At 61.8% G+C, this 49,231-nt stretch carries 54 protein-coding genes and 2 tRNA genes; 32 read left to right on the top strand and 24 right to left on the bottom strand.

All coding sequences use genetic code 11. The annotated features are described in order from the left end of the window. Window positions 1-557: 557 nt before the first annotated feature. On the top strand, window positions 558-2,591 hold the full coding sequence (locus tag ACS5Q1_RS26055; RefSeq protein WP_473100901.1) for a peptidoglycan DD-metalloendopeptidase family protein: 2,034 nt from the start codon (window positions 558-560) through the stop codon (window positions 2,589-2,591). Between the two features lie 5 nt (window positions 2,592-2,596). Further along, window positions 2,597-3,514: an AEC family transporter gene (locus ACS5Q1_RS26060; RefSeq protein WP_473100902.1), complete on the top strand. Its 918-nt coding sequence runs from the start codon at window positions 2,597-2,599 to the stop codon at window positions 3,512-3,514. Here the strand turns inward: ACS5Q1_RS26060 and gluQRS are convergent. Then, on the bottom strand, window positions 3,493-4,389 hold the full coding sequence (gene gluQRS, locus ACS5Q1_RS26065) for a tRNA glutamyl-Q(34) synthetase GluQRS (protein ID WP_473100903.1): 897 nt from the start codon (window positions 4,387-4,389) through the stop codon (window positions 3,493-3,495). The genes ACS5Q1_RS26060 and gluQRS overlap by 22 nt on opposite strands. Before the next feature lie 32 nt (window positions 4,390-4,421). Between gluQRS and ACS5Q1_RS26070 the strand changes: the two genes are divergently transcribed. Both ACS5Q1_RS26070 and ACS5Q1_RS26075 read left to right on the top strand, forming a co-directional pair. Further along, window positions 4,422-5,066 (top strand): DNA-3-methyladenine glycosylase family protein, encoded by a 645-nt coding sequence (locus tag ACS5Q1_RS26070; RefSeq protein ID WP_473100904.1) that lies wholly within the window; start codon window positions 4,422-4,424, stop codon window positions 5,064-5,066. Further along, window positions 5,063-5,746, top strand: coding sequence for an alpha/beta hydrolase (locus ACS5Q1_RS26075; protein WP_473100906.1), 684 nt, complete (start codon window positions 5,063-5,065; stop codon window positions 5,744-5,746). Before ACS5Q1_RS26070 ends, ACS5Q1_RS26075 begins: the two co-directional genes overlap by 4 nt. On the opposite strand, the gene ACS5Q1_RS26080 is transcribed toward ACS5Q1_RS26075, so the two are convergent. Continuing rightward, window positions 5,743-6,513: an HpcH/HpaI aldolase family protein gene (locus ACS5Q1_RS26080; RefSeq protein ID WP_473100907.1), complete on the bottom strand. Its 771-nt coding sequence runs from the start codon at window positions 6,511-6,513 to the stop codon at window positions 5,743-5,745. The two genes, ACS5Q1_RS26075 and ACS5Q1_RS26080, sit on opposite strands and share 4 nt — an antisense overlap. 63 nt (window positions 6,514-6,576) lie before the next feature. Next, window positions 6,577-6,900: a DUF1476 domain-containing protein gene (locus ACS5Q1_RS26085; RefSeq protein ID WP_473100908.1), complete on the bottom strand. Its 324-nt coding sequence runs from the start codon at window positions 6,898-6,900 to the stop codon at window positions 6,577-6,579. A gap of 241 nt (window positions 6,901-7,141) precedes the next feature. Here ACS5Q1_RS26085 and purC point away from each other — a divergent pair, with 241 nt between their 5' ends. From purC to ACS5Q1_RS26125, 8 genes are all read left to right on the top strand, one after another. After that, window positions 7,142-7,936: a phosphoribosylaminoimidazolesuccinocarboxamide synthase gene (purC, locus tag ACS5Q1_RS26090; protein WP_203441244.1), complete on the top strand. Its 795-nt coding sequence runs from the start codon at window positions 7,142-7,144 to the stop codon at window positions 7,934-7,936. Between the two features lie 102 nt (window positions 7,937-8,038). Next, the gene (locus ACS5Q1_RS26095) at window positions 8,039-8,578 is read left to right on the top strand and encodes a hypothetical protein (protein ID WP_473100909.1); all 540 of its coding nucleotides are present in this window, start codon (window positions 8,039-8,041) and stop codon (window positions 8,576-8,578) included. 234 nt (window positions 8,579-8,812) lie between these two features. Beyond that, window positions 8,813-9,052: a phosphoribosylformylglycinamidine synthase subunit PurS gene (gene purS, locus ACS5Q1_RS26100; RefSeq protein WP_203441246.1), complete on the top strand. Its 240-nt coding sequence runs from the start codon at window positions 8,813-8,815 to the stop codon at window positions 9,050-9,052. Between the two features lie 7 nt (window positions 9,053-9,059). Further along, entirely contained in the window at window positions 9,060-9,758 is a 699-nt protein-coding gene (purQ, locus tag ACS5Q1_RS26105) for a phosphoribosylformylglycinamidine synthase subunit PurQ (RefSeq protein WP_473100910.1), read from the top strand. Between the two features lie 21 nt (window positions 9,759-9,779). Next, window positions 9,780-11,990 carry a phosphoribosylformylglycinamidine synthase subunit PurL gene (gene purL / locus ACS5Q1_RS26110; RefSeq protein ID WP_473100911.1) on the top strand — a complete coding sequence of 737 codons (2,211 nt, stop codon included), beginning with the start codon at window positions 9,780-9,782 and terminating at the stop codon, window positions 11,988-11,990. Between the two features lie 12 nt (window positions 11,991-12,002). Further along, window positions 12,003-12,239, top strand: coding sequence for a BolA family protein (locus ACS5Q1_RS26115; protein ID WP_203441249.1), 237 nt, complete (start codon window positions 12,003-12,005; stop codon window positions 12,237-12,239). Window positions 12,240-12,283: 44 nt separating this feature from the next. After that, window positions 12,284-12,619, top strand: coding sequence for a Grx4 family monothiol glutaredoxin (gene grxD / locus ACS5Q1_RS26120; protein WP_473100912.1), 336 nt, complete (start codon window positions 12,284-12,286; stop codon window positions 12,617-12,619). Window positions 12,620-12,806: 187 nt separating this feature from the next. Beyond that, on the top strand, window positions 12,807-13,124 hold the full coding sequence (locus ACS5Q1_RS26125; protein ID WP_473100913.1) for a hypothetical protein: 318 nt from the start codon (window positions 12,807-12,809) through the stop codon (window positions 13,122-13,124). Here ACS5Q1_RS26125 and tlpA read toward each other — a convergent pair. Then, a complete protein-coding gene (tlpA, locus tag ACS5Q1_RS26130; RefSeq protein WP_473100914.1) occupies window positions 13,121-13,768 on the bottom strand; it encodes a thiol:disulfide interchange protein TlpA in 648 nt (215 codons plus the stop codon). The two genes, ACS5Q1_RS26125 and tlpA, sit on opposite strands and share 4 nt — an antisense overlap. A gap of 169 nt (window positions 13,769-13,937) precedes the next feature. Here tlpA and lptM point away from each other — a divergent pair, with 169 nt between their 5' ends. Both lptM and lysA read left to right on the top strand, forming a co-directional pair. Continuing rightward, window positions 13,938-14,186 (top strand): LPS translocon maturation chaperone LptM, encoded by a 249-nt coding sequence (lptM, locus tag ACS5Q1_RS26135; RefSeq protein ID WP_473100915.1) that lies wholly within the window; start codon window positions 13,938-13,940, stop codon window positions 14,184-14,186. 9 nt (window positions 14,187-14,195) lie between these two features. Then, the gene (gene lysA / locus ACS5Q1_RS26140) at window positions 14,196-15,464 is read left to right on the top strand and encodes a diaminopimelate decarboxylase (RefSeq protein WP_473100916.1); all 1,269 of its coding nucleotides are present in this window, start codon (window positions 14,196-14,198) and stop codon (window positions 15,462-15,464) included. A 90-nt stretch (window positions 15,465-15,554) separates the two neighbouring features. On the opposite strand, the gene ACS5Q1_RS26145 is transcribed toward lysA, so the two are convergent. Further along, window positions 15,555-17,822, bottom strand: a complete 2,268-nt coding sequence (locus ACS5Q1_RS26145) for a M10 family metallopeptidase C-terminal domain-containing protein (protein WP_473100917.1) — start codon at window positions 17,820-17,822, stop codon at window positions 15,555-15,557. A gap of 250 nt (window positions 17,823-18,072) precedes the next feature. Here ACS5Q1_RS26145 and ACS5Q1_RS26150 point away from each other — a divergent pair, with 250 nt between their 5' ends. The 8 genes from ACS5Q1_RS26150 (at window position 18,073) to ACS5Q1_RS26185 (ending at window position 25,936) form a co-directional block, all read left to right on the top strand. Next, window positions 18,073-20,670, top strand: a complete 2,598-nt coding sequence (locus ACS5Q1_RS26150) for a TIGR02302 family protein (protein ID WP_473100918.1) — start codon at window positions 18,073-18,075, stop codon at window positions 20,668-20,670. Between the two features lie 74 nt (window positions 20,671-20,744). Next, window positions 20,745-20,936: a twin transmembrane helix small protein gene (locus ACS5Q1_RS26155; RefSeq protein ID WP_473100919.1), complete on the top strand. Its 192-nt coding sequence runs from the start codon at window positions 20,745-20,747 to the stop codon at window positions 20,934-20,936. 298 nt (window positions 20,937-21,234) lie between these two features. Beyond that, window positions 21,235-21,687: an acyloxyacyl hydrolase gene (locus ACS5Q1_RS26160; protein WP_473100920.1), complete on the top strand. Its 453-nt coding sequence runs from the start codon at window positions 21,235-21,237 to the stop codon at window positions 21,685-21,687. Between the two features lie 135 nt (window positions 21,688-21,822). Next, window positions 21,823-22,398: a cob(I)yrinic acid a,c-diamide adenosyltransferase gene (locus tag ACS5Q1_RS26165; protein ID WP_473100921.1), complete on the top strand. Its 576-nt coding sequence runs from the start codon at window positions 21,823-21,825 to the stop codon at window positions 22,396-22,398. Window positions 22,399-22,409: 11 nt separating this feature from the next. Beyond that, window positions 22,410-23,117, top strand: coding sequence for a rhomboid family intramembrane serine protease (locus tag ACS5Q1_RS26170; protein WP_203441258.1), 708 nt, complete (start codon window positions 22,410-22,412; stop codon window positions 23,115-23,117). A gap of 153 nt (window positions 23,118-23,270) precedes the next feature. Next, the gene (locus ACS5Q1_RS26175; protein WP_473100922.1) at window positions 23,271-24,020 is read left to right on the top strand and encodes an electron transfer flavoprotein subunit beta/FixA family protein; all 750 of its coding nucleotides are present in this window, start codon (window positions 23,271-23,273) and stop codon (window positions 24,018-24,020) included. Between the two features lie 14 nt (window positions 24,021-24,034). Further along, a complete protein-coding gene (locus tag ACS5Q1_RS26180) occupies window positions 24,035-24,979 on the top strand; it encodes an electron transfer flavoprotein subunit alpha/FixB family protein (RefSeq protein WP_473100923.1) in 945 nt (314 codons plus the stop codon). 75 nt (window positions 24,980-25,054) lie between these two features. Then, window positions 25,055-25,936, top strand: a complete 882-nt coding sequence (locus tag ACS5Q1_RS26185) for a 3-hydroxybutyryl-CoA dehydrogenase (protein WP_203441261.1) — start codon at window positions 25,055-25,057, stop codon at window positions 25,934-25,936. A gap of 15 nt (window positions 25,937-25,951) precedes the next feature. Here ACS5Q1_RS26185 and ACS5Q1_RS26190 read toward each other — a convergent pair whose 3' ends face one another. Next, window positions 25,952-26,449 carry a DedA family protein gene (locus tag ACS5Q1_RS26190; RefSeq protein ID WP_473100944.1) on the bottom strand — a complete coding sequence of 166 codons (498 nt, stop codon included), beginning with the start codon at window positions 26,447-26,449 and terminating at the stop codon, window positions 25,952-25,954. Window positions 26,450-26,629: 180 nt separating this feature from the next. Between ACS5Q1_RS26190 and ACS5Q1_RS26195 the strand changes: the two genes are divergently transcribed. Continuing rightward, the gene (locus tag ACS5Q1_RS26195) at window positions 26,630-27,199 is read left to right on the top strand and encodes an HNH endonuclease (RefSeq protein ID WP_162299152.1); all 570 of its coding nucleotides are present in this window, start codon (window positions 26,630-26,632) and stop codon (window positions 27,197-27,199) included. 27 nt (window positions 27,200-27,226) lie between these two features. On the opposite strand, the gene ACS5Q1_RS26200 is transcribed toward ACS5Q1_RS26195, so the two are convergent. The 3 genes from ACS5Q1_RS26200 to ACS5Q1_RS26210 are packed head-to-tail and all read right to left on the bottom strand — an operon-like array spanning window position 27,227 to window position 29,465. Next, window positions 27,227-28,309, bottom strand: coding sequence for a D-TA family PLP-dependent enzyme (locus tag ACS5Q1_RS26200; RefSeq protein ID WP_473100925.1), 1,083 nt, complete (start codon window positions 28,307-28,309; stop codon window positions 27,227-27,229). 60 nt (window positions 28,310-28,369) lie between these two features. Further along, complete coding sequence (locus ACS5Q1_RS26205; RefSeq protein ID WP_473100926.1) at window positions 28,370-28,870, bottom strand: disulfide bond formation protein B; 501 nt, start codon at window positions 28,868-28,870, stop codon at window positions 28,370-28,372. A 13-nt stretch (window positions 28,871-28,883) separates the two neighbouring features. After that, window positions 28,884-29,465 carry a YqaA family protein gene (locus ACS5Q1_RS26210; RefSeq protein ID WP_473100927.1) on the bottom strand — a complete coding sequence of 194 codons (582 nt, stop codon included), beginning with the start codon at window positions 29,463-29,465 and terminating at the stop codon, window positions 28,884-28,886. 160 nt (window positions 29,466-29,625) lie between these two features. Here ACS5Q1_RS26210 and ACS5Q1_RS26215 point away from each other — a divergent pair. Beyond that, window positions 29,626-29,710: transfer RNA gene (locus ACS5Q1_RS26215), tRNA-Leu, on the top strand. Window positions 29,711-30,195: 485 nt separating this feature from the next. Here the strand turns inward: ACS5Q1_RS26215 and ACS5Q1_RS26220 are convergent. Next, window positions 30,196-30,846, bottom strand: a complete 651-nt coding sequence (locus ACS5Q1_RS26220) for a hypothetical protein (RefSeq protein WP_473100928.1) — start codon at window positions 30,844-30,846, stop codon at window positions 30,196-30,198. Window positions 30,847-31,175: 329 nt separating this feature from the next. Between ACS5Q1_RS26220 and ACS5Q1_RS26225 the strand changes: the two genes are divergently transcribed. After that, a complete protein-coding gene (locus tag ACS5Q1_RS26225; protein WP_473100929.1) occupies window positions 31,176-31,415 on the top strand; it encodes a hypothetical protein in 240 nt (79 codons plus the stop codon). 158 nt (window positions 31,416-31,573) lie between these two features. Here ACS5Q1_RS26225 and ACS5Q1_RS26230 read toward each other — a convergent pair whose 3' ends face one another. After that, window positions 31,574-31,891 carry a hypothetical protein gene (locus tag ACS5Q1_RS26230; RefSeq protein ID WP_473100930.1) on the bottom strand — a complete coding sequence of 106 codons (318 nt, stop codon included), beginning with the start codon at window positions 31,889-31,891 and terminating at the stop codon, window positions 31,574-31,576. Between the two features lie 394 nt (window positions 31,892-32,285). On the opposite strand from ACS5Q1_RS26230, the gene ACS5Q1_RS26235 reads away from it, so the two are divergent. Further along, entirely contained in the window at window positions 32,286-32,480 is a 195-nt protein-coding gene (locus ACS5Q1_RS26235; RefSeq protein ID WP_473100931.1) for a hypothetical protein, read from the top strand. A gap of 174 nt (window positions 32,481-32,654) precedes the next feature. Here the strand turns inward: ACS5Q1_RS26235 and ACS5Q1_RS26240 are convergent, their stop codons facing one another. The 13 genes from ACS5Q1_RS26240 to rplU form a co-directional block, all read right to left on the bottom strand. Next, a complete protein-coding gene (locus ACS5Q1_RS26240; protein WP_473100932.1) occupies window positions 32,655-33,335 on the bottom strand; it encodes a DUF1236 domain-containing protein in 681 nt (226 codons plus the stop codon). A 224-nt stretch (window positions 33,336-33,559) separates the two neighbouring features. Then, complete coding sequence (locus ACS5Q1_RS26245) at window positions 33,560-34,108, bottom strand: RNA pyrophosphohydrolase (protein WP_203441269.1); 549 nt, start codon at window positions 34,106-34,108, stop codon at window positions 33,560-33,562. A gap of 223 nt (window positions 34,109-34,331) precedes the next feature. Further along, the gene (locus tag ACS5Q1_RS26250; RefSeq protein WP_473100933.1) at window positions 34,332-35,648 is read right to left on the bottom strand and encodes a S41 family peptidase; all 1,317 of its coding nucleotides are present in this window, start codon (window positions 35,646-35,648) and stop codon (window positions 34,332-34,334) included. Further along, a complete protein-coding gene (locus ACS5Q1_RS26255; RefSeq protein WP_473100934.1) occupies window positions 35,648-37,000 on the bottom strand; it encodes a murein hydrolase activator EnvC family protein in 1,353 nt (450 codons plus the stop codon). Before ACS5Q1_RS26255 ends, ACS5Q1_RS26250 begins: the two co-directional genes overlap by 1 nt. A gap of 3 nt (window positions 37,001-37,003) precedes the next feature. Then, window positions 37,004-37,498: a 23S rRNA (pseudouridine(1915)-N(3))-methyltransferase RlmH gene (gene rlmH, locus ACS5Q1_RS26260; protein ID WP_203441272.1), complete on the bottom strand. Its 495-nt coding sequence runs from the start codon at window positions 37,496-37,498 to the stop codon at window positions 37,004-37,006. Window positions 37,499-37,512: 14 nt separating this feature from the next. Beyond that, complete coding sequence (gene rsfS, locus ACS5Q1_RS26265) at window positions 37,513-37,842, bottom strand: ribosome silencing factor (RefSeq protein ID WP_371826897.1); 330 nt, start codon at window positions 37,840-37,842, stop codon at window positions 37,513-37,515. 149 nt (window positions 37,843-37,991) lie between these two features. Then, window positions 37,992-38,648, bottom strand: a complete 657-nt coding sequence (locus ACS5Q1_RS26270; protein ID WP_473100935.1) for a nicotinate-nucleotide adenylyltransferase — start codon at window positions 38,646-38,648, stop codon at window positions 37,992-37,994. Further along, entirely contained in the window at window positions 38,645-39,931 is a 1,287-nt protein-coding gene (locus ACS5Q1_RS26275) for a glutamate-5-semialdehyde dehydrogenase (protein WP_473100936.1), read from the bottom strand. The genes ACS5Q1_RS26270 and ACS5Q1_RS26275 overlap by 4 nt, the downstream gene beginning before the upstream one ends. 15 nt (window positions 39,932-39,946) lie before the next feature. After that, window positions 39,947-41,095 carry a glutamate 5-kinase gene (gene proB / locus ACS5Q1_RS26280; protein WP_473100937.1) on the bottom strand — a complete coding sequence of 383 codons (1,149 nt, stop codon included), beginning with the start codon at window positions 41,093-41,095 and terminating at the stop codon, window positions 39,947-39,949. Then, on the bottom strand, window positions 41,092-42,126 hold the full coding sequence (gene obgE / locus ACS5Q1_RS26285; protein ID WP_203441277.1) for a GTPase ObgE: 1,035 nt from the start codon (window positions 42,124-42,126) through the stop codon (window positions 41,092-41,094). Before obgE ends, proB begins: the two co-directional genes overlap by 4 nt. Window positions 42,127-42,273: 147 nt before the next feature. Continuing rightward, window positions 42,274-42,924: a GNAT family N-acetyltransferase gene (locus ACS5Q1_RS26290; RefSeq protein WP_473100938.1), complete on the bottom strand. Its 651-nt coding sequence runs from the start codon at window positions 42,922-42,924 to the stop codon at window positions 42,274-42,276. Window positions 42,925-43,103: 179 nt separating this feature from the next. Continuing rightward, window positions 43,104-43,370 (bottom strand): 50S ribosomal protein L27, encoded by a 267-nt coding sequence (rpmA, locus tag ACS5Q1_RS26295; protein ID WP_473100939.1) that lies wholly within the window; start codon window positions 43,368-43,370, stop codon window positions 43,104-43,106. Window positions 43,371-43,405: 35 nt separating this feature from the next. Continuing rightward, complete coding sequence (gene rplU / locus ACS5Q1_RS26300) at window positions 43,406-43,798, bottom strand: 50S ribosomal protein L21 (protein WP_203441279.1); 393 nt, start codon at window positions 43,796-43,798, stop codon at window positions 43,406-43,408. Window positions 43,799-44,063: 265 nt separating this feature from the next. On the opposite strand from rplU, the gene ACS5Q1_RS26305 reads away from it, so the two are divergent. The 6 genes from ACS5Q1_RS26305 (at window position 44,064) to ACS5Q1_RS26330 (ending at window position 49,097) form a co-directional block, all read left to right on the top strand. Continuing rightward, window positions 44,064-44,153, top strand: a tRNA-Ser gene (locus ACS5Q1_RS26305). Window positions 44,154-44,964: 811 nt separating this feature from the next. Beyond that, window positions 44,965-45,702, top strand: a complete 738-nt coding sequence (locus ACS5Q1_RS26310) for an ABC transporter ATP-binding protein (RefSeq protein WP_473100940.1) — start codon at window positions 44,965-44,967, stop codon at window positions 45,700-45,702. Next, window positions 45,699-46,454, top strand: coding sequence for an ABC transporter permease (locus ACS5Q1_RS26315; RefSeq protein WP_473100941.1), 756 nt, complete (start codon window positions 45,699-45,701; stop codon window positions 46,452-46,454). Before ACS5Q1_RS26310 ends, ACS5Q1_RS26315 begins: the two co-directional genes overlap by 4 nt. A gap of 80 nt (window positions 46,455-46,534) precedes the next feature. Further along, window positions 46,535-47,245, top strand: coding sequence for a nucleoside phosphorylase (locus ACS5Q1_RS26320; RefSeq protein ID WP_473100945.1), 711 nt, complete (start codon window positions 46,535-46,537; stop codon window positions 47,243-47,245). A 24-nt stretch (window positions 47,246-47,269) separates the two neighbouring features. Next, window positions 47,270-48,271: an ABC transporter substrate-binding protein gene (locus ACS5Q1_RS26325; RefSeq protein WP_473100942.1), complete on the top strand. Its 1,002-nt coding sequence runs from the start codon at window positions 47,270-47,272 to the stop codon at window positions 48,269-48,271. 49 nt (window positions 48,272-48,320) lie between these two features. Beyond that, window positions 48,321-49,097 (top strand): ABC transporter permease, encoded by a 777-nt coding sequence (locus ACS5Q1_RS26330; RefSeq protein WP_473100943.1) that lies wholly within the window; start codon window positions 48,321-48,323, stop codon window positions 49,095-49,097. Window positions 49,098-49,231 lie beyond the last annotated feature (134 nt).

The raw sequence follows: 49,231 nt of genomic DNA on the forward strand, positions 1-49,231 counted from the left end.
TGCCACTGAAGCGGTGTACTCACCAAAGCATAGAACAGGTCGATATTCTCACGATCGTTCATCGAACGATCCGCAAGGACACCGCCGCCTACGCTTCTCTTCTCTCTTCACTTGTCAAAGAACACGACATCTTGCGATGTCACCGATAAAAACAGACCCCCGCAGAACAGCTTTTGTTCCCGACCGAAGTCGGGCCCAGCAGCCCGGTTTCTGAGGAAGATCTGGGCGCCGTTCGCGTCAGCGGCGGCGTCGATGGGCGGTATATAGGCCGAACCCCTTTCTCCTGTCAACGTGCTTGTGAAAGTTTTTTGACAGAGCTTCGAATTCCGCGGCCGGGGCGCCCTGCCGCACAGGTTTTTTTGCTCCTGCCTCACTGCGGACACAGTGCAGCATGAAGCAGGGCCGCGGGAGGCCCTTCTTTCCCCGAACCTCTTCTCCCGGAGAGTTGGCGTGCCGACCAAGCTTATCTATTGGCCTGTGCGGTTGCCGTCTCTTGTGCTAGATGGCCTCTGGTGTCTTTGACAGCAACCCACCCGCATCGACACCAGACAGAGATCATGAGCCACCCTCCTTCCGACGACAGCCATGCCAGAGGTTCCCGAAAGGCGGCCTCGCATCTGTCGTCCGGCATCGATCTCGGACACGAGCCACCGCTAAACACCAATGGCGGCGCGGCCCCGGAGGTCGACAAATGGGAGGTGAACCTGCGCTGGCTCGGCGCCAGCGTCTTGACCGGCGTCACGGGCGCGGCCCTGATCGGCGCTTCCATCTATATCGCCCTTGAAGGCGCGACGACATCTGCCCTCCCCCCGGAGCGGGCGGCTCTCAATGGCAGGGCTCCTTCAGGAACCGACGAGGAGCGCAGTTCGAACGTGGCCCGCAAGGCCGACCGGCTCAACATGACGGAGCACACGTCCTCCGCGCGCCAGAGTTTCAAGGCGCCGATGACGATCCGCAGCGGCGAGCGCGAGGCCATCAAGGTTCGCAACTTCGTGCGCGTCGCCACGAACCTCTCCCTGACCGCCGGCACCTATGCGGCCGATATTCCGCCCTTCAATCCCCTGCGCCTGTTCGCCGAGGGAATGGACGAGCAGCGGGTCGAGCCGACGCCGGAGATCGCCGATGCGGACGTGTCCGTCCTCCGGCGCGACCTTGCCATGGTGGCCATCGCGGCGACCGCTCCCTCCCTGACGGATAGTGATGTGGTCGCGATCCTGGAGGAGGAACGGCGGGTCTTCAACGAGGCGGGGCGTCGAGCCTCCGTGCCGATCCCGGCCCAGCAGATGCTGTCGCGGACCCTGCGGCAGCCGGAAGGGTTGGGTGACGCCCTGGGCTATGCCCGCGTCGTCGATGCGCCCTTCAGCACGATCGAGGTTCGAGTCGTGCCCGAGAACGTGACCGATCTTCCCAAGGTCGAGCAGAAGGCCATGGCGCCCCTCGTCGAAGAGCGCGATGTCGTTCTCAAAAAGGGGGAAACCCTCGAGACGACCTTACGCAGCTATGGGGGCACGCCCGAGCAGATCGCCGCGATCACATCGGCTTTGGCCGCCCGCATCAAGGTCGAGGGCCTGACCGAAGGCCAGAGGCTCCGCATTCTCATAGCCCCCGGCCCCCGCCTCGGAGATCCTCGGCAGATTGTGCGTGTAATCACGTTCGGAGAGCGGGGTATCGAAGGTATTGCAGCCACAAACGACCGCGGCGTCTTCGTGTCCGTCACGCCGCCCGCCGATGAGACGAACCGGCAGGTGGCCGAAACCTCTGAAGAGGAGGAAGACGACGGCCGCGGCGGTGTGAGGCTCTATGAGAGCCTCTACGAGACGGCCCTCAAGAACGAGCTGCCCCGCCAGACCGTGTCCGAGCTGGTGCGCATCTTCGGCTACGATGTAGACTTCCAGCGCCGCGTCAGCCAAGGCGATTCCTTCGAGATCTTCTATGGCTCGGATGACGAGAATGGTGCGCCGGAGGTTCTCTATGCCTCACTGACGGTGGGCGGAGAGGCGCGGCGCGTCTACCGCTACCAAGGCGAGGATGGCGCGGTCGATTTCTTCGATGAATCGGGCCGTTCCCTCAAGAAATTCCTGATCCGCAAGCCCATCGCCGACGGCATCCTGCGCTCGGGCTTCGGCTCGCGCTTCCACCCGATCCTGGGCTATTCACGGCCCCATACCGGCGTCGATTGGGCCAACAGGGTCGGCACCCCCATCATCGCCGCCGGCAACGGCACGGTGATCAAGGCCGAGTGGGATTCCGGCTACGGCCGCCGGGTCGAACTTCAGCATACGAACGGCTATGTGACGGCCTATTCCCACATGTCCAGCTTTGCCAAGGGCATCGGCCCCGGCAAACGAATCCAGCAGGGCCAGGTCATCGGCTATGTGGGCAATTCCGGCCTCTCGACCGGACCTCACCTCCATTACGAGGTGATCATCAATGGCAGCTTCGTCGATCCTCTCAAGATCCGCCTGCCGCGCGGAAAAGAGCTCGAGGGCCGCGGATTGGTCGATTTCAAGCGCCAGCGCGAGCAGGTCGACGAGCTGATGTCTCACAGCGTTGCTTCCGCTGCTCTCTCCCAGCGCGCGGAGTTGCGATAGAGCATATGCTTGAGCTTTTCGCGATTGTGCTGCCGGTCTTCGGCTTGATCGGCATCGGCTATGTCGCGCGCCAGACGGGCCTCATTTCCGAGAAAGCCGGAGAGGGTCTGTCCGAATTCGTCTTCACCCTGTCTCTGCCCTGCCTGATCTTCCGCACCCTCGTCCGCGCCGAGATCCCGGACGTCCAGCCCTGGGGCTACTGGATCTCCTACTTTATCGGCGTGGCCGTGGTCTGGCTTCTAGCCATGGTGATCGGCCGGCGCTTCTTCGGAATCAAGGGCATTTCCGGTGTCGTCGCTGGCTTCTCGGCGGGTCAGGCGAACACGGTCTTCGTCGGCGTCCCGATGATCCTCAAGGCCTACGGGAACGAGGGGGCCGTCCCGCTCTTTCTTCTGATCGCGGTCCATCTCCCCATCACGATGACCCTCGCGACGATCCTGGCCGAAGGGCGCCAGGCCTCGCCGCTCGTCGTCCTGCGCCGCCTCTTCACCCATCCCATCGTCGTCGGAATCCTGGCCGGGTCCGCCTGCCGCCCGATCGCATCTTACGTGCCAGCCCCGGCTTGGCAGGTGATGGACCTGCTGGCGAGCGCTGCCGTGCCCTGTGCTCTCATCTCCATGGGCATTGCTCTGCGCCGCTACGGCCTGCAGATGGGCTGGAAGCTGCCGACCGTGATCTCGTTCCTCAAGCTCGTACTGCATCCCCTGATCGTGCTGCTGTTGGCAACGTATGTCTTCGATATGCCGCCGGTCTGGGCCGGGGTCGCGGTGCTCTTCGCCTCCTGCCCGTCGGGCATCAACGCCTATCTCTTTGCCGAGCGCTATGGGGAGGGCGTGGCTCTCGCCTCCAGCGCTATCACCCTGTCGACCTTCCTCGCCTTGGGCACGACCCTGGTCTGGCTCTACGTGCTGGGCGTCGGCTGAGGCCCAAACCCGAGCCTCCGCCAAATCGCCTGAGGCGTCGCACCCTCCGCGCGCAACTCGGTCAGGGATCGTGACTGACGGCTCTTCGCCAGCTTGTCGCCCGCCGGATCGAGCACGAGCCCATGGTGGTGATAGCGAGGTGTCGGCAGGTCCAGCAGGGCCTGGAGCAACACGTGAAGATCGGTCGCAGCTTCGAGATCCTGGCCGCGGACCACATGGGTGACACCCTGGAGGGCATCGTCCACTACAACGGAGAGGTGATAGCTGGTCGGCGTTTCCTTGCGCACGATCACCGCATCACCCCAGCGCCAGGGATCCGCATTGACGGCTTCCTCTCGGCCTTCGCGGTCGAACCTTCGGAAACGATAGGGCCCCGGCGCAAGCTTTTTCAGAGCCACCATGTCGAGACGCCAGGCATACGGCTCGCCAGCAACGATCCGGTGACTAGCTTCCTCATTGGGCATGGTCCGGCAGATGCCGGGATAGAGCGGTGCGCCGTCGGGATCGCGGGGCCATTCCCGACCGCTCTCCGTCTCCCGGCAGGCAATGGCCTCTGCGATGTCCTTGCGTGTGCAGAAACATGGATAAACCACTCCCCTCCCCTTCAGTCTCAGGAAGGCGGCGTGGTAATCCGCGAAGTGTTCCGATTGCCGCCGCACCGGTACTTCCCAGTGCAGGCCGAGCCAGGCGAGGTCGTCATAGATGGCGGTCTCGAATTCCGGCCGGCACCGTGTGGTATCGATGTCCTCGATGCGCAGGAGGAAGCGCCCCTGAAGGCGGAGCGCGAAATCGGCGTTGAGCAGGGCGGAATAGGCATGGCCCAGATGGAGCCGCCCATTGGGGCTGGGAGCGAATCGAAAAACCGGCTTCGTCACGGGAGCCTGCGAGACAAAAGGAACGTGAAGGAATGGCCACCCTCCTCGAAACGGATGCGGTTCTCAAGAGGGGCGTGAGCGAGTTGGCGCTGGCCGATCCCGTGATGGCGAACTTGGCCGCGAGCGGGGTCACGCCGCAGCTGCGCAGGCGGCCCCCGGGCTTTGAGGGCTTGGCCTGGATCGTCATCGGCCAGCAGGTTTCCACCGCCAGCGCGACCGCCATCTGGAACCGCCTGCGACAGATCCTCGAACCTCCGACGCCGGATGTCCTTCTCCGACTCTCCGACGAGGACCTTCGGTCGGCCGGGCTCTCCGCCGGGAAGGTCAGGACCCTGCGGGCCGTAGCGACGGAGATCGTCGAAGGCAGGCTTCCCCTCGACGAATTGCGGAATCATGGCGCCGAGGAGGCCCACAATCTCCTCACACGGGTGAAGGGGATTGGTCCCTGGACGGCCGACGTCTACCTGCTGTTCTGCCTCGGCCATCCGGATGCCTTTCCGAGCGGTGACCTGGCCGTACAGGAGGCGGCCCGCCTCGCCTATGGGCTGGAGCAGCGACCGGACGCCAAGGCCTTGAACGCTCTGGCTGAGAACTGGCGCCCCTGGCGAGGCGTGGCCGCCAAGATGCTCTGGGCCTATTACCGTGTAATCAAATCGCGGGAGGGCGCACCTGGATGACGGCTTCCATCGATGGCCCGCGCCTTGCTCCGAAATCCGGGACGGCCAAGCAGCTCGTCGTTCTTCTTCACGGCCTGGGAGCGGACGGGAACGATCTGATCGAGCTTGGCGAGCAATGGCATGACTGGCTGCCGGATGCCACCTTCGTGGCACCTCATGCGCCCGATCCCTGCAGCAATGTGCCCATGGGGCGGGAGTGGTTTCCGCTTACCCTGACCGACCCGCGCGAATTCTGGCGCGGCGTGATCTATGCAGCCCCTCAACTCGACGCCTTTCTGGATCGGGAACTCGCCCGGCATTCCCTACCGGCATCGAAGCTCGCTCTCGTCGGCTTCAGCCAGGGCGCCATGATGGCGCTCCATGTCGGCCTACGTCGGCAGGCTGCTCCGGCCGCCATCGTCGGCTATTCGGGCCTGCTGGTGCTGGAGGACGGGCAGGGGCCGGAGAGCCTTAAAGAGACACGATCGAAGCCCCCGATCCTCTTGGTCCATGGGGACCGGGACGACGTGGTCCCAGTCGAGATGTTCTTTATCTCGAAAGAGACTTTGAGCGCGGCTGAGATCCCCTTCCAATGGCACCTCTCGGTCGGCCTCGGCCATGGGATCGACGAAGAGGGCCTCAGGCAGGGAGGCCTGTTTCTGGCTCAGGCCTTCGGTCTCCCTTGCCGCGACGCCATCTAGGCCCGTGCGGCCGCCAGGGCAGCGTGAGCTCCGGCTCTGAGCATCGAGATGTCGCTGCCGATGGAAACCATGTGGAAGCCCTTCCGGACGAGTTCAGAAGCCCGTGCTCCTGATACGGCATAGATGGCCGCGACCTTGCCCGCGGCCTTCGCCCGGGCGAGCGCATGGTCCAGAGCCTTCTCGACCTCGGCGCCGGTAGGATTGAGGCCTTTTCCGCCCGAGAGGGCGATCGAAAGATCCGAGGGACCGATGAAGATTCCATCGATCCCCGGCACGGCCAGGATGTCGTCGATGATGGCGAGAGCCTCGCGGGTCTCCACCATGGCGAAGGAGGCCGTCAGCTTGTTGGCCTGCTGCAGATACTCGTCCGGCCCCATCCCGGAGAGAGAAAGCGCCCCATAAGCACCCCAGCTGCGCTCGCCGACGGGCGGGAACTTCATGAACCCGGCGAAGCGCCTGGCGTCCTCGATGGTATTGATCATGGGGGCGATCACGCCCGAGACGCCGGCATCCAGGAAGCGTGAGGCGGAGGCGAAATCCCCCACGGGAATACGAACCAGGGCCGGCTTTCCCGCAGCGGCGACCAACGGCACCGCCTGCAGCGCGGCGGCAAAGTCGATCGAGCCGTGCTGCATGTCCAGCACGACGGCATCGAACGCCTCACGGGCCAGGATCCCTGGCACGGTGGAATCCGGCATGCCGCACCAGGCTGTCAGCAGAGGAGAACCGGCTTTCAGCCGCTCGGGAAAGGATGGATGGGTCGGCATGATGCCCTTTCGACAGGCTTTCTGAATTTACCCTGGAGGTGTGCGGCAGCTGAAGACGGGCCGTTAGCGGCCCGCTTTGACTTCCTCGATCGCGCGCTCGGTCATCTGGACGAGCTTGGCGGTCAGCTCGGTCTCGCCTGCCGATTGGCCGGCGGCCTCGAGGTCCTTGCTGACCTTGCGGAGAACGTCGGCATCGCCCGCTTCTTCGAAATCAGCCAGAACGACGCTCTTGGCATAGCTCTCCGCGTCTTCCCCGGTCTTGCCCAGGCGCTCGGCGACCCAGAGCCCGAACAGCTTGTTGCGGCGGGCGGTCGCCTTGAAGCGCAGATCCTCATCGTGGGCGAACTGCTTCTCGAAGGCGTTCCTGCGGTCGTCGAAAGCGGTCATCTGATCTTTCTCCCTTAAGCTTGGTCCTTCATGCGATATAAGGGCGCACTCGCGCGGATACCAGACGCTCCCCATCTTAAGGTCGGTATTTGACCAGGCTGCGATCCTGCGCCCCGCTCCTCCGCGTTGTGCTTGCCCGAGGGATCGGATAGGTTGCCCCTTCAAGCGGAGCGCCGGTGAAAAGCCGCGCTTAACGCCAGCCGCGGATCTAAAAAATGAACATCCCCAGGAGCCACGGCAAATGGATTTTCTCAAACCACGGTACACGCCTATGAATCGTCGCCGTCGCATCTATGAGGGCAAGGCGAAGGTCCTCTATGAGGGCCCGGAACCCGGTACGCTCATCCAGCACTTCAAGGATGACGCGACCGCCTTCAATGCCAAGAAGCATGAAGTGATCGACGGCAAGGGCGTGCTCAACAATCGGATCTCCGAATACCTCTTCCAGCATCTGAACGAGATCGGCATCCCGACCCACTTCATCCGCCGCCTGAACATGCGCGAGCAGCTGATTCGCGAGGTGGAGATCATTCCGCTCGAGGTGGTGGTACGGAACGTGGCGGCGGGGTCCCTCGCCACCCGTCTGGGCATCGAGGAAGGCACGCAGCTGCCCCGCTCGATCATCGAATTCTATTACAAGAACGACGCCCTGAACGACCCGATGGTGTCGGAGGAGCACATCACCGCCTTCGGCTGGGCCTCGCCCCAGGAGATCGACGACATCATGGCGCTCGCCATCCGGGTCAACGACTTCCTCTCCGGCCTCTTCCTCGGCGTCGGCATCCGCCTTGTCGACTTCAAGCTGGAGACGGGCCGTCTCTGGGAGGGCGAGATGATGCGCATCGTCGTGGCTGACGAGATTTCCCCGGATTCCTGCCGTCTCTGGGACATCAAGTCCAAGGACAAGCTCGACAAGGACCGGTTCCGCCGGGACATGGGCGGGCTGGTCGAGGCATACACAGAGGTTGCCCGCCGCCTTGGCATCCTGTCCGAGAACGAGAACCCGGTCACGGGCGGCCCACGCCTCGTGCAGTAAGGCCCTGCGCTTTAACGATATGAAAGCCCGGCCCCGTGCCGGGCTTTTCTTTGGAACGGGCGGCTATTCCCCTCCCCTCGGTTTCCTGCATAGATTGGCCCCATGCCCGTCCGCCCGTTGTGTATCAGCTTTCTGATCCTGGCCCTCGCCCTGTCCGTTGCCAGCTGCGGCTACATTCCCCGGCAGGTCGCGGGCCTGCCGACAGACACGTCCTGGGACGCCTTGCCCTTACGCAAATGGCTGGCCGAGGACCGGTCCGACCCGGTCGCCCTGTCCTTCTGCGCCCCGCCCGTATGCGGTCCGGGCCTCGCGGTGAGTGTCATTCGTCTGACGGGCAAGGATGCAGAGATCACGGACGCCCTTCTGAAGGATCCGGAGCGATTAGCTCGCGCCCTGCGCTCGCCCGCGGGCCGCGAGAGGCCGGTGAAGACCCTCATCACGGTCGAACGCCTACGGGCAGGCCCCTATCCGGGTTTCGCCATCGATCTCGCCCCGGCCGACGGCAGCAAGCGCCCGGCCTATGGCGCCGCCTTCGGCAAGCGCGAAGGAGAAGCGCTAACGGTCGTTCTTGCGATCGGTGAAAACGCGGACGTTGTGAAGGACACCGCCCGTCAGGTCACTGCCCGTGAATTGGGCACATAATGCTTGCCGCACGATCTTGCGGTGAACCCGCCTCCACTTCACCGGATCGTGCTCTCAGCGCATCTGCGGAAAAGTGGCCCCGGTTTTCCGCTCAAACAATGCGCTGCCTAAAGGATTGAGCATCGGATAGATCCCAAAAGTGCAAAATCACTTTTGGGTCCGATGCTCTGCCCGTTGTCTCTTGCGCTTAATGGCTTTATGGCGTTGGGCACATCTTAACAGCCCGAGGCCCCCATGAAAGCGCGTGTCACCGTGACCCTCAAGAACGGCGTTCTCGACCCCCAAGGCAAGGCCATCGAAGGCGCCCTCAAGTCGCTCGGAGTCGAGGGCATCGACGGTGTGCGCCAAGGCAAGGTTTTCGACATCGAGCTCGGAACCGCCGACAAGGCCAAGGCCGAAGCCGCCCTCAAGGCCGCCTGCGAGAAGCTTCTCGCGAATACCGTCATCGAGAATTATCGCGTCGAGATTGCGTGAGGCTTCCATGAAATCCGCCGTCATCGTCTTCCCCGGCTCCAATCGCGAAGGCGATATGGTGCGGGCTCTCAAGCTGGCCGGCTCCGACGCCCAGAAGGTGTGGCACGCCGAAACCGAACTGCCGAAGGGCACCGATCTTGTGGTGCTTCCCGGAGGCTTCTCCTATGGCGACTATCTGCGCTGCGGTGCGATCGCAGGCCGCGCAACGATCATGGATGCAGTTCGCGCTCATGCGGCGCGGGGCGGCCTCGTGCTCGGCGTCTGCAACGGCTTCCAGATCCTGTGCGAGGCAGGCCTCCTTCCCGGCATCCTGATGCGCAATGCCAACCTGAAATTCATCTGCCATCGCCAGTTCCTGCGGGTCGAGCGCAACGACACCGCCTTCACCCGCAACTATGCCAAGGGCCAAGCCATCGATGTCTGCGTGGCGCATGGCGAGGGCAATTACACGGCCGATGAAGAGACGCTGAAGCGGCTTGAGGGCGAAGGGCTGGTGGCTTTCCGCTATTCCGACGCGCAAGGCCACATTACGCAGGACGCCAATCGCAACGGCTCCATGAACGCGATTGCGGGCATCTATTCCGACAAGCTCAACGTGCTCGGCATGATGCCCCATCCGGAAAACCTGGTCGAGAACCTCGTGGGCGGCACCGACGGGCGCGGCCTGTTCGAGAGCCTCGTGTCGTCCTTCCCCCGCGCCGCCTGATTTCGAAAGCACGAGACACCGATGATCCGCAACGACGTCGCCATCACCCCGGAGCTGGTCAAGGAGCACGGGCTGAAACCCGATGAATACGAGCGCTTCGTGAACCTGATCGGCCGCGAGCCGACCATCACCGAGCTCGGCATCGTCTCGGCCATGTGGAACGAGCATTGCTCGTACAAATCCTCGCGCATTCACCTGCGCGGCCTGCCCACCAAGGCGCCCTGGGTGATCCAGGGGCCGGGCGAGAACGCAGGCGTGATCGATATCGGCGATGGGCTGGCCTGCATCTTCAAGATGGAAAGCCACAACCACCCGTCCTTCATCGAACCCTATCAGGGCGCAGCGACGGGTGTCGGCGGCATTCTTCGCGATGTGTTCACCATGGGCGCGCGTCCCATCGCGTCGCTTAACTTCCTGCGTTTCGGCGAGCCGGACCACCCGAAGACCCCGCACCTCGTCTCGGGCGTGGTCGCCGGCATCGGCGGCTACGGCAATTCCTTCGGCGTCCCGACGGTTGGTGGCAGCGTCGGCTTCGACAAGCGCTACAACGGCAACATCCTCGTCAACGCCATGGCGGTCGGTCTCGCCCGCACCAATGAGATCTTCTACGCCAAAGCCACCGGCGTCGGAAACCCGATCGTCTATCTCGGCTCCAAGACCGGCCGCGACGGCATCCATGGCGCGACCATGGCCTCGGCCGAGTTCGACGATGCGTCCGAGGAGAAGCGCCCCACCGTGCAGGTCGGCGACCCCTTCGCCGAAAAGCTGCTGCTGGAAGCCTGCCTCGAACTCATGAAGTCCGGCGCCGTCATCGCGATCCAGGATATGGGCGCTGCCGGCCTCACCAGCTCCGCGGTCGAGATGGGCGCGAAGGGCAATCTCGGCATCGAGCTCGACCTCGACAAGGTGCCCTGCCGCGAGGAGGGCATGACGGCCTACGAGATGATGCTGTCCGAGAGCCAGGAGCGCATGCTCATGGTGCTCAAGCCCGGCATGGAGAAGGAGGCCGAGGCCATCTTCCACAAATGGGGCCTAGATTTCGCCGTCATCGGCAAGACCACCGATACCCTGCGCTTCGTGATCAAGCACGGGGGTGAGGTAAAAGCGGATCTGCCGATCAAGGAACTGGGCGACGAAGCTCCTCTCTATGACCGTCCCTGGGTGGAAAGCCCCAGGCAGCCCGTGATCGCACCGGACGGCGTGAGGGCTCCGATGTCCGAGGCCGAGGCGCTCCTGAAGCTCGTCGGCTCGCCGGACCAGAGCTCCAAGCGCTGGGTCTGGGAGCAGTATGATCACCTGATCCTCGGCAACACGGTCCAGACACCGGGCGGCGACGCTGCCATCGTGCGCATCGAGGATGGGCCCAAGGGCCTCGCGCTCACCACCGACGTGACACCGCGCTATTGCGAGGCCGATCCCTTCGAGGGCGGCAAACAGGCGGTGGCGGAAGCTTGGCGCAACATCACGGCCGTGGGCGGCCTGCCGCTGGCGATTACTGACAATCTCAACTTCGCCAGCCCCGAGCGGCCTGAATCCATGGGCCAGTTCGTCGGCTGCATGAAGGGCATTGGCGAGGCCTGCAAGGTGCTCGACTTCCCCGTCGTGTCCGGCAACGTCTCGCTCTACAACGAGACCAACGGCCAGGGCATCCTGCCGACCCCCGCCATCGGCGGCGTCGGCCTGATCGACGACGTGACGGTCAACGCCTCCATCGCCTTCAAGCGCGAGGGCGACGCGATCATCCTCATCGGCGCGACGGAAGGCTGGCTTGGCCAGTCGATTTATCTGCGCGATGTCTGCGGCCGTGAGGAAGGCGCTCCGCCGCCGGTCGATCTGACGCAAGAAAAGCGCAACGGCGATTTCGTGCGCCAGCTCATCCGCTCGGGACAGGTGGACACCGTGCACGACCTCTCGGACGGCGGCATCGCGCTGGCTCTCGCCGAGATGGCCATGGCCGGCAATGTGGGCGCCGAGATCACGGCTTTCCCTGAGGGTCTGCCGCTCCATGCCTTCCTCTTCGGCGAGGATCAGGCCCGTTACCTCATCGCCGTCGACGAGGACGTGGCCGCCGACATCCTCTACGAGGCGGGCGCCATCGGCATTCCGGCCGTGACGCTCGGGCTGACCGGGGGCGATGCGTTGATTCTGCCGGGTCGGCAGGCCATATCCGTGAAGCAATTGAAGGCAGCGCACGAAGCCTGGCTGCCGGACTACATGACCGGCAAGTCCTGAGGAGTTTGATTCATGCCAATGAATGCCCACGATATCGAGAGCATGATCAAAGCCGCGCTGCCGGATGCAGTGGTCGAGATCAAGGATCTGGCCGGCGACGGCGATCATTATGCCGCCACCGTCACCTCCTCGGCCTTCAAGGGGAAATCACGGGTTCAGCAGCACCAGATGGTCTATGCAGCGCTGCAAGGACGCATGGGTGGCGTGCTTCATGCCCTTGCATTAACGACTCTGGCACCCGACAATTGAGACACAAACCCGGCGCCTTGACCGTCGGGATGAAGGAGAATTCCATGGCTGATGCCAACCAGATCATCGACAACGAAGTGAAGTCCAACGACGTCGTGCTGTTCATGAAGGGCACGCCGCAATTCCCCATGTGCGGGTTCTCGGGCCAGGTGGTCCAGATCCTCAACTATCTCGGCGTGCCCTACAAGGGCGTCAACGTGCTCGAGGACGAGACCATCCGCCAGGGCATCAAGGACTATTCCAACTGGCCGACCATTCCCCAGCTCTATGTGAAGGGCGAGTTCGTCGGCGGCTGCGACATCACCCGCGAGATGTTCCAGTCCGGCGAATTGCAGCAGCTCTTCGCCGACAAGGGCATCCAGGTTCAGCAGAGCGCCTGAGAGCTTTTTGACTGAAGAGATTGCGGCGGGGCCTATGCCCCGCCTTTTCCATTTGAGCCTCCGCTACAGGGGCGTCTTATGTCGCATTCCTTAAACGGCTCAGTTTCCGGCACAATGAAGTGTGCTGAACACAACAGAAAAGCCGCTCACCACAGAATAATAAGGAGCGGTGAGAAGGGGCTGTCCCATGATCGAACCGGAAACCAACATCGTCGCCTTCAAGCCGCGTAAGGCCGTGACGCATCATCCCAAGAGCCTCATGGAGCGGATCTATGCCGCTGGCTCGCTGTCCATCCGGGCGGATGACCGGGCCACCAAGATGGCGGCCGTGATGCTGCAGGCGCTGGGATTCCTGGTGATCGAGGAGATCCTGGCCGACGGCACTCCGCGCCGGTTTCAGCGTGGTGAAGCCCGTCAGGCCATGGACCGGCCCTGGCGGCTCTCGAAGCCGGCTTTCAACGGAACGATCGGCGTCCCGGACGGCGGCGGAGCGTTTCCGGCTTAGGACCGACCCAAAGCCGCTTTCATGAAGGTGACGGCATCGGGCGAGGCCCATTCGGCGGGCCCCTTCAGCAGGGCGATCTCGCAGCCCGACGCATCGACCACAAAGGTGGTCGGCAGGCCCACCACATGGCCGGATTTCTGCAGCACCTGCAGCAGCTTGCCCTCCGGATCCGCGTGATAGGCCAGATTCCTGATGCCGTTCTCCTGCAACCAAGCCTTGGGCTTCTCGCGGTTGCGAGTATCGACATTGATCGCGACGACCTGGAAATCGGAGCCGCCCAGCTCCGCCTGGAGCTTGTCGAGGGCCGGCATCTCCTCCCGGCACGGCACGCACCAAGTCGCCCAGAGATTGACCAGGATCGTCTTGCCCTTGAAGTCGGTGAGAGTCATCGGCTGGCCCTCAGGACCCGCGAATGAAATCACCGGAGGCGGCTTGGGAGCGCTGCTCACGCCAACGGCGGCCACCTCGCCCTTGGCCAGCGGCTTCAGGCGCTCGGCTGTGGGCTTCGAGGAACGACATTCCGCAACACCAGCGGCCATGGGATCGCGAGGCGCGAGGCCGTACCAGGCCGCGCCGGCCCCCACGAGAACAATGGCCGCGAGGCCAACCAGCCAGCTTTTCCGGGATTTCACTGCGTTCGACATGGCCCGTGATGTGGCGCTTTTCGGCTTAAGCCTCAAGCCCTGAATACGGAAGCGCGGCCGTCCGCCCCATCACGAAAGCGTTGGAAGCGGAGCCTGTTGCAATCCACACCTTGCCTCTCGCCTCCGTCGCCTCTTCTCGCTATGGTGCGGCCACGTTTCGGAGCTTGTAATGTCGTCCAGCCTGACTTTCCCCCGCGCAGTCCTCGTTGCGGGCCTTCTCGTTCTAGGTCTGAGCGCCTGCGGCCGTCGCGGCGCGCTCGAACCGCCGCCGGATGCATCGGCGCAGGCGGCCGAGACCCAGACGCAGACCCCGACGAGCGACTCCACCCTGCCCTCTCCGGTCGGCACGCCCCGCCCCAGGCCTAGCCAGGGCTACACGATTCCGAACAAGCCCTTTATTCTCGATCCGTTGCTTTAGGCTTCTTCGATGCACCATTTCGCTTATCGTGACGGCGTCCTCCACGCGGAGGGCGTCGATCTGCGCCGCCTCGCCGATGAGGTCGGCACCCCGTTCTATTGCTATTCGTCAGCTACGCTGGAACGGCATTACAAAGTCTTCTCCGAGGCCTTCGCCGACACGGATGCCCTCGTCTGCTACGCCATGAAGGCGAATTCCAATCAGGCGGTGCTCAAGACGCTCGGCCGCCTCGGGGCCGGCATGGACATCGTGTCCGAGGGCGAGCTGCGCCGCGCGCTGGCGGCCGGCGTTCCCGGCGAGCGCATCGTCTTCTCCGGTGTCGGCAAGACGAAGGCCGAAATGGCCTTCGCACTCGAGAGTGGCATTCTCTGCTTTAACGTGGAATCGGAGCCGGAGCTCGAAGCGCTCTCCGAAGTCGCGATCTCCAAGGGCATGCGCGCTCCCATCTCGATCCGCATCAACCCCGATGTGGACGCCAAGACCCATGCCAAGATCTCGACCGGCAAGTCCGAGAACAAGTTCGGCATCCCCATCGCCCGCGCCCGCGAGGTCTATGCGCGTGCCGCCGCGCTCAAGGGCATCGAGGTCACGGGCGTCGACATGCATATCGGCAGCCAGATCACGGATCTTGCTCCTTACGACAACGCGACCGCACTTCTCGCCGAGCTCGCCCGCGACCTGATGGCCGACGGACACAAGCTGCATCACATCGATCTCGGCGGCGGCCTTGGCGTGCCCTATCGCGAGGACAACGAGCCCCTGCCCGATCCGCAGGCCTATGCGGCGATCATCAAGCGCCACACCAAGGATCTGGGCCTCAAGCTCGTGTTCGAGATGGGCCGCATGATCGCCGGGAATGCCGGCGTGCTCATCGCCCGGGTGATCTATGTGAAGCAGGGCGCCGACAAACCCTTCGTGATCGTCGATGCTGCGATGAACGATCTCATCCGCCCGACGCTCTACGAGGCCCATCACGACATCAAGCCGGTCGTCGCGGCGTCTCCCGACACGCCGCGCATCGTCGCCGACGTGGTCGGTCCCGTCTGCGAGACCGGCGATTACCTCGCCCTCTCCCGTGACATGCCGCAGGTCAAAGTCGGCGACCTCATCGCCATCATGACGGCCGGTGCCTATGGCGCCGTCCAGGCCAACACTTACAACACGCGCCTGCTCGTGCCCGAAGTGCTCGTGCGTGGCGACGATCATGCGGTGGTGCGCCCGCGCCCGAGCTACGATGAGCTCATCGGGCTCGATAAGATTCCGGGTTGGTTGGGCTGAAGGCAGACCCGATCACCAGATACACCTGCTGCACAAACGAAAAACCCGGCATTTTATCCGCCGGGTTTTTCCGTTGGCGACGATTTCTATCTAGATCACGAAGAACTCGGTGGACTTCATGACAAGGCCCTTCTTCAGCAGGGCAATTTCGACGGCCGCCTTCGAGCCTGAACCGTCGACATCGTAGGAGAGATAGCCGGTCTTCTTGTTGTAGATCAGGTAATCGTCCTTGTCCTTGGCCTTGTCCCCCACCCGGAAGAACGACTTTTTGAGCGCGGCAGGCGAGGCCGCGGAACCGGACTTGCCGAGCTTCGTGAGCACCTTGTTCTCCAGCCAGATCGAGTCGTCGTTCACGTTGTAATCCCAGACGACGTCGAGGTTGGTCTTCTTGTTCGGCTTGGAGTCGAAGACGAAGATGTCCCGTCCGGCTTCGCCTTTCAGGACGTCCCTGCCCGAACCGCCATAGAGCCAGTCATCGCCTGCGCCGCCGGACAACCGATCGTTGCCGGCCAGCCCTTTCACGATGTCGCTCCCGGACGCACCCTTCAGGTTGTCATTACGCTTCGTTCCCGTGACTGTATCGACGAGATCGATCAGATCGATCGCGAGGCTCTTGGAGAATTCATTAGCGCCGTCGGACACCGTCACGCGCGGGAAGCGATGGGAGCCATTCTCGTAATCGAGCGTCACGCCTTCGACGACAATGACGTTGTAGCCGCCTCTGCCGTCGGCGACGAGATCGAATATTTCCGTACTCTCATCCGCCAGGGTGTAGGTGATGTCATCGCCATCGTCGTCCGTCCCCGTAAGCCTGCCGACGACCGTCCCACCGCCGGCACCCTCGGTCACGCTCGCGGGAGCAAAGGTTACGACTGGAGGCTCATTGACATCGATGATCTCGAGTTGGAGGACTTCAGGCACCGGGTCCTCGTTGAGTTCGCCGGACACGAACACTTCGAGGGAATGGTGGCCGTTGTTCTCATAGTTGAGGACGGCACCCTCACGCAGCACGATGTTCGTGTGGCCGGTGCTTGCGTCCTGAACGAGCCGAAACAGATGCGCACTGGCACCCGCCAGTCTATAGCCGATCTCGTCGCCCTCCGGATCCATTGCGAGGATCGTGCCGACGATGGCTCCTGCCGGTGCATTTTCCCGGACGGGGCGGGCAGTCACGTCGAATATCGGAGGTTGATTGTCCTCGATTGCCAGGTCGTATTCCGCAGTCTCCGTATTAGAGCCATCGGAGATTGTGACCGCGAAGCTGTGGTGCTTCTCATTGTCATAATCGAGAACGACGCCTTCCTTGACTACGACGTTCCAGGTGTCGTCATCGATCTTCACGATTTCGAACACATCCGCGCTTTCGGATGACAAAGTGAAGTCAATATCACCGCCTTCAGCATCGGTCGCCGTGAAGGTGGCAACCACAGTGCCGCCCCTTGCACCCTCGACAACGTCCCTAGCCTCGAAGGTCACGGTCGGCGGTTCGTTTTCGAAGGAAAGGTCGCAGGTCTCCTCCACCGTATTGACCCCGTCGAAAACCGAAACGGTGAAACCGCGGTGATTGGGATCGTCGTAGTTCAGTGTCACGCCATCTCTGACGATGACATTGCCATTGGCATCGATACGGAACAGAGCCGCGCTGTCGCCCAACAGGGTATAGATGATGTCATCGCCCTCATCGTCTGTGATCACCAACGCGCCAACGGTTGTGCCGCTCTCGACAGTCTTGCCGAGTTCAATGGCATCCCAGGAGATTACGGGCTCCTGATTCTCCACAATGTTGAGATCGAAGGTATCGGAAAATGTATTGGTACCATCGGAGATCTGGACCGAGATGCTGAGATGCGACGGATTGTCGAGATCGAGCGTCACGCCCTCGCGGACCACAACATTGCCATTGGCATCGATGTTGAACAGAGCGGCGCTATTGCCCAGGAGAGTATATGAAACCAAGTTCGATTCAGGATCGGACGACGTCAGCGTGCCGATGATCGTATCCGCCCCTGCACCCTCGGGAACATCCAATGGTTCGAACAACACCTCAGGCGCTTCGTTCACATCGGTAACCACAATATTTACCGAAAGTGGGGTGACGGATGTTCCCTGATCGCCGCTCGAGTGAATGGTCAGTGCGTATTGTCCTGGGCCGCCTTCGAAATCGAACTCCGCTTCTGCCTTCACGACGAGTTCGTAGATGCCATCCTCGTCCTGATCGACGATCTCGAAGCGCGGATCGTCCAGCGTGAAGGTAAATGTCTCGCCCTCCGCACCGCCGTCGATGCTCAGGGTCCCAACATTGTCGCCCGCAACTGCATCTTCCGGGATCGTGCTGGATGAAAGAGTGATCGTTGCCATATTTGCCCCAACGAAAATTGTTATGAAGTTGCAATTCTCATTTCATGTATCGATATAAAGTACCTTACGTCAAGGAAATTGATTGCCTGAACGGCATGGTCGTCCAAGGTGGCTCCAAATCGGTCATTGGTGCCCCCCTCACCTCTTCTTGAAGCTCCGCGCGCAATTGACCGCTGGTCACTGGACCCTTCCGTGCTAGCTTCCCGTTAGGGGGTTATCTGCACGTATCGTGCAGAGGGAGAGTTTTGGCATGAGCGACGGCCCGAACCCGACGCCTGGGCGCAGCCCGCTGAACCAACGGTTCGGGCGCCTAGTTGCTCATGCGCGCTGGTCCCTCTGGTGGGAGGAGGCCTGGCCCCGGCTCTGGCTGCCCTTCGCCATCGTCCTCTTGTTCTTCACCCTGTCCTGGCTCGGCCTCTGGCTCGACACTCCGCCCCTGTGGCGCACGATTGGCTTAGGCCTGTTCACGGCGGCCTTTCTGCTCTCGCTCTGGCCTCTTATCCGCCTGCGCATGCCCAGCCGGACGCGTGCCCTCGACCGGCTCGACCGGGAGACGGGTCTGAGTCACGGTCCGGCCCGCGTTCTCGACGATACGCTCGCCCTCGGCGCCACGGATCCCGGCACGAAGGCGCTCTGGGCGCTTCATCGCAAGCGCGCGGAAGAAGCCGTCAGCCGCATGCGCGTCGGACTGCCGCAGCCCAACATGGCGAGGCGCGACCGTTACGCCTTGCGGGCCGCAGGGTTACTCGCGCTTGTAACGAGTGCCTTCGTGGCGGGACCCGAGATCGGCTCACGGCTCGCCGCAGCCTTCGACTGGCGCAAGATCGAGACCGCCTCGCCGTCCTTCCGCATCGATGGCTGGATCGATCCGCCCCTTTATACCCGCACGCCTCCCCTCATGATCGATCTCGCACGCGGACAAAACTTACGCGCGCCGATCCACTCGACGGTCGTCGTCCGGATCGCAGGCGAAGGTAGTGCCGAGGTCAAGCCGGGCCGGGGCCTGACCCCTCTGCCCCCCAAGGCCAATCAGCGCGTCGATATGCGCGAGGAGCGCTACAAGCTCGACGGCTCCAGCGAATTGACGGTCAGTACGGGCTTCGCCAACAGCGTCACCCTCACCATCGAGGCCATTCCCGACCGATTGCCCGAGATCGCCTTCACCACGCCGCCCGAGGTCAATGCACGCGGCACCTTCACCTTGAGCTATAAGGGCAAGGACGACTATGGCATCGCCTCGCTCGAAGGCATCGTCGAGAAGGCCGACAACAGCAAGGGGCGCTCCCTCGTGCCCGCTCCCCAGCTGACTCTCGCCCTTCCGAGCCATGAGGAGAACGCTCCGGACACGCGCTCCCCGGTCGATCTCACGAACCATGCCTGGGCCGGCGCCCCGGTGACAATCCGGCTCAAGGCCAAGGACGAAGCAGGCCAGGAGGCCTTGAGCGAGACGATTACCTTCACCCTGCCGCAGCGTCCCTTCGCCAATCCCCTCGCCAAGGCCCTGGTCGAGCAGCGGCGCAATCTCGTGCTCGCTCCCGACGACCGCAAGCGCGTGCAGGTGGCGCTCGACGCGCTGCTGATCGCGCCGGAGGAATACACGCCGCAATGGGGCGTGTTCATGGGCCTGCGGGCCAGTGCGGAACGCCTGCGTGTCGCCAGGACGGACCAGGACCTGATCGAGGTGGCCGAGTGGCTCTGGGCCATGGCGCTCCAGATCGAGGACGGTGGTCTGTCCGATGCGGAGCGGGAGCTGCGTGCGGCTCAGGAGCGCCTGAAGGAAGCCATGGACCGGGGTGCGACGGATGACGAGATCCGGAGGCTGATGGACGAGCTGCGGCAGGCGATGGACAAGTTCCTGCGCGAATTCGCCCAGCGCATGCAGCAGAACCAACAGTCGCAGGATCAGAACCAGCGCACGCCTCCGGACAGGATCATCTCGCAGGACGACCTCAACCGCATGCTGCGCCAGATGGAGGAGGCCATGCGCCGCGGCGACATGGCCGAGGCCCAGCGCCTTCTCGATCAGCTGCGCAACATCCTCGAGAACCTGCAGACCGCTCAGCCCAACAACCGCATGACCGATCCGCTCGGGCGCGAGATGAACCAGGCCATGCAGGATCTGGAGGACATGGCGCGCGAGCAGCAGAACCTGCGTGACGAGACGTTCCGCGACGGCCAGAACCGGCGCATGCAGCAGGGCGATCGCCCCCGCCAAGGCCAGAGGCAGCAGGGCCAGCGCCAACAAAGGCAGCGTCAACAGGGCCAGCAAGGCCAGCAGGGCGAGGGTCAGGAGCAGGCTGAAAACGGCCAGGGAGGCCAAGATCAGGATCCCTTGGGCTTGAAGCAGCGGCAGCAGGCTCTGCGGGAAAGGCTGGAAGAGCTGCAGCGGCGGATGCAGGGCATGGGCATGCAGGGCGAGCAGGGCCTCAGCGATGCCGAACAGGCCATGCGCGAGGCCGAAGGCGCGCTCGGCCAAGGTCAGGACGGACCTGCCGTCGATGCTCAAGGGAGAGCACTGGAAAACCTTCGTCGCGGCATGCAGGGCATGGCGCAGCAAATGCAGCAGATGCAGCAGGGCGACGGCCAGGGGAACGAACAGGCGGGTGACCAGCCGGGCCAAGGCAATCCGCAGGGCAATCAGCAGACGGGGCAGCGCGACACAGATCCTCTGGGGCGGCCCACACGGAATCGGGACTATTCCGATGGGCGCGTGGAGGTGCCGAGCGCCAACCAATCCCCGGCCCAACGCGCGCAACGGATCTTGGAGGAATTGCGGCGCAAGCTGGGCGACCCCAGCCGGCCGCAGGAAGAGCTCGATTATTTCGAGCGGCTGCTGCGCCGGAACTGAGGCTAAGGTAAACGGCCTCTTGCCTCGCCGTCGGGTTCGGGCCACGGTCGCCCGAACTTTTTGATGGAATCAAGATGACGAGTTTTGTCGATTTGCTTGTGCCGATTGCGGTAGTTGCCGTCGCCTTCGTGCTGCTTTTGGGCCTGATCAACATGCTGCGTGGCGGCAATGCCAATCGGTCGCAGCACCTCATGAGATTGCGCGTCCTGCTTCAATTTGTGGCGATCATCATCATCATGGGCGTCATCTGGTGGCGTGCCGTGTGACGTATGGAGATGTGCGAAAACGCCGCCACTTGTCCACATGACGCACGAGGCATCTCCTTATTGACACTTTTTCGCCACGGTTTGTATTAAGAGAACGTTAGCCATAACGGCATAGCCTGATGGCCTAAAGTTTTATTGAGTTACGGATCTCTTAATGCGCATCAGTCCAGCCATAGGCTTGAGCCTTTTGGTCCTATTCGTGGGATCGACAGGTGTCCTAGGCTCCGACTTCAAGCGGCAAGCGAATTCCTTCCAAGCTCCATCCCAACCAAATTTCCTGTCAGAATTCCGTTTTGGCTTGTCTGCTCAGGATCCCTGGGGTGCGGAAGGACGCGACGGCTCCGCCAATCTCACTGGCGAAATTCTTTTTGCAAAGCCGTTTACCGCCTCGGACCTTTTCACCAGCTATTTCATTCCCCGGCCGCATGTGGGCGGCAGCCTGAATTTCGATGACCGGACGAGTTTCGCTTATGCGGGCCTATCCTGGACCATCGACATCACGCCCAATGTCTTCGTCGAAGGCAGCTTCGGCGGCGCAATCCATAACGGCAAGGATTCCTCGCATCCCCTCTCCGACCGCCAAGTCCTCGGCTGCTCGCCGCTGTTTCGCGAATCGGGCTCGGTGGGCGTGCGGCTCTCCGCCAATTGGAGCGTGATGGCGACCGTCGAGCATCTGACCGATGGCGGAACCTGCTCGGACGAGAATAGAGGCTTGACGAATGTCGGCGCGCGGGTTGGGTATTCGTTCTAGCGCATCGTGCGGAAAAGTGGACCCGGTTTTCCGCACGATGCGCCACTTAAGGGATTGAGCATCGGATCGATCCCAAAAGTGCAAATCCACTTTTGGGTCCGATGCTCTAGCTGAATCCCAACCTTCGGGCCCGCCATGGTCGTCCTCAACCGCATCTACACCCGCACCGGCGACAAGGGCACCACGGCACTGGCCGCCGGCGGGCGCCGCCCGAAATACGATCTTCGCATCGAGGCCTATGGCACGGTGGACGAAACCAATGCCTGCATCGGGCTGGTCCGCCTTCACACGACAGGTCTCGAGATCGATGCGATGCTCGGCCGCATCCAGAACGATCTGTTCGATCTCGGCGCCGATCTCGCCACCGTCGAGACGGATAAACCCCTGCCCTATGAGCCCTTGCGCATCACGCAGGGACAGGTGGACCGTCTCGAGCAGGAGATCGACCGGCTCAATGCCGAGCTGTCCGTGTTACGCTCCTTCGTCCTCCCGGGCGGCACGCCTGCTGCTGCGGCACTCCATCTCGCCCGTACGGTTTGCCGTCGCGCGGAGCGCCATGTCGTCGAGCTGATGGAGAGGCCGAACGAAAAGGTGTCGCCAGAATCCGTGAAATACCTGAACCGACTCTCCGATTTTCTCTTCGTCGCATCCCGTTACGCCAATGATAAGGGTGCGCTCGACGTCCTCTGGGTGCCGGGCCAGAACCGCTAAAGGAGCGGGCCATGTTTTTGCCGCTTCATGACGGCGTTCCGCTCAAGAACATGAAGACGCCGTTCGCGACGCGGTTCCTGATCGGTATTTGCGTCATCGCCTATCTTTTCACTTTCTACGGCCCTCTCGGCGAGGATTCCGTGGTCGGCGGCCTCGGACTCATTCCGTCGGTCCTGTTCGGTACGGAGGTGCTCCCCGAGGGCTACCCCTTCGTTCCGGTCGAGCTGACACTGGCCACCAACATCTTCCTGCACGGCTCGCTGTTCCATCTCGTCGGCAACATGCTGTTCCTGTGGGTGTTCGGCGACAATGTGGAGGATGCCATGGGGCATCTCCGCTTCATTCTGTTCTTCCTACTCTGTGGGATGGCCGCGAGCCTCGCCCATGCCTTCATCACCACAGAGCCGCACCGCCCGCTGATCGGCGCATCCGGTAGCGTGTCGGGCGTGGTGGCGGCCTATCTCATCCTCTATCCGCGCGTGAAGATCTGGGGTCTGTTTCTGAAAGGCATCCCACTGCATCTTCCCGCGTATTGGGCGATCGGCTTCTGGTTCGTCCTGCAGTTCGCCTCGGCCTTCATCGGCGGCGATGACAGTGTGGGCTGGTTTGCCCATCTTGGCGGCTTTGCTGTCGGCGCGGCTCTCATCCCCCTCATGCGCCGCCGCTACGATCCCGTGCTCGCCCGCGTCCAGGCGCAGGAGCTGCGAACGCCGCATTGACAATCGGACATGACCGCTGAGCGCATCAAAGGGCCAAAAGTGCATTTCACTTTCGGGCCTGATGCTCTAGGTTCCCCTCCGCCTTTTTCCTATATGTCCGGAGGGCTGGTTTTCGGCCATATCCGGATCTGATCTTTTGGTGAGGACGGACGAATGAAGCTTCTTGTGTGTGTGAAGCGGGTTGTTGACTTCAACGTGAAGATCCGGGTGAAGCCGGACGGGTCGGGCGTGGAACTGGCCAACATCAAGATGTCCATGAACCCCTTCGACGAGATCGCCGTCGAGGAGGCCGTGCGCCTGAAGGAACAGGGCAAGGCCACCGAGATCGTCGCCGTCTCCATCGGTCCGCAACAGGCTGGTGAGACGATCCGCACCGCGCTCGCCATGGGCGCCGACCGCGGCATCCTGGTCAAGACCGACGCCGCCGTCGAGCCGCTCGCCGTCGCCAAGATCCTGGCCAAGGTGGTCGAGCAGGAAAAGCCTGACCTCGTCATCCTGGGCAAGCAGGCCATCGACGACGATGCCAACCAGACCGGCCAGATGCTCGCCGCCCTGCTTGGCTGGCCGCAGGGCACCTTCGCCTTCAAGGTCAACGTGGGCGAGGGTTCTATTGATGTCACCCGCGAGGTCGATGGCGGGTTGCAGACGGTGGGCCTGAAGCTGCCGGCCATCGTCACCACGGATTTGCGCCTCAACGAGCCGCGCTATGCCAGCTTGCCCAACATCATGAAGGCCAAGAAGAAGCCGCTCGACGAGACCTCGCCGGAGACGCTCGGTGTCGACGTGTCCCCGCGTCTGAAGGTGCTCAAGACCGCCGAGCCCGGCGGCCGCAAGGCGGGCGTGAAGGTCGGCTCGGTGGCCGAACTCGTCCAGAAGCTGAAGACCGAAGCCGGCGTGCTCTAAGGGAGAACAAGACAATGACCACATTGCTGATGGCCGAGCACGATAACGCTCACCTCAAGGACGCCACCCACAAGGCACTGTCTGCCGCCAAGGCGCTCGGCGCTCGGGTGCATGTCCTCGTCGCCGGCGCGAACGCCAAGGCCGCGGCGGAAGCCGCCGCCAAGCTGGCAGGCGTCGAGAAGGTGCTGCTGGCCGACAGCCCCGCTTACGAGCACCAGCTCGCCGAGCCGACCGCGGCTTTGATCGTGTCGCTGGCCTCCTCCTATGACGCCTTGGTGGCGCCGGCCACCACCACCGGCAAGAACGTGATGCCGCGCGTCGCCGCCCTGCTCGACGTGATGCAGGTCTCCGACATCACCAAGGTGGTGGCGCCCGACACCTTCGAGCGGCCGATCTATGCCGGCAATGCGATCCAGACGGTGCAGGCGACCGATGCCAAGAAAGTGATCACGGTGCGCACCGCCGCCTTCCCGGCGGCGGTCGAAGGCGGCTCCGCCGCCATCGAGACGGTGAACGCGGCTGAAGACCCAGGCGTGTCGAGCTTCAAGGGCGAAGAGATCGTGCAGAGCGACCGGCCCGAGCTGACCTCGGCGAAGATCATCATCTCGGGCGGCCGCTCGCTCGGCTCGTCCGAGAACTTCGCCAAATATATCGAGCCGATTGCCGACAAGCTCGGCGCGGCGATGGGCGCCTCGCGCGCGGCGGTCGATGCCGGCTATGCGCCGAACGACTGGCAGGTGGGCCAGACCGGCAAGGTGGTGGCACCCGATCTCTACATCGCAGTCGGCATTTCAGGTGCCATTCAGCATCTGGCCGGCATGAAGGATTCCAAGGTGATCGTCGCGATCAACAAGGACGAGGAGGCCCCGATCTTCCAGGTGGCGGATTACGGCCTCGTCGGCGACCTCTTCACAATCCTTCCTGAACTCAAGGAGGAGTTGACCAAAGCCGGTCAATAAGGTCAGGAATAATGACGGACCGGGCGGGTCTCCCTGCCCGGCCGCTTTTGACGATGGGATGCAGGCAGCAGATAGATGGGCATAGAGATCAAAACGGTTGGCGTTGTCGGCGCCGGACAGATGGGCAGCGGCATTGCCCATGTCTGCTCGCTCGCGGGATTTAACGTCCGGCTCAACGATCTCTCGGAAGATCGGATCAATGCCGGGCTTGCCACGATCAACGGCAACATGGCGCGCCAGGTCTCCAAGGGCGCCATCTCGGATGCCGATCGACAGGCGGCACTTGAGCGGATCAAGCCGGCCCGTACCTATGATGATCTGGCGACCTGCGATCTCGTCATCGAGGCCGCGACCGAAAATGAGGAAGTGAAGCGCAAGATCTTCAGCAACCTTAGCCCGTCGCTTCGCCCGGACGCACTGCTCGCCACCAACACGTCGTCGATCTCGATCACGCGTCTCGCCGCTTCTACCGACAGGCCGGAGCGGTTCATCGGCATCCACTTCATGAACCCGGTGCCGGTGATGCAGCTCGTCGAGCTGATCCGTGGCATCGCCACCGAGGATCACACTTACGAATCCGCCAAGGAATTCATCGGCAAGCTCGGCAAGACCTCGACCGTTTCCGAGGATTTCCCGGCCTTCATCGTCAACCGCATCCTGCTGCCGATGATCAACGAGGCGATCTACACCCTCTATGAGGGAGTAGGCTCGGTGGAAGCCATCGACACGGCCATGCGGCTTGGCGCGAACCATCCCATGGGGCCGCTCCAGCTGGCGGATTTCATCGGTCTCGATACCTGCCTCTCGATCATGCAGGTGCTGCACGAGGGCCTCGCCGATTCCAAGTATCGCCCCTGCCCGCTCCTGGTGAAGTACGTGGAAGCCGGCTGGCTTGGCCGGAAGACGAAGCGCGGCTTCTATGATTACCGCGGCGAGAAGCCGGTTCCGACCCGCTGACAGTTTGTTCTGGCCTCAGATCAGCCGCTTGAAGGCATCCGTGAAGAAGTAGGGGCCGAAGCTCCACAGGCCGGCCCAGAGCATGGCCCCAAGGGCATTCGCCACGACGAAATGATGCCAGGGCATTCCGACCGATCCGGCGATGAAGCCGTTCAGCTGCCGCAGCACGACGATGAAACGCGCCGTGAGGACCATGAAGAATCCCTTGGTCTTCGCCGTTTTCTCAAGGATCGCCAAGCGTTCCGGCGTCAGCTTCACCGCGGAGCCGAACCTGTGCAGCAAAGGCCTCCCGCCGAACCAGCCGATCAGATAACCCGTGCTGTCGCCGAGCACGGCACCGAACCAGGCCGCTAGAAAGATGTGGCCGATCTCGAGATCGCCGCGCGTGGCCAGAAGTGAGGCCGCAATCAGCGCGCTCTCTCCGGGAAGAGGCGCCCCGAACGACTCGAAGTAAAGAACGACGAGAAGAGCCCACACGCCATAGGTCGAGATGGCAGGTTCGACCCAGGCCAGGCCTTGCTGGAGAAAGTTCATCGAAACACCCAAGTCTCTGGAGGTCGGCCTGATTTGCCCACATTGCACTTCCTGTGGGTGCGTCACAAACGTCGAAAGCCGGATCTTCACAACAGTGTCATACTGCCTATAGTCTAATCCGACGGGATACGACGCTTCTCTCATGGAAGAGGAGGTGAGGTGACGATACACGTCCAGCCTGTTGTGCGACCGGAGGCCTGCCCGGCCCTCGTTCTCAATGCCGATTACCGGCCGTTGAGCTATTACCCCTTGTCCATCTGGTGCTGGCAGGATGCGATCAAGGCGGTGTTCCTGGACAGGGTCAACATCGTCTCGGAATACGACAAGGTCGTGCGAAGTCCGACCTTCGAGATCCGCCTTCCCTCGGTCATATCGCTCAAAACCTACGTCAAACCGTCACGTCACCCGGCCTTCACCCGCTTCAACGTCTTCCTGCGCGACCGCTTCAGTTGCCAATATTGCGGAGACCGCGAGGACCTTACCTTCGATCACGTCGTTCCCCGGTCCAAGGGCGGGCAGACCACTTGGGAAAACGTCGTCGCCGCCTGCGCGCCCTGCAACCTCCGCAAAGGGGACAAACTGCCCCGCGAGGTCGAGATGTGGCCCAGGCAGAGCCCCTTCGCCCCAACCGTTCACGACCTCCACTCCAACGGCCGCCTCTTCCCGCCGAACTATCTCCACGACAGTTGGATGGACTATCTCTACTGGGACAGCGAGCTGGAGCCATAAAGCCCCCTTCCCACCAACCTCACCTCATCAGGTCAGGCGCCCCCGGGCCGCAACAGGCAATTCCCCGACGACCCTGTCTCCCCGTACCGTCACCAACCGGTCCACCATGTTCACCACGACGCAGACATGGTTCGGTACGATGCGCACCACATCACCGATATTGGGACGATCGTTGCAGGCAGAGAGATCGAGAAACCCATGCTCCTCGGCAAAGCGGGCGATCTTGGCCTGCGGATGCTCGAGGATGAGGCCGTGTCCCTCGAGACCGCCCGTATCGTACGTCAATGTCTTCGAGCCGGAATCGAGGATTCCCCGCTCCGGCCCCGCCCGACTCACCACCGTCGCATAGACGGTAAGTGCGCAATCCTCGAGCTGCGCGACGCCCGCCGCCAGCATCATGCGGTCGTTGAACACCGAGGTTCCGGCCCGGTGCTCGGTCACCCCCTTGATCTTGCCGAGATTGACCAGATTGGGGGTGCCGCCCGTGGACACGATGCGCGGTTCGAGCCCGAGTTTCCGCACACCGGCGGTCGCCGCATCGAGGAATGCTTGTGCCCCTGCCGTGGCGTTCTCCGGCGGATAGAGCATGAAGCCGGCGAACGAGAGCCCGGGACGGGACGCGATATCCTTGGCGAGCGCAACGGCCTCCGCCACCGTCTCGACGCCGGCCCGCTTGCGCCCAGTGTCGCATTCCACGACCACATCGAGATCGCGTCCGGCGATGGCTGCAGCCTGCGGCAAGCCTGCGACGACGACCGGATTGTCGGCTGCCACGGTGACCTTCGCCCGCGACAGTAATCGGCCCAGGCGGCCCAGCTTCTCCCCGCCGAGGATGTTGTAGGAAATCAGGATGTCATCGAGGCCGGCTTCCGCCATAACCTCGGCCTCGCCGAGCTTCTGGCAGGTGATACCCCGCGCGCCGGCATCGCGCTGCATGGCGGCGATGACCGGGCTCTTGTGCGTCTTGATATGAGGACGATTGGCGATCCCAGCCGCATCGCACAGGGCCTGCACCCGGGCGATGTTGCGCTCGACCACGTCGAGATCGATCACCACCGCAGGCGTTCCGAATTCCCGCGCGACCTCGTCCTTGAGAGCCTGGATACTCATGCCATGTCCCCGTCCTGTTTGAGCAAACGCTAACGGGGTCACATACGCGAAGGCAAGCTCTTACCTGCCGAGGTAGAAGCCTTTGCGAAAAGCAGCGCTTGCAGCGAAGGCAGCCAGGGCCAGCGAGATCAGCACGTTCCATCCCGCCAGCGACAGACCTAGGAAGCGCCAGGCCGCTTCGGTGCAGCTGACGACACGGGTGTTCTGCAACTGATTCAGAAAGTCGCCTACATTGCCCGCGCCTGCGCCCGATCCGCCGCCGCAATCGCTCGGCCCGGCAAAGAAGCCCCATTCCACGCCGGAATGATAGGCACCGAGCCCGGCGCTGACGATGAAGACCAATGCCAGACACCAAAGGCCGCCTCGCGCAAAACGTGGCGGCAGGAGCGCGGCCACGAGGCCGAGAGGGATCGCGATGTAATAGGGATTGCGCTGGATCAGGCAGAGCTTGCACGGCACATAGCCGAGGATATGCTCGAAGATGAGTGCGCCGCCGATGGTAGCCGCAGCGCCCAGGGCCACGGCCAAGGCGGCCTGCCGCATGGTGAGGCTGATCTGCATCGATCCCTCCCGTCTAGAACAGATAGCGGAAGGCGACGAACCCGCCAATGAAGGCCGCGATGGCCAGAGCCGCCACCAGATTGAAATTGTTGTCGATGATCGATTTGATCCGCGGCCCGAACTTGCTCATCAAGAGCGCGATGAGGAAGAAGCGGGCGCCGCGGGTCAGGATCGAGAGCGCGATGAACCAGCCCAGGTGGTAGCCCGCGAAGCCCGACGTGATGGTCACGAGCTTGTAGGGGATCGGAGTCAGGCCTTTCAGCAGAATCACCCAATGGCCGTATTCGGCATAGGCGTGCCGGAACGTCTCCGCCCCCTCGGTGAGACCGTAGAGCTGGAACAGCCAGGCTCCGATGGAGTCGTAGAGACCCAAGCCGATGAAATATCCCAGGATGCCGCCCACCACGGACGCGACCGTGCAGATCAGGGCATAGGACCAAGCCTTGTCAGGCCGTGCCAGCATCATCGGCACGAGCATCACATCCGGCGGAACCGGAAAGAACGAGCTTTCCGAGAAGGAGACCAGCGCCAGCGCGTAAGGGGCAGAGGGTCGGGCCGCAAGGGACAGGGTCCAGTCGTAGAGGCGTCTCAGCATTAAGGTTCCGACAGGTTCAGATCCGGATCGAGGCTATTCGCGCGCCCCGCGCCTCTTTGAGCACAGGGCGCCCGGAATTGCGAGGGTTAAGCCTTGTGGCTTCCCTTCACATCTCTCGCATTGACCAACCTTTGCCGCCCGTGTTACGTCGCGGATCCTTGCCCCTGTGGCGGAATTGGTAGACGCGCTCGACTCAAAATCGAGTTCCGCAAGGAGTGCTGGTTCGATCCCGGCCAGGGGCACCACATTGATATCGCTTAGAAAATCGGCTCCATTGATTGGAGCCGTTTCTGTTTCCAAGGATTCGTGTCGCACCGCGTCGGCACGAAGGCTGAAGTTATTCCGACTCGACGCCTCTGGCGCGACCGCTATCCCGGGCTCTCGACTGTAATTAGCCCAGGCGAGGCTTAAGCTCTCCGCTCTCAATCTGCAGGCGGATCCTGTTCGCTTCGGCTCGCGGCAGTCCTCGTGCAATGCAGGTGTCGTTGACGTAGACCGCCCAAGTATGTCTGGATTTGTCTTCCAGCTTAACTGAGACATCCATGGCTCGTCCTCCGATATGCGGAAGCCCACCGGAAATAACGCAAGGGGGTGACCTTGGTTTTCAGTACCGAGGCCGCAGGAAGCACCTTGAACCTTTGCAGAGCACGCTGCGATGGCTGTTAGATTACACGCCTAACGCGATGTCCGCGGTGGCATCTATTGTTCGCTCACACAATCGCCCTAGTGCTTATGATGGTGGCGGCTGCGGCGGATTCTCGGTAGGCGACGCCTCCCGAGCCCGCAGGCCAAGAGCCTGCTGCAAATCCGCACTTAGGCTGCTGAGAGGAACGGCCTCATACTGCGATACAGTTATGCACCGCCCCTCAATGCTCGCCATCACCACAGCGTTGGCAGAAGGCTGCTGACCTTGGCCCGCCAAGGCACTTGTTGAACTGCGGCGCTCCTCACCTGGGCTGACCTCTGTCCGTGTGGTGATGACGTACCAGACATTTCCGGTTCTAGCCGCTTCGGCCAGTAACCGCGCTCGTTGCTTTGCCTCGTTCAAAGCCTTGCGGCGCTCTTCAATTGACTCACCCCGTGTGAAGGCGAGATTGGGCGGCGTATCTCCGCTCTCACCGTAGGGATGGATGAAGTTCAACGTCATCCGCAAGCTGTCGACCTTGACCTCCGTGACGGGAAGCGCAGCGGCTTCTTTTCGCCCCTGGACGAACTCGCGAACGGCCACATCGCACGACCGGAACTCATCCGGCTCCTGCGCCGCTTGCTGAGGCGTCGGTCGTTCCTGAGCAGAAGTATTACGTTTCCGGGATGTTGCGCCCTCGGCTACAGCGGAGAGAGCAAGAACACATGCGACAGCTAACGAAAAAACTCGCACCATGGCTCCTTCCTCCTGAGATCAGGAAGAATGTCGCCAACCCGGCCAACGGCCAAGCTGCTTGGTTGTAACGAGTCCCCAGCCGAGATGGCTACAGTCGAAAAAATAACGCTCAGGCTGGTTCTTAGTTGCTAAGCGGTCGAAGAGGCTGGTTCGCCCTGCCTCCCTGGATCCTTCACCCTGTCAGACGAGCATCCATGCAGACCGCTCTGGGTGGCGCATTCGCTTACCTGCAGCCGCCTGGACAGCGATGCAGCTATGTCCCTGAGATAGTGCCGAAGGCAAGCACCAGCTACACTGCCTAATAGCGATAATGACCTGTGGAGCTCCCAATGGCATGCGAAGATCTGGTTGCGCAATGCTTCATTGATGAACTCGCTCCGCTGGCGGTTCCTGAATTGAACCGCGAGCGAACCTTGAGTTACCTGGAGTGCTGCTATCGGCAGGGTCTGTCGTGGGAAGATGCTAAGCAGCAGATCCAAGCCTTTCTTCAGCAGAGAGGCGTTCCTCACCAGGGAATTGTGCGGCAACTGCAGCTTGCCAAGCCGCTGCTTCAGCCATGGCTGGACTGATGCCGAGCGAATCTCATGGCCGCTTCAACAGCTGCGCCGCTGCAAAGACGAGTTACGCGTCGAGCATCTCCTCTGCAGTACCAAGACATGGCCATCATCGCTCGTAGGTTGCCCGGCGCATCCCCTTCGGTGCGGGCGGCCGCATTTGAGATGAGGAGTCAGCGTTCGTCCTTATGCTTCAGCGCTCGGATCGCAGCAGCAAGCTCCCGCGATAAGAGACTTCTCGTCACCAAATAATCCGGGCCAAGAAGGATGCTATAGCGCGTCCGCCCCCCTAGGTGCACCGCCTCGCATAGCTCCGCAGCTCTCTCCAAGGCATCGTTCTCGGCCTCCTGAATGACGGAGGCGATCCTGGCAAAGCCCTTATCTGTTAGCCGCCAGGATGGCCCAGTCCCGTCGCCTTCAACCAAGTCAATATGGATATGGATCGTCTCACGCAGGCTCTCAGCACGCTCTTGCGGTGTCATGAATGCCATCTCGACCTCCCAAGAGTTTCTGTCGTTGCGCCTATCGCTCAGCAACTTTCATGATTCAGGCTATCCGTGCTGCATTGAGACACTGATGGTGTAAGCAGAGGCACCGCCTTCTTCAAGCACCTCGTACCTGACCGATCGATCTGCTCTGTCGAATATACCGGCAATCTCGGCCGGCAGCTTCGCCATGATTTCGGATCGTTTCTTGCGTGAACGCCGACGGACTAGCGCTTTCGGGCTACCCCATCTTCAAACTTGCGAATGACATTGCCTTTCGAGCAAATGGCCGCGGCCGAAGAACGATGCGGATTTATGATCGGGCGGCGCGAACCTGCGCCATGGGGGATTTTCGGCACACATCATTGATTGCCTTCAAAGCCGCAAGGAGGGGCTTGTGATGGAAGCCGAAATCGAATTCGTTGCGCGTGCTCTTTATGCTGCCGAGGATGATGCGCAGGTTTGGGATCGTGAACCTGATATCGTCAAAGACGAATTTCGTCTCTATGCGCGAACAGCATTAGAATTGCTTGCGGAGCATCGCAACCGGAAGATGCCCCAAGCGGAGATCTGTATTTTTCCCTATGCCGCATAGGGCGGATCGGCTGTCTCGCCCCCCGACACCTTATCGTGCTTTGCCGCAGAAGGACTCGTTAAGACAATCGGGGCCTTACGAGGATAACCACAGAATGCTTCAAACGCGAACGCCCGCGGCCGAATGACCGCGGGCGCTTTTGCTTCAATACAAGTTCGCGAAGAGTGAAGCCGATCAGCCTCGACGCTCGATGACCGTCACGATCCGGCGGGAGCTCGGCTCCACGATCACGATCTGATCGCGCACGACCACATACTTACACTCAGGCAAGCCGGTCAGGATGCGCTCGACGGTGTCGGGGCAGTCATACAAGGTCGTCACGGTGGTCGGAATGGTCGAGCCGACGCTGACGGTGAAGTTTACGTTCGTGAGCGGCTGCACATTCACGCTACGGAACGACTCGGTGATCTGGGTACGCTGCTCGGAGGTGACGTTGACGCTCGTGGAACCGGTCGACGTCGTGCTGCCTGTCGTATTGGGAGCAGTGCCGCCCGATCGGCCCGCAGTGTTGCCGGTCGTCCCGCTCGGAGCACCAGAGGCTGTGCCGGCCGGGTTTCCGCGGGTTTCACCGGATGTGCCGGACGAAGCGCTACCCGAAGGGGCCTTCGTGTCGCCGGAGACCGAGCCAGCCGCCGATCCGCTCGTGGAGCCGGATGCGGAGCCCGCGCCCCCCATGCTGGATCCGGATGAAGAACCCGACGAGCCGCCGGGTGTCATGATTGTGGAACCGCCTGAAGCCCCGCCTGCGGCACCACCGGACGCGCCGCCACTCGCACCACCGCTGGTCTGAGCCATGGCCGCCACGCTCAGGGAAAGAGCCGCTGCAGCCACCGTAGCCATCAAAGTTGTACGCATCGAAAGATCTCCCATGAATAGAGGGCCCAAGCGAGCCCTCAGCAATGCGTATCCAACGAGATGTTCCAGGCAGGGTTCCGCCGCTCTCTTTAGAGTTATAAAGCGTACAGCTCTCGTTCATCTTCATGAACAACTTTAACTGCAACGCTGACTTACTTTGGGGCAAAAATAGACATCGCCTGCAAAGGTTAAGCTACGATGTCCAGGAAATAACCTTGACGCGATCACGTGTGATCGGAGGTCAGCAGATTTTGCGATGTGAGCGGTGTGAAGGCCGCAACGACCTTCTCATAAACCGGCCGTTTGAATGGAATGATCAACTCAGGGAGCCGATGCATCTCCTCCCAGCGCCATTCGTCAAATTCGGGCCTGTGGCCGCCACCGCCGGGCTGATGGATGTTGATCTCGCTCTCGTCGCCCTCGAAGCGAAAGGCAAACCATTTCTGGTTCTGCCCGCGATAGCGCCCGCGCCAGGCGCGGCCCGCAACCATGGAGGGAAGATCATAGGCATACCATTCCGGAGCCTCGGCCAAGAGGCTCACCGAGCGGACGCTGGTTTCCTCGTAGAGTTCGCGCAAGGCGGCCTGGTAGGGTTCCTCGCCGGGATCGATGCCGCCCTGCGGCATCTGCCAGGAATAGCCATCGGCGGCCGCATCGGCCTCGGACCGGCGCCGGCCGATAAACACCAAGCCGTTTTTGTTGATCAACATCACGCCGACACAGGAGCGATAAGGCAGATCCTTTCTGGCCTGAGATCCTCTTGCGCTCCTCATACGACACTCACTCCCTCGATGATGGACCCACGGTGCGGCCGGTTCTTGATTATTGCCGACGCTGACGCATGGTTCCAAAGCAGGGAAAGAGAGTGCCGTTTCAACAGCCTTCGCACAAGCCTTTCGCGATAGCTGTGGACGCCTGAATCAGAAAAGGGCCTGACGGATGCATCCGTCAGGCCCTTTTGCAGCATTGTTTCTCGGCCAAAAGGACGAGCCGCGATCAGTTGGGAGTCGCAGTCGTGTTGGCTGCGCCCTTGCGAACGCCATGCAGCAGGTCATAAGCGGCAGTGAGCTGCTTGTCCTTGGTCGGATCCGGCGGAACGTAAGCGGAGGAACCGCCGCGCTCTTCCTTTTCGCCGCCATTCTGCAGGTGACCGCGCAGACCGGCCTCGCCCTTGGTCTCGTCCTTACCCTTCAGCTCATCGGGAATGTCCTGCAACACTTCGATGTCCGGATCGATGCCCTTGGCTTGGATCGAACGGCCAGACGGGGTGTAGTAGCGCGCTGTCGTCAAACGCACGGCCCCGTTGCCGCCGAGCGGAATGATGGTCTGCACAGAGCCCTTGCCGAAGGAGCGGGTCCCGAGCACCGTCGCGCGCTTGTGATCCTGCAGGGCGCCGGCCACGATTTCCGAGGCCGAAGCCGAGCCGCCATTCACGAGCACCACCAGCGGCTTGCCCTTGGTCAGGTCGCCCGTCTTGGCGCTGAAGCGCTGGGTGTCCTCGGCGTTGCGGCTGCGGGTCGAGACGATCTCGCCGCGGTCGAGGAAGGCATCGGAGACCATGATTGCCTGATCGAGCAGACCGCCCGGATTGTTGCGCAGGTCGATGACGAAGCCGGCCAGCTTGTCGGCGCCGATATCGGACGTGAGCTTATCGATACCCGCACGCAGACCCTCGAAAGTCTGCTCGTTGAACTGCGTGACGCGCAGAACACCGATGTCGCCCTCGACGCGGGCGCGAACCGGACGGACCTTGATGGTCTCGCGGGTCAGCTTCACCACCACCGGATCCTTGGCTTCCTTGCGCTGGATCTTGAGGGTGACGGAGGAATTGACCGGGCCGCGCATCTTGTCGACGGCCTGATTCAGGTTGAGGCCCTGGACAGGCTCGTCGTTGATGTGGGTGATGACGTCGTTGGCCAGGATGCCGGCGCGGGAAGCGGGCGTCTCGTCGATCGGCGTCACGACCTTCACGAGGCCATCTTCCATGGTGACCTCGATGCCGAGGCCGCCGAACTCGCCGCGGGTCTGCACCTGCATGTCGCGGAAGCTCTTGGCATCCATGTAGCTCGAATGCGGATCGAGCGAGGTCAGCATACCGTTGATGGCCGACTCGACGAGCTTCGACTCTTCAGGCTTCTCTACGTAATCCGTGCGGACCTTTTCGAAAACGTCTCCGAAAAGGCTCAGCTGGCGGTACGTGTCAGCCGAGGCGGCAACCGCGCTCATGCCCGACAGGAGGCTGGTCTGCGACACCATGGTCGCGCTGCCTGCGCCGATCGCCGCACCGAGAATCAAAAGGGATAGTTTGCGCATTATCCGCGAACCTTTTCGCTTTGCGATTTTGCCCACCAGGGACCTGGGTCAATTGAACCGCCGTCTTTCCTGAACTCAACATAGAGGACGGGATTGTTCTTTTCTATGGCGGCGCCGATCAAACTCATGAGAGGAGCTTCTCCCATGGTTGCAACGGGTTCGCCTGCGAGCACGAACTGCCCGACATCGACATTGATGTGGTCCATACCGGCCAGAAGAATATAGTATCCCCCACCCGCATTGATGATCAAGAGTCGACCATAGGACCGAAAGGGCCCTGCAAAGGCGACCCAACCGTCCGCCGGTGATACCACAGTCGCTTTCTGCCGCGTCGTGATCGAAATGCCACGCGTCGTTCCGCCGTACCCATCGGGGGCGCCGAATTCCAGGGTCGTATCGCCGCTGACCGGCCGCGGCAGAAGTCCACGTGCCTCGGTAAAGGGCACCTTCGGAGCCAACCGGGCCGGATCCCGGAAGGCCAGCTGGGCGAATTTCTCCCGGGTTTCGCGTTCCTGCGCCTCGGCGGCCTTGCGAGCCTCCTCCGCAGCGCGTTGAGCGCCCGCAATCTCCGTTTCCATGCGGTCGATCAGTTCTTTCAGCGTTCCTGCCCGCTGGGCAAGCTCCTCCGCCTTCTGCCTCTCGGTACCGACATTGCGCTCAACCTCGGCAATGCGGCTCTGTCGAGCCTCCATCAGGGCTGCGAGGCGCTCCTGCTCCCGATTGAGGGCCGTCAATTCCCCATTGAGGGTCGCGCGATCCTTGGTGATGGCTTCCTTCAGGCGCACCAATTCGGCAAGGTCGCCGGCCAGGATCTCGACCTCGTTCCGCAACTCCGGCAGAACCGCGCCCAGCATGATCGAGGCACGGACGGCTTCAAGCATGTCCTCAGGCCTCACCAGCACGGCGGGGGGCGGACGGCGGCCCATGCGCTGCAGGGCAGCGAAAACCTCGATGATGACACCGCGGCGGCTTTGCAGAGAGCGGCGAATGGCCGCTTCGCTGGAGCCGAGGGTCTGGAGCCTCTGTTCCAGACCCCGGATGCGGTCCTCGGTGCCGCGGACCCGCTCGGCCGTCTCGATCAGGGCGGCATTGAGCTTGGCCCGGTCAGCCTTGACCTCCTCGACCTCGGTCTCGAGGCGTCTGCGCGCCTCGGCATTGGCCGTAATGGCCTCTTCCAGCACCTTCAGGTCCTGCTCGCGCCGGGCTTTTTCCTCGACCGTTTCGCTTTGTGCGGGCTGTGTCGTAGGTGCGGCAGGCTGCTGCTGAGCCCCGGCGGGACTCAGACTGGCAGCAACCATCCATGCGGCAAGGCCGAGGGCCTTGCGGGGAATTAAGGGTTTGAAGCGGATCATCCGTCAGGAATCATCGTGGCCGGCGCGATGATAAGGGTGACCGGCTATGATTGTCAGGGCCCTATAGAGCTGCTCGGCCACCAGCGCCCGTACGATCTGGTGCGGCATAGTGAGCGCCCCGAAGGAGACGACGAGGTCGGCGCGCTGCCTCAGCTTGGGATCGAGCCCGTCGGGACCGCCGATCACGCAGGCGATCCCGGACCGCCCCTCGTCGCGCCACTGTCTGATACGTTCGGAAAAAGCTTCGCTGGATGGGCTCTTGCCGCGCTCGTCGAAGATGATCAGAACAGACGAACCGGCCTTCTCCAGAAGGGCCGCAGCCTCTTCCGCGCGCCGGTCGTCCTCCCGGCGCGCCCGGCTCTCGGGCAATTCGACGATGTCGAGCCCGGCCAGACCCAAGGCCCGGCCCATACCTTCGACCCGCTGCCTATAGCGTTCGACCAGCTCCCGCTCGGGGCCGCTTTTGAGACGGCCCACGGCCAGCAAGCTCAGTCGCACGATAAAAGCCTTGGTTAGCTGGCGCGGTCCTGCGGACGGTCGGCGCCCCACATCTTCTCGAGGTTGTAGAAGCCACGAACCTCGGGACGAAAAACGTGGATCAGCACGTCGCCGGCATCGATCAGCACCCAGTCGCAGGCAGGCAGGCCCTCGACGCGCGCATTTCCGAACCCCTTGTCCTTGAGGTCCTTAATCACGCGGTCGGCGATTGCGCCTACATGGCGATCGGAGCGGCCCGATGTCACGATCATGGTGTCGGCAAGCGAGGTTTTTCCAGCCAGGTCGATCTCGACCGTGTTTTCGGCCTTCATGTCCTCGAGGGAAGCCAGGGCGGCGGCCCGGATATCCTCACTTAGCGGAGCCTCCGCTCCGGAGGGAGGAGGAAGCGGATGCTTGTCCGCTTCGACGGAAGATAGTCGGTTCAGGTTCAGACCCTTTCTCAACAGCACTCGATGGTGCCGACCCTTAAGATAATGCGGGAAGGCCCCATTTTTCAATGTCTCCTGGTGGGAGAAGTTCGTCTCATTTGGCGCAGCTTGGTGGACGACAGATGGGAGCGCGGCCCGTGCAGAAAGACCCAGGCTGGAGGTTCAAGCCCCGGCAGGGCGAGGGCTTCGTTCTCGCTGATCCGGCTCGCCGACAGCGCCGTGGCGCTTCTTGAATGGATCGCTTTCAGGGTCCAGCCGGGCCGGTCGATCACGGCCATCGGCATCATCCGGGCGATGCGCCGCCAGCCGCGCCAGCGGTGGAAGCTCGCCAGATTATCTGCCCCCATGATCCAGACGAAACGGACGCCCGGATAACGCCGCTTGAGATAGGCCAGGGTATCCACCGTGTAGCGGGCCCCGATTTCCTCCTCGAAGGCTGTCACATCGATCCGGGGGTCGTCGGAGATTTGTTCTGCCTCTTCCACGCGCCTCGCGGTCGTCGCCAACTCGCCGGTGTCCTTCAAGGGGTTCCCCGGCGTGACGATCCACCAGACCCGGTCGAGCCCAAGGCGCTTCAAGGCCATGAGGCTCACATGGCGGTGTCCGGCATGGGCCGGATTGAAGGACCCGCCATAAAGCCCGATCCGCATGCCAGGGGCCGCCCGCGGCAGGCGGGTCAGGCCGGAGGGCCTGATGCGGAAGCGGGAAGAGCCAAGCTTCACGGACGCGTCTGGCCCGAGCCGCGGATGCGGTACTTGAACGAGGTCAGCTGCTCCACCCCGACCGGTCCGCGGGCATGCATGCGCCCCGTGGCGATGCCGATCTCGGCGCCGAACCCGAACTCGCCGCCATCGGCGAACTGAGTCGAGGCGTTGTGGAGCACGATGGCCGAGTCGACCTCGGCCAGGAAGCGCCCGGCGGCGGCTCCATCCTCCGTGACGATGGAATCGGTGTGATGGGAGCCATAGGTCTCGATATGCGCGATGGCAGCATCGAGCCCATCGACGATCCGTGCCGAGATGATGGCGTCGAGATATTCGGTGCGCCAATCCTCGTCCTGGGCTGGCGCCACACGCGGATCGACCGCCTGAACCGCCTCATCGCCGCGCACGGCGCATCCGGCATCGAGGAGCATGGAGACGAGAGGCTTGAGATGCGTCTCGGCACAGGCCCGGTCCACCAGCAGCGTCTCGGTCGCGCCGCACACGCCGGTGCGGCGCATCTTGGCATTCAGCACGATCGTCTTCGCCATCTCCAGATCGGCCTTGGCATGCACATAGACATGGTTGAGCCCTTCGAGATGCGCGAAGACCGGCACCCGCGCCTCCTCCTGCACCCGCGCCACGAGGCTCTTGCCACCGCGCGGCACGATCACATCAAGATTGCCGTCGAGGCCCGAGAGCATGGCGCCCACCGCCGCCCGATCCCGGGTCGGCACGAGGCGGATCGCATCGGCCGGCAGACCCGCCTGCTCCAGCCCCTCGCCCATCGCGTCTGCAATGGCAAGCGACGAGCGGAAGCTCTCCGAGCCAGCCCGCAGGATCGCAGCATTGCCTGCCTTGAGGCAGAGCGCCCCCGCATCGGCCGTCACGTTCGGACGGCTCTCGAAGATCACGCCGATCACACCGAGCGGCGTCGCCACGCGCTCGATCTTCAGGCCGTTCGGACGCTCGAACCGGGCGAGCACGCGCCCGACGGGATCGGGCAGCGCAGCGATGCTTTCCACCGCTGCCGCAATGTCTTCGAGGCGCTCCGGATTGAGGACAAGGCGGTCGATGAAGGCACCGCTCTGACCTTTGGCTTTTGCCTCAGCGAGATCCTCGGCATTGGCGGCAAGAATCACATCTTTACGAGCACGAATGCAGGCTGCCATGGCGCGCAGAGCCGCATTCTTGTCTTCGGCGCTCGCCAGCGCCACGCGCCGTGCCGCACCTCGTGCACGGCGGCCGAGGTCGGCCATGAGCGCGTCGATACTGCCGCCTTCGATCACCTTGAGAGCATCCATGATCCGTCTGCTTCCTTAAGCTCCAGCGCTCGCTTCACTTTGCATGCCGATGATGGCCAATGCCATATCGTCCCGATGAACCATCTCGGAGCGTCCCGGATAGCCGAGGATCGCTTCGATCTCGCGGCTGGGACGGCCGATGATGCGGGAGGCTTCATCGGCATCGTAAGCCACGAGACCTCGACCAAGGACGCGATGTCCGTCGCTGATCGTCACAGCATCGCCGCGATGGAAGGTTCCCTCGATCCGGCGCACGCCCACCGGCAGCAGGCTCGCGCCGCCCTGGAGCGCGCGCGCAGCGCCCTCGTCCACATAAAGCGTTCCGCGCGGCTCGAGCGCGCCTGCAATCCAGGTCTTGCGCGCAGTGGCGGGGTTGGACGGCGTGAGGAACCAAGTGCAGCGCCCGCCCTCCGCAATGCGTTTCAGGGGATTTTTCGTGCGGCCATCGGCGATGATCATATGCGTGCCGCCGGAGGTGGCGATCTTGCCCGCCTCGACTTTGGTGCGCATGCCGCCGCGCGAGAGTTCGGAGGCGGCCCCGCCGGCCATGGCCTCGATGGCCGGAGTGATGCGCTCGACCACCGGAATATGCTCGGCATTCGGATCCGATGCGGGTGGCGCCGTGTAAAGCCCGTCGATATCGGAGAACAACACCAGGAGATCGGCGCCGATCATGGTGGCGACACGCGCAGCCAGCCGATCGTTGTCGCCATAGCGGATCTCGGAGGTTGCGACCGTGTCGTTCTCGTTGACGACAGGCACGGCGCGCATCTCGAGCAGCTTCAACGTCGTCGCGCGTGCGTTGAGATAGCGCCGGCGCTCCTCCGTGTCGGAGAGCGTCACGAGGATCTGCCCCGCCGTGATGCCGTGATGCGCCAGCACTTCCGACCAGGTACGCGCAAGCGCGATCTGGCCCACGGCCGCCGCCGCCTGACTTTCCTCAAGCCGCAGAGGTCCTGATGGAAGGCACAGCACGGTACGCCCCATGGCAATGGCACCGGAGGAAACAACGAGAACGTCGGCGCCTTTCGCATGAAGATCAGCGATATCCTCGGCGAGCGCCGCGAGCCAAGCATGGTTCAGCCGGCCGCGGGCCCGATCGACCAGCAGCGCGGAGCCGACTTTCAGAACAATGCGGCGGAATTGACTGACTTCGGGGCTCACGGATGCCACTCTTCCTGGGGCTGGGCAGGCTCTTCCTCGGCCTTGGCCTCATCGATCACGGTCAGGAGCGCCTGCAGCACCTCCTGCACGCCTTGGCCCGACGCGGAGGAGACCACGTAAGGCGTCCGCTTGCAGGCTTTTTTCAGCTTCTTCAGCTGCTCCTTGAGCGTGTCCTCGTCCAAGGCATCGGCCTTGGAGAGAGCCACGATCTCGGGCTTGTCGGCGAGCCCATGGCCATAGGCCTCGATCTCGTGGCGGACGGTCTTGTACGCCTCGCCTGCGTCCTCGCTCGTGCCCTCGACAAGATGCAGCAGCACGCGGCAGCGTTCCACATGGCTCAGGAATTTGTCGCCGAGACCCACGCCCTCGGAGGCGCCCTCGATCAGGCCCGGAATATCGGCGAGAACGAACTCGCGGCCATAGGCGCGTACGACACCAAGGCCGGGATGAAGCGTGGTGAAGGGATAATCGGCAATCTTCGGCTTCGCCGCCGTGACGGTGGCGAGAAAGGTCGACTTGCCCGCATTGGGAAGCCCGACGAGGCCAGCATCCGCGATCAGCTTGAGACGCAGGATGAGCGTCTGCTCCTGCCCTTCCTGGCCCGGATTGGCCCGGCGCGGAGCGCGGTTGGTCGAGGTGGTGAAATAGGCATTGCCGAAGCCACCATTGCCGCCTTTCGCCAGCAGCACCTTCTGACCCACATGGGTCATGTCGGCAATGACGGTCTCGCCGTCCTCTTCGAGAATCTCGGTGCCGGCCGGCACCTTGAGAACCACATCGGCGCCTTTGGCGCCGTGCCGGTTCTTGCCCATGCCGTGGCCGCCGGTCTTGGCCTTGAAATGCTGCTGATAGCGATAATCGATGAGGGTGTTCAGCCCCTCGACGCATTCCGCCCACACATCGCCGCCGCGGCCGCCATCGCCACCGTCCGGTCCGCCGAACTCGATGAATTTTTCACGGCGGAACGACACGGCGCCGCCGCCGCCATTGCCGGAGCGAATATAGATCTTGGCTTGGTCGAGAAATTTCATAACCCGCATCCTTTACGGGACTGGAGCATTTTTCGCAAAAGCCGATCAGGCCCTGCGGTTAAAAAATGCCCCCGTCCGTGGTCGTGGTGCGGGAGCAACGCAGACAAAAGGGAAGCGCTCCCGAGATTTCGGAAGCGCTTCCTATTTTCAGCTCGCGAGGGACATCTCGCGGTCCACCTCGACCTCGACGCAGACGGGCTCACGCACGAGGCCGGTATGGCTCCAGCTCTTCAGGCTCTCCCAGGCCCGCCGGTCGAGGCGGAAATGGTCGGCCGGATAGAGCCCGCCCCGGGCCGGCAGCTCGACGAGCCCGGCGCCCTGATAGGCAAAGCCGCACTTCTCCAGCACCCGCCGGGAGGCCGGATTGATGACCCGGGCCGACGCGGTGAGCTCGTCCTTCTCGCCATAGGCAAAGAAGGCATCGATCAGCGCGCGAGCCGCCTCGGTGGCGTAGCCCTTGCCCCAATAGGGCGTGCCGAGCCAGTAGCCGAGGCTGGGCTTGCCCGTCTCGGGATCGGGGCCGATGCCCACCATGCCGATCAGGTTGTTAGGCTTACCCTTGGGCGTGATGGCGAGCTGCAGACCCTGGCCGTCCGCATTGGACCGCCGGGACATGAAGATAAATCGCTCGGCATCGTCCGGATGATATGGATGCGGAATTCGAGCCGTCATCTCCGCGACCGATTTCTCACCGGCAAGGCGTACGATGGCTTGGGCATCCGCGAGACGGGCCCAGCGCAGCCACAGGCCGCGGGTCTCGAGGCGGAAAACATCGTCACGGGTGAGGTCGGGAAACATCGTCTTGCTCCGATCCGTTGGGCCCTCCTTGGGCCCGAGAAATGACGAAGGGGAGGTGGACATCCCACCTCCCCTGTCAGTTTCGGATTGGAGCTTGGCTTTTTAGGGCCTGTTTGGAGCTCTTAACCCGCCGGGTCGGTGTGATGCCGGCAGGAGCTCCTTCGTTTCGCTCTTGCCGTTTACTCTGCGGCCTCTTGGGCCGGTACGACCGATACAAAAGCTCGGCCTTGACGCGTAAGGAATCGGACTCGGCCATTGGCCGTGGCAAAGAGGGTGTGATCTTTGCCCATGCCGACATTGGCGCCGGCATGCCATTTCGTGCCGCGCTGACGAATAATGATGTTGCCGGCGACGACCTGCTGATGGCCGAATTTCTTGACGCCCAGACGACGGCCGTCGGAATCGCGACCGTTGCGAGACGAGCCGCCTGCTTTTTTGTGAGCCATGGGTTACTCCCGTGTTCCTGTCAGTTGCCGAACGCTTATTCAGCGGTGGCCGGCGCAGCCTCGTCAGCCGCAGCCTTGGTGGTCTTCTTGGCCGCAGCCTTCTTGGGCTTTTCGCCACCGGCGAGGATCTCGGTGATCCGCACCACGGTGTAGTCCTGGCGATGCCCGCGCTTGCGGCGCGAATTCTGGCGACGGCGCTTCTTGAAGGAGATGACCTTCTCGCCGCGGGTGTGTTCCACCACCTCGCCTGCCACGGTCACGCCCTCGACGAGGGGGGCGCCCACCTGGGTCGAACCGTCGTTCGTGACCATGAGAACCTGGTCGAACGTGACGGCGGTGCCAGGCTCGCCTGCGAGCGTGGCGACGGTGATGACGTCGTTGGCGGCAACGCGATACTGCTTGCCGCCGGTCTTGATCACTGCGAACATCTTGATCCTCGTGTTCAAACCCAATTCTCAGCGGGGGAAAGCCCCCGCCGGATTGGCTTTTTGGCAGTTTCCGGCTTCGGTTTACGGCAGTTTGAAACTGCCGCATGGACATGAGCAGACACTCGTATCGGCTCATAGAGGAGGCCTATCTACGGACGGAGCCTGTCCTTGTCAATCAAAAACCTTGCTTTTGGCGCTTGAAGACCCGCCAAGCCCATGATATCCACCCGGCCTCAACCAGCGGGCCTCAAGGCCTTCGCACCCCGGAGAGGTGGCAGAGTGGTTGAATGCACCGCACTCGAAATGCGGCATACGGGCAACCGTATCGGGAGTTCGAATCTCCCCCTCTCCGCCAATTTTACCAATAAAGACAATATCTTAGATTTGCGCATCTCAGCTGCGGGGCTGAAGCGTGAGCGGCCGTTTCTCGTCAGATATGTGACGGCCACAATCGCGGCACTCCTTCGCTGATCATGTGCCTGTCCAGCTATGACCATCTAGGCGGATAATGTTGCTTGGATCGCCCGTGCCTTCGATCTCGCAGGCAATGAAGACATCAGAAAGATCCCTGTCCCAGGTTGAATGAAAGTGCCGTTAAGGGCTCAGCCTCGTCGCCCTACCCATCCGTTGACGAGAATTTTCTCTGCGGGTGATGCTCTCTTTTCTTTCAGGGTGGCGAGCGTCATGGCATCGATTGTGACCGCGCGCGATCGGACTTTAAATTACATGATATGACCTTACAATCAGCCTCGCGCACGCTATTTGTCTCTGAGTGGTTCTCCGCTATGCGCCTGCCGCAGCGGTTCTTCGAATTGCTTATGACGATCCGTCTCGGCCGAGGCTCACCTGTTGGTTACCGAGGAGCCCAGCAATGTGCCTTGTCAGGAGCAGCTCAGTAGGCTGCTTGAACAGGTCTGATTAGCCGAGGCTCAAGCAGATTTCTTGAAGCAGTTGCCATCATCTGTAACGCACTGCTCAACCGCCTGCTAAAATCGTTATGCTACGAAATTTCATTGCACGATCACCGTTGACCAGAATTTGCCCAGTCACTGGCAAAAGAAGTGCAGGATGCATGCTCGTCAAAGCTTGTCTGCAAGAGGCTGAGTGTGTCAGTGCAACGGGGACTTTCAAGAGCATGTCTAAGACCCTCAGGTGCGAACAGACAAATGATTAAAATCCGAGGTGTTCACAAAGACTTTTCAATCAATGGCGCTGCAGTGACGGCGCTGAGTCCAACCGATCTTGATGTGAGCCGCGGCGAGTTCGTTAGCATCATTGGCCCCTCTGGTTGCGGGAAGTCGACTCTATTGCGCATTCTCGCTGGTCTTGAGACGGCAAGCGGTGGCTCCATTGAAGTTGACGATAGGAGTTCATCCCGGCAGCGCGTCGGCTTTGTGTTCCAAGAGCCGGTTCTCCTACCGTGGCTCTCCGCGCTTGAGAATGTTCGCTTCCCTCTTGATACAGCCGGGGTCGCCCAGGCTGAGGCTGACAGCCGTGCAATGGACTTGCTAAAGCTCGTGGGGCTGACTGGTTTCGAAAATGCCTTACCCCGTGCCTTGTCTGGCGGGATGCGTCAGCGCGTCTCTATCGCACGTGCTCTTTCCTATGATCCGTCGCTGCTCCTGATGGACGAACCTTTTGGCGCTTTGGATCTCATTACTCGCGACAGGCTGAATGATGAGCTCCTTTCGATCTGGGCGCAAACCAAGAAGACTATTCTGTTCGTAACGCACAGCGTCGAAGAAGCTGCTTACCTTTCCGACAGGGTGGTTGTGATGTCCTCACGTCCCGGCCGTATCAAAAACGTCTACAATGTGGATCTTGTTCGCCCTCGAGGGGAGGGCACGAAATTAGATCCGGCGTTCCACCAGTTGATGGCTGGCCTTCGGCGGGATCTGCAATGAAAGGCTTCAGGAGAGTTCTTGAAACCACTTTCGCCATCGGAGCCATCGTTATCGCGTGGGATCTCTATACGCGTATCTACGATGTCCCTGACTTCCTGCTGCCTTCTCCGGTCTCGGTTTGGAATGCTCTTGTAGAGGCTGCTAAAGGACAGCTATTTAGCCATCTTCTATATACCATTACCATTCTCGTCGCCGGCTATACTGTGGGAGTGCTCCTCGGTGTTGCAAGTGGGCTTCTTCTAGCAAAGAGTGCACGGGTGGAGCGCTGGCTGTCTGGTCCAATCCTCTTCTTGCAAACCGCCCCAAAGATTGCTCTAGCGCCCCTCTTTGTCATTTGGTTCGGTCTGGGCATTACATCCAAACTCATACTAATTGTATCGCTTGTCTTCTTTCCGGTTCTGATCGCGACCCTCGTTGGCGTCCGCTCAGTCGACAGACGACTCCACGATCTTGCGAAGGTGCTTCATCTCAGTCTATGGCAGCGCTTCCGACGAATTGAGTTCCCGTCGGCTCTTCCCGAGATCTTCATTGGTCTTCGCGTGGGGGCAGTGCAAGCTGTAGTCGGTGCTATTCTTGCTGAATGGATGGCTGGCAAGCAGGGCCTAGGATACCTGATGACGTTTGCGACGGCCACTTACAAGACGCCCCTTCTGTTCGCCGCGGTCATCGTAACGGCCCTCTTAGGCATTACCGTCTACCAGATCATCGAATTTCTCGAGCGTCGCCTCCTATCTTGGCGAGATCAGCCATGACCAGCACAGCATCACGTTCAGCTGCCTTCCCCTGGCTTGGGGGGCGCCCCACCCATTTGCCCTGCGAGGCAGCTGATGTAATGCCGTCTGTCCTCCTTCCAGGGGATCCCGATCGGGTTTCGAAGGCGGCAAGTGTCCTGGATCAAGTGACGGAGATTGGGCGTCGGCGGGAATTCCAAATGGCCCGTGGCACTTGGAACGGCACGCCGATCACGGTTTGCTCAACAGGGATCGGGGGCCCCTCAACCGAGATCGCAGTGGTGGAGCTTGCTAACCTTGGAATGAAAAGAGGGATCCGGGTTGGAGGTATGGGAGCAATTGACCCGAGCATGCCTCTTGGCTCGTTCCTGATTGTAGATACGGCCCTTCGCAATACAGGAACCGCCCGCGTTTATGATCCTTCGGGTGAGCCCATTCCTGCATCAACAGAGGTCGTAGAGGCGCTAGAGCATGCAGCGAGAACACTCGAGCTGCCGTTCCGCAGGGGCGCAATCTACACCACAGATTCCTACTACTGGGGACAAGAGCGTTTGGCTCGTCCCGGCGCCGACCCTCGGGAGTTGCCGACAAGTGGGCTGATGCGACAGCTTACCGAGGCCGGCGCTGTCGGTATGGACATGGAATGTGAAGCACTATTCGCTGTCGGCAGGGCTCTCGGCAGCCAGGTTGGTGCTGTTTTGGCGGTGCACGGCAACCGCGCAACAGATCAATGGCTAGAAGACTACGAAGAAACTCAGCACAACCTTATTCGCCTTGCGGCAACAGCAGTATCATTTCTCGACGCTAGGTAACGCGTCCAACCTGGGAGCTCTCTGATGAAACGCAGAACATTTCTCGCAAGCGGCGCACTTGCCACAGCTGCAGGCTTCTTCCCGCGTATCGCGGGTGCTCAAAGCACTGAGGCGGTGACCCTGCAAATCGACGGGGCTGCCGTTCCATTTTACGCTCCCATCTATGTGGCCCAAGAGAAGGGCCTATTCGCGAAGAACGGCCTCGAGGTTCGCATCGTCTACGCTGCCGCCGCGGACATCATGCGCAACGTGGCAGCCGGGAATGTCCAATTCGGCTTTCCGAATGGCGATGCGGTTATTGCTGCAAAAGCCAATGGACTTCCCGCAAAGGTCGTTCATACCACCTACCAACGTGGTATTGGAGCAACCCTTTTCAAAACCTCCAAGAGCATCAAGAGTTTCGCTGATCTAAAGGGGAAGACCGTTGCGGTCACAAGCCTCGGAAGCCCCAATTACCTTCAGCTTCAAGTAGGGCTGAAGCAGGCTGGTCTGAAGCTGGATGATGTCAATGTAGAGGTGATCGCCACTGGGGCGATTGTCCAGGCTCTGCAAGCGGACAAGGTTGACGCCATCGTTTTCTCGGAACTGCGGCGTTACAACCTTGAAGCGGAAGGTGTGCAGGTCGGCATGATTTCATCAAACGACTTCTTGCCGTCGTTTGGTAACGTCGTTGTGACCGGCGATCGGTATTTTCAGAGCAATCCAAAGGCAGTGAGAGGCTTCAATACTGCCCTAAGTGAGGCAATCCAGTGGGTTATCGACGGTCATGTTGACGAGGCTTTAGCTATCGCAATCGATAAGCACGCCCAGACTTGGAAGGGTCAGGAGACTGTGCTGAAGCGCGCTTTCACAGATTCGTTCATCCCATCAATCTGGCAAAGTTCACTGACGAAACAGAAGGGCATTGGCGCGGCTGATCTCAGCGCTTGGCAGAAGAACATTGATATCTTGGCCGAATACAAGGTGATCGAGAAGGGCTTTAAGGCCGAAGATCTCGTGATCCAACCCAGCGATATTAAAGCTTGATCCAGTGGCCTCCGCCGTCAGGTGGAGGCTAACTCACCCATGGGTCACAATGACAGTAACCAACATACTGACCGCCTTACGCTCGCTAGCCATCGCGATAGCCATCTGGTGGATTTTTGTCCTTGTAGCGAATGTGCCGGCTTATTTGCTCCCCACGCCGGATGCCATTGCGTCACGCTTTGTTTTTCTCGCGCAAACAGCGGAGCTGACGAAGCACATTCGCGTAACTCTTGCTGAGATTGGCGCTGGATTTATTCTCGGAGGCTTTCTCGGCGTTGCGTTCGGGTGGCTGTTCGTGCGAGTGCCACTTCTCGGTCGCCTGCTGTCCCCCCTTATCTTGCTCCTACAGACGGCACCCAAGATTGCGATTGCCCCCTTGCTTCTCCTTTGGCTCGGACTGGATATGGGGCCGAAAATAACCCTTATCGCAATTGTGACCTTCTTCCCGGTAATGGCTGGTGCCGCGGCGGGATTTGCGGCTGTCGAAAAGCCGTATCAAGATCTTGGCACGCTTCTCCATTTGAGCGCATGGCAGCGCTTTCGACGTATTGAGCTACCTTTTTCGTTGCCGCCTATCCTGGCCGGTTTGCGGATTGCTTCGACCCAGGCTGTCACCGCGGCTGTCATTGGCGAGCTCATGGGAGCGACCTACGGCCTCGGTTATCTCCTCAGCTTAGGACAAGAGAATGGCGATGCCAGCGTGGTTATCGTCGCAATTCTGATTTTATCCGCGATTGGCTGGGGCTTCCACGAACTCATCCGGCTCTGCGAAAGACACATGCTAAGTTGGCATACCAGTCAGATAGCCATAGAGGCCACAGCATGAGGTATTGATGTTATTGATCCGGCTTGGGTGATCTTGAACTACGCGGCATAGCGGAAAGATGGATGCCCAAAGTAGCTCCGGATCCGGTCGGGCAACTTGGCGAGCCGGCGCATGTGGCTGATGACGGCGCGCCT

It is taken from the genome of Microvirga sp. GN3, assembly GCF_055792825.1.

Excerpts from the sequence above, each read along its gene's own strand:
- ACS5Q1_RS26315 (WP_473100941.1), top strand. The coding sequence starts at position 45,699 with ATGAAAGGCTTCAGGAGAGTTCTTGAAACCACTTTCGCCATCGGAGCC.
- ACS5Q1_RS26330 (WP_473100943.1), top strand. The coding sequence starts at position 48,321 with ATGACAGTAACCAACATACTGACCGCCTTACGCTCGCTAGCCATCGCG.
- ACS5Q1_RS26225 (WP_473100929.1), top strand. The coding sequence starts at position 31,176 with ATGGCATGCGAAGATCTGGTTGCGCAATGCTTCATTGATGAACTCGCT.
- rplU (WP_203441279.1), bottom strand. The coding sequence starts at position 43,798 with ATGTTCGCAGTGATCAAGACCGGCGGCAAGCAGTATCGCGTTGCCGCC.
- ACS5Q1_RS26070 (WP_473100904.1), top strand. The coding sequence starts at position 4,422 with ATGGCCACCCTCCTCGAAACGGATGCGGTTCTCAAGAGGGGCGTGAGC.
- ACS5Q1_RS26145 (WP_473100917.1), bottom strand. The coding sequence starts at position 17,822 with ATGGCAACGATCACTCTTTCATCCAGCACGATCCCGGAAGATGCAGTT.
- ACS5Q1_RS26210 (WP_473100927.1), bottom strand. The coding sequence starts at position 29,465 with ATGCTGAGACGCCTCTACGACTGGACCCTGTCCCTTGCGGCCCGACCC.
- ACS5Q1_RS26080 (WP_473100907.1), bottom strand. The coding sequence starts at position 6,513 with ATGCCGACCCATCCATCCTTTCCCGAGCGGCTGAAAGCCGGTTCTCCT.
- ACS5Q1_RS26220 (WP_473100928.1), bottom strand. The coding sequence starts at position 30,846 with ATGGTGCGAGTTTTTTCGTTAGCTGTCGCATGTGTTCTTGCTCTCTCC.
- tlpA (WP_473100914.1), bottom strand. The coding sequence starts at position 13,768 with ATGTCGAACGCAGTGAAATCCCGGAAAAGCTGGCTGGTTGGCCTCGCG.
- ACS5Q1_RS26115 (WP_203441249.1), top strand. The coding sequence starts at position 12,003 with ATGCCAATGAATGCCCACGATATCGAGAGCATGATCAAAGCCGCGCTG.
- ACS5Q1_RS26055 (WP_473100901.1), top strand. The coding sequence starts at position 558 with ATGAGCCACCCTCCTTCCGACGACAGCCATGCCAGAGGTTCCCGAAAG.
- ACS5Q1_RS26075 (WP_473100906.1), top strand. The coding sequence starts at position 5,063 with ATGACGGCTTCCATCGATGGCCCGCGCCTTGCTCCGAAATCCGGGACG.
- grxD (WP_473100912.1), top strand. The coding sequence starts at position 12,284 with ATGGCTGATGCCAACCAGATCATCGACAACGAAGTGAAGTCCAACGAC.
- ACS5Q1_RS26245 (WP_203441269.1), bottom strand. The coding sequence starts at position 34,108 with ATGAGGAGCGCAAGAGGATCTCAGGCCAGAAAGGATCTGCCTTATCGC.
- purQ (WP_473100910.1), top strand. The coding sequence starts at position 9,060 with ATGAAATCCGCCGTCATCGTCTTCCCCGGCTCCAATCGCGAAGGCGAT.
- ACS5Q1_RS26310 (WP_473100940.1), top strand. The coding sequence starts at position 44,965 with ATGATTAAAATCCGAGGTGTTCACAAAGACTTTTCAATCAATGGCGCT.
- ACS5Q1_RS26185 (WP_203441261.1), top strand. The coding sequence starts at position 25,055 with ATGGGCATAGAGATCAAAACGGTTGGCGTTGTCGGCGCCGGACAGATG.
- ACS5Q1_RS26085 (WP_473100908.1), bottom strand. The coding sequence starts at position 6,900 with ATGACCGCTTTCGACGACCGCAGGAACGCCTTCGAGAAGCAGTTCGCC.
- ACS5Q1_RS26165 (WP_473100921.1), top strand. The coding sequence starts at position 21,823 with ATGGTCGTCCTCAACCGCATCTACACCCGCACCGGCGACAAGGGCACC.
- ACS5Q1_RS26125 (WP_473100913.1), top strand. The coding sequence starts at position 12,807 with ATGATCGAACCGGAAACCAACATCGTCGCCTTCAAGCCGCGTAAGGCC.
- ACS5Q1_RS26155 (WP_473100919.1), top strand. The coding sequence starts at position 20,745 with ATGACGAGTTTTGTCGATTTGCTTGTGCCGATTGCGGTAGTTGCCGTC.
- lysA (WP_473100916.1), top strand. The coding sequence starts at position 14,196 with ATGCACCATTTCGCTTATCGTGACGGCGTCCTCCACGCGGAGGGCGTC.
- ACS5Q1_RS26230 (WP_473100930.1), bottom strand. The coding sequence starts at position 31,891 with ATGGCATTCATGACACCGCAAGAGCGTGCTGAGAGCCTGCGTGAGACG.
- obgE (WP_203441277.1), bottom strand. The coding sequence starts at position 42,126 with ATGAAATTTCTCGACCAAGCCAAGATCTATATTCGCTCCGGCAATGGC.
- ACS5Q1_RS26205 (WP_473100926.1), bottom strand. The coding sequence starts at position 28,870 with ATGCAGATCAGCCTCACCATGCGGCAGGCCGCCTTGGCCGTGGCCCTG.
- purL (WP_473100911.1), top strand. The coding sequence starts at position 9,780 with ATGATCCGCAACGACGTCGCCATCACCCCGGAGCTGGTCAAGGAGCAC.
- ACS5Q1_RS26275 (WP_473100936.1), bottom strand. The coding sequence starts at position 39,931 with ATGGATGCTCTCAAGGTGATCGAAGGCGGCAGTATCGACGCGCTCATG.
- ACS5Q1_RS26240 (WP_473100932.1), bottom strand. The coding sequence starts at position 33,335 with ATGCGTACAACTTTGATGGCTACGGTGGCTGCAGCGGCTCTTTCCCTG.
- ACS5Q1_RS26200 (WP_473100925.1), bottom strand. The coding sequence starts at position 28,309 with ATGAGTATCCAGGCTCTCAAGGACGAGGTCGCGCGGGAATTCGGAACG.
- ACS5Q1_RS26235 (WP_473100931.1), top strand. The coding sequence starts at position 32,286 with ATGGAAGCCGAAATCGAATTCGTTGCGCGTGCTCTTTATGCTGCCGAG.
- purC (WP_203441244.1), top strand. The coding sequence starts at position 7,142 with ATGGATTTTCTCAAACCACGGTACACGCCTATGAATCGTCGCCGTCGC.
- ACS5Q1_RS26250 (WP_473100933.1), bottom strand. The coding sequence starts at position 35,648 with ATGCGCAAACTATCCCTTTTGATTCTCGGTGCGGCGATCGGCGCAGGC.
- ACS5Q1_RS26095 (WP_473100909.1), top strand. The coding sequence starts at position 8,039 with ATGCCCGTCCGCCCGTTGTGTATCAGCTTTCTGATCCTGGCCCTCGCC.
- ACS5Q1_RS26320 (WP_473100945.1), top strand. The coding sequence starts at position 46,535 with ATGCCGTCTGTCCTCCTTCCAGGGGATCCCGATCGGGTTTCGAAGGCG.
- ACS5Q1_RS26255 (WP_473100934.1), bottom strand. The coding sequence starts at position 37,000 with ATGATCCGCTTCAAACCCTTAATTCCCCGCAAGGCCCTCGGCCTTGCC.
- rpmA (WP_473100939.1), bottom strand. The coding sequence starts at position 43,370 with ATGGCTCACAAAAAAGCAGGCGGCTCGTCTCGCAACGGTCGCGATTCC.
- ACS5Q1_RS26325 (WP_473100942.1), top strand. The coding sequence starts at position 47,270 with ATGAAACGCAGAACATTTCTCGCAAGCGGCGCACTTGCCACAGCTGCA.
- ACS5Q1_RS26180 (WP_473100923.1), top strand. The coding sequence starts at position 24,035 with ATGACCACATTGCTGATGGCCGAGCACGATAACGCTCACCTCAAGGAC.
- ACS5Q1_RS26175 (WP_473100922.1), top strand. The coding sequence starts at position 23,271 with ATGAAGCTTCTTGTGTGTGTGAAGCGGGTTGTTGACTTCAACGTGAAG.
- ACS5Q1_RS26290 (WP_473100938.1), bottom strand. The coding sequence starts at position 42,924 with ATGTTTCCCGACCTCACCCGTGACGATGTTTTCCGCCTCGAGACCCGC.
- ACS5Q1_RS26170 (WP_203441258.1), top strand. The coding sequence starts at position 22,410 with ATGTTTTTGCCGCTTCATGACGGCGTTCCGCTCAAGAACATGAAGACG.
- lptM (WP_473100915.1), top strand. The coding sequence starts at position 13,938 with ATGTCGTCCAGCCTGACTTTCCCCCGCGCAGTCCTCGTTGCGGGCCTT.
- ACS5Q1_RS26150 (WP_473100918.1), top strand. The coding sequence starts at position 18,073 with ATGAGCGACGGCCCGAACCCGACGCCTGGGCGCAGCCCGCTGAACCAA.
- ACS5Q1_RS26060 (WP_473100902.1), top strand. The coding sequence starts at position 2,597 with ATGCTTGAGCTTTTCGCGATTGTGCTGCCGGTCTTCGGCTTGATCGGC.
- purS (WP_203441246.1), top strand. The coding sequence starts at position 8,813 with ATGAAAGCGCGTGTCACCGTGACCCTCAAGAACGGCGTTCTCGACCCC.